This window comes from Alteriqipengyuania halimionae (assembly GCF_009827575.1).
Taxonomy (GTDB): Bacteria; Pseudomonadota; Alphaproteobacteria; order Sphingomonadales; family Sphingomonadaceae; genus Alteriqipengyuania_A; species Alteriqipengyuania_A halimionae.
The window spans coordinates 224130-281045 of sequence record NZ_WTYR01000001.1 but is presented as its reverse complement, the minus strand read 5'-3'; the positions used below and the strand labels follow the sequence as shown (position 1 = coordinate 281045).

The 56916-nt window shown below is 64.1% G+C and carries 53 protein-coding genes and 1 tRNA gene (2 of these 54 running past the window's edge); 22 read left to right on the top strand and 32 right to left on the bottom strand.

All coding sequences use genetic code 11. The features are described from left to right. Both GRI68_RS01380 and GRI68_RS01375 read left to right on the top strand, forming a co-directional pair. Positions 1 to 944: the 3' portion of a sensor histidine kinase gene (locus tag GRI68_RS01380; RefSeq protein WP_160615352.1), read on the top strand. The gene continues 724 nt to the left of window position 1, outside the view; only the last 944 of its 1668 coding nucleotides appear in the window; the start codon falls outside the window, past its left edge; the stop codon is at positions 942 to 944. Next, positions 941 to 2260: a sigma-54-dependent transcriptional regulator gene (locus GRI68_RS01375; protein ID WP_160615351.1), complete on the top strand. Its 1320-nt coding sequence runs from the start codon at positions 941 to 943 to the stop codon at positions 2258 to 2260. The genes GRI68_RS01380 and GRI68_RS01375 overlap by 4 nt, the downstream gene beginning before the upstream one ends. A gap of 39 nt (positions 2261 to 2299) precedes the next feature. On the opposite strand, the gene GRI68_RS01370 is transcribed toward GRI68_RS01375, so the two are convergent. From GRI68_RS01370 to GRI68_RS01330, 9 genes are all read right to left on the bottom strand, one after another. Continuing rightward, positions 2300 to 5725: an error-prone DNA polymerase gene (locus GRI68_RS01370; RefSeq protein WP_160615350.1), complete on the bottom strand. Its 3426-nt coding sequence runs from the start codon at positions 5723 to 5725 to the stop codon at positions 2300 to 2302. 13 nt (positions 5726 to 5738) lie between these two features. After that, positions 5739 to 7286, bottom strand: a complete 1548-nt coding sequence (locus GRI68_RS01365; protein WP_160615349.1) for a DUF6504 family protein — start codon at positions 7284 to 7286, stop codon at positions 5739 to 5741. After that, the gene (locus tag GRI68_RS01360; RefSeq protein ID WP_160615348.1) at positions 7207 to 7974 is read right to left on the bottom strand and encodes an ImuA family protein; all 768 of its coding nucleotides are present in this window, start codon (positions 7972 to 7974) and stop codon (positions 7207 to 7209) included. Before GRI68_RS01360 ends, GRI68_RS01365 begins: the two co-directional genes overlap by 80 nt. A 642-nt stretch (positions 7975 to 8616) precedes the next feature. Then, positions 8617 to 8784 (bottom strand): hypothetical protein, encoded by a 168-nt coding sequence (locus GRI68_RS01355; RefSeq protein WP_160615347.1) that lies wholly within the window; start codon positions 8782 to 8784, stop codon positions 8617 to 8619. A gap of 27 nt (positions 8785 to 8811) precedes the next feature. After that, a tRNA-Lys gene (locus GRI68_RS01350) sits at positions 8812 to 8887 on the bottom strand. Beyond that, positions 8878 to 9321, bottom strand: a complete 444-nt coding sequence (gene folK / locus GRI68_RS01345; RefSeq protein ID WP_407643357.1) for a 2-amino-4-hydroxy-6-hydroxymethyldihydropteridine diphosphokinase — start codon at positions 9319 to 9321, stop codon at positions 8878 to 8880. The genes GRI68_RS01350 and folK overlap by 10 nt, the downstream gene beginning before the upstream one ends. A gap of 65 nt (positions 9322 to 9386) precedes the next feature. Further along, positions 9387 to 10250 (bottom strand): N-carbamoylputrescine amidase, encoded by an 864-nt coding sequence (aguB, locus tag GRI68_RS01340; protein ID WP_160615346.1) that lies wholly within the window; start codon positions 10248 to 10250, stop codon positions 9387 to 9389. Between the two features lie 9 nt (positions 10251 to 10259). Continuing rightward, a complete protein-coding gene (locus GRI68_RS01335; protein ID WP_325063736.1) occupies positions 10260 to 11003 on the bottom strand; it encodes an SIMPL domain-containing protein in 744 nt (247 codons plus the stop codon). Between the two features lie 98 nt (positions 11004 to 11101). Beyond that, on the bottom strand, positions 11102 to 11914 hold the full coding sequence (locus GRI68_RS01330) for a class I SAM-dependent methyltransferase (protein WP_160615344.1): 813 nt from the start codon (positions 11912 to 11914) through the stop codon (positions 11102 to 11104). Between the two features lie 115 nt (positions 11915 to 12029). Between GRI68_RS01330 and msrA the strand changes: the two genes are divergently transcribed. Both msrA and GRI68_RS01320 read left to right on the top strand, forming a co-directional pair. Then, a complete protein-coding gene (gene msrA / locus GRI68_RS01325; RefSeq protein ID WP_160615343.1) occupies positions 12030 to 12566 on the top strand; it encodes a peptide-methionine (S)-S-oxide reductase MsrA in 537 nt (178 codons plus the stop codon). Beyond that, positions 12560 to 12718, top strand: coding sequence for a DUF1674 domain-containing protein (locus GRI68_RS01320; protein ID WP_160617785.1), 159 nt, complete (start codon positions 12560 to 12562; stop codon positions 12716 to 12718). Before msrA ends, GRI68_RS01320 begins: the two co-directional genes overlap by 7 nt. A 36-nt stretch (positions 12719 to 12754) precedes the next feature. Here the strand turns inward: GRI68_RS01320 and GRI68_RS01315 are convergent, their stop codons facing one another. Genes GRI68_RS01315 through GRI68_RS01300 form a run of 4 tightly spaced genes read right to left on the bottom strand, consistent with a single transcriptional unit; the run spans position 12755 to position 18515 of the window. Further along, positions 12755 to 14158, bottom strand: a complete 1404-nt coding sequence (locus tag GRI68_RS01315; protein ID WP_160615342.1) for a cytochrome P450 — start codon at positions 14156 to 14158, stop codon at positions 12755 to 12757. A gap of 54 nt (positions 14159 to 14212) precedes the next feature. Further along, the gene (gene hemH / locus GRI68_RS01310; protein WP_160615341.1) at positions 14213 to 15238 is read right to left on the bottom strand and encodes a ferrochelatase; all 1026 of its coding nucleotides are present in this window, start codon (positions 15236 to 15238) and stop codon (positions 14213 to 14215) included. Next, positions 15235 to 17571, bottom strand: coding sequence for a xanthine dehydrogenase family protein molybdopterin-binding subunit (locus GRI68_RS01305; RefSeq protein WP_325063735.1), 2337 nt, complete (start codon positions 17569 to 17571; stop codon positions 15235 to 15237). The genes hemH and GRI68_RS01305 overlap by 4 nt, the downstream gene beginning before the upstream one ends. Next, positions 17553 to 18515 (bottom strand): Mrp/NBP35 family ATP-binding protein, encoded by a 963-nt coding sequence (locus GRI68_RS01300; RefSeq protein ID WP_407643356.1) that lies wholly within the window; start codon positions 18513 to 18515, stop codon positions 17553 to 17555. Before GRI68_RS01300 ends, GRI68_RS01305 begins: the two co-directional genes overlap by 19 nt. A 72-nt stretch (positions 18516 to 18587) precedes the next feature. On the opposite strand from GRI68_RS01300, the gene hflK reads away from it, so the two are divergent. The 3 genes from hflK (at position 18588) to GRI68_RS01285 (ending at position 22236) form a co-directional block, all read left to right on the top strand. Next, positions 18588 to 19763, top strand: coding sequence for a protease modulator HflK (gene hflK, locus GRI68_RS01295; protein WP_234028678.1), 1176 nt, complete (start codon positions 18588 to 18590; stop codon positions 19761 to 19763). Position 19764: 1 nt separating this feature from the next. Continuing rightward, complete coding sequence (gene hflC, locus GRI68_RS01290) at positions 19765 to 20604, top strand: protease modulator HflC (protein ID WP_160615340.1); 840 nt, start codon at positions 19765 to 19767, stop codon at positions 20602 to 20604. A 108-nt stretch (positions 20605 to 20712) separates the two neighbouring features. Continuing rightward, a complete protein-coding gene (locus GRI68_RS01285; RefSeq protein ID WP_199799685.1) occupies positions 20713 to 22236 on the top strand; it encodes a Do family serine endopeptidase in 1524 nt (507 codons plus the stop codon). Between the two features lie 97 nt (positions 22237 to 22333). Here the strand turns inward: GRI68_RS01285 and GRI68_RS01280 are convergent, their stop codons facing one another. The 5 genes from GRI68_RS01280 to GRI68_RS01260 form a co-directional block, all read right to left on the bottom strand. Then, positions 22334 to 24532 (bottom strand): PBP1A family penicillin-binding protein, encoded by a 2199-nt coding sequence (locus GRI68_RS01280; RefSeq protein ID WP_160615339.1) that lies wholly within the window; start codon positions 24530 to 24532, stop codon positions 22334 to 22336. Between the two features lie 93 nt (positions 24533 to 24625). Next, the gene (msrB, locus tag GRI68_RS01275) at positions 24626 to 25054 is read right to left on the bottom strand and encodes a peptide-methionine (R)-S-oxide reductase MsrB (RefSeq protein WP_160615338.1); all 429 of its coding nucleotides are present in this window, start codon (positions 25052 to 25054) and stop codon (positions 24626 to 24628) included. 19 nt (positions 25055 to 25073) lie between these two features. After that, positions 25074 to 25556, bottom strand: coding sequence for an NfeD family protein (locus GRI68_RS01270; RefSeq protein ID WP_160615337.1), 483 nt, complete (start codon positions 25554 to 25556; stop codon positions 25074 to 25076). Positions 25557 to 25567: 11 nt separating this feature from the next. Continuing rightward, complete coding sequence (locus GRI68_RS01265) at positions 25568 to 26560, bottom strand: SPFH domain-containing protein (protein ID WP_160615336.1); 993 nt, start codon at positions 26558 to 26560, stop codon at positions 25568 to 25570. A gap of 241 nt (positions 26561 to 26801) precedes the next feature. After that, a complete protein-coding gene (locus tag GRI68_RS01260; protein WP_160615335.1) occupies positions 26802 to 27668 on the bottom strand; it encodes a dienelactone hydrolase family protein in 867 nt (288 codons plus the stop codon). Here GRI68_RS01260 and GRI68_RS13695 point away from each other — a divergent pair. Next, the gene (locus GRI68_RS13695; RefSeq protein WP_234028677.1) at positions 27642 to 28328 is read left to right on the top strand and encodes an NINE protein; all 687 of its coding nucleotides are present in this window, start codon (positions 27642 to 27644) and stop codon (positions 28326 to 28328) included. The two genes, GRI68_RS01260 and GRI68_RS13695, sit on opposite strands and share 27 nt — an antisense overlap. Before the next feature lie 63 nt (positions 28329 to 28391). Here GRI68_RS13695 and GRI68_RS01250 read toward each other — a convergent pair whose 3' ends face one another. Next, positions 28392 to 29045 (bottom strand): YceI family protein, encoded by a 654-nt coding sequence (locus GRI68_RS01250; RefSeq protein WP_160615334.1) that lies wholly within the window; start codon positions 29043 to 29045, stop codon positions 28392 to 28394. A 94-nt stretch (positions 29046 to 29139) separates the two neighbouring features. Then, positions 29140 to 30156, bottom strand: coding sequence for an NAD(P)H-dependent flavin oxidoreductase (locus tag GRI68_RS01245; RefSeq protein ID WP_160615333.1), 1017 nt, complete (start codon positions 30154 to 30156; stop codon positions 29140 to 29142). Positions 30157 to 30255: 99 nt separating this feature from the next. Here GRI68_RS01245 and GRI68_RS01240 point away from each other — a divergent pair, with 99 nt between their 5' ends. Next, entirely contained in the window at positions 30256 to 32067 is a 1812-nt protein-coding gene (locus tag GRI68_RS01240) for an SLC13 family permease (protein ID WP_160615332.1), read from the top strand. Positions 32068 to 32083: 16 nt separating this feature from the next. Here GRI68_RS01240 and GRI68_RS01235 read toward each other — a convergent pair whose 3' ends face one another. The 3 genes from GRI68_RS01235 to GRI68_RS01225 are packed head-to-tail and all read right to left on the bottom strand — an operon-like array spanning position 32084 to position 35927. Continuing rightward, positions 32084 to 33901: a sensor domain-containing diguanylate cyclase gene (locus tag GRI68_RS01235; RefSeq protein ID WP_160615331.1), complete on the bottom strand. Its 1818-nt coding sequence runs from the start codon at positions 33899 to 33901 to the stop codon at positions 32084 to 32086. Between the two features lie 58 nt (positions 33902 to 33959). Next, positions 33960 to 35135, bottom strand: coding sequence for a formate-dependent phosphoribosylglycinamide formyltransferase (purT, locus tag GRI68_RS01230; protein WP_160615330.1), 1176 nt, complete (start codon positions 35133 to 35135; stop codon positions 33960 to 33962). A gap of 12 nt (positions 35136 to 35147) precedes the next feature. Then, positions 35148 to 35927, bottom strand: coding sequence for a LytTR family DNA-binding domain-containing protein (locus tag GRI68_RS01225; RefSeq protein WP_325063734.1), 780 nt, complete (start codon positions 35925 to 35927; stop codon positions 35148 to 35150). A 191-nt stretch (positions 35928 to 36118) separates the two neighbouring features. Between GRI68_RS01225 and GRI68_RS01220 the strand changes: the two genes are divergently transcribed. Both GRI68_RS01220 and GRI68_RS13985 read left to right on the top strand, forming a co-directional pair. Then, a complete protein-coding gene (locus GRI68_RS01220; RefSeq protein ID WP_160615328.1) occupies positions 36119 to 36670 on the top strand; it encodes a DUF2306 domain-containing protein in 552 nt (183 codons plus the stop codon). A 75-nt stretch (positions 36671 to 36745) separates the two neighbouring features. Continuing rightward, entirely contained in the window at positions 36746 to 37234 is a 489-nt protein-coding gene (locus GRI68_RS13985; protein ID WP_160615327.1) for a GAF domain-containing protein, read from the top strand. Here GRI68_RS13985 and GRI68_RS01210 read toward each other — a convergent pair. After that, positions 37134 to 38417: an aspartate kinase gene (locus tag GRI68_RS01210; RefSeq protein WP_160615326.1), complete on the bottom strand. Its 1284-nt coding sequence runs from the start codon at positions 38415 to 38417 to the stop codon at positions 37134 to 37136. The genes GRI68_RS13985 and GRI68_RS01210 overlap by 101 nt on opposite strands. A gap of 50 nt (positions 38418 to 38467) precedes the next feature. Here GRI68_RS01210 and ubiG point away from each other — a divergent pair, with 50 nt between their 5' ends. Continuing rightward, positions 38468 to 39202: a bifunctional 2-polyprenyl-6-hydroxyphenol methylase/3-demethylubiquinol 3-O-methyltransferase UbiG gene (gene ubiG, locus GRI68_RS01205; RefSeq protein ID WP_160615325.1), complete on the top strand. Its 735-nt coding sequence runs from the start codon at positions 38468 to 38470 to the stop codon at positions 39200 to 39202. Between the two features lie 82 nt (positions 39203 to 39284). Here ubiG and GRI68_RS01200 read toward each other — a convergent pair whose 3' ends face one another. Together GRI68_RS01200 and GRI68_RS01195 are read right to left on the bottom strand one after the other, a co-directional pair. Beyond that, positions 39285 to 40334, bottom strand: coding sequence for a glycerophosphodiester phosphodiesterase family protein (locus GRI68_RS01200; protein ID WP_325063733.1), 1050 nt, complete (start codon positions 40332 to 40334; stop codon positions 39285 to 39287). After that, positions 40331 to 40675: an ArsC family reductase gene (locus GRI68_RS01195; RefSeq protein WP_160615323.1), complete on the bottom strand. Its 345-nt coding sequence runs from the start codon at positions 40673 to 40675 to the stop codon at positions 40331 to 40333. Before GRI68_RS01195 ends, GRI68_RS01200 begins: the two co-directional genes overlap by 4 nt. A gap of 113 nt (positions 40676 to 40788) precedes the next feature. On the opposite strand from GRI68_RS01195, the gene aroC reads away from it, so the two are divergent. From aroC to GRI68_RS01165, 6 genes are all read left to right on the top strand, one after another. Beyond that, complete coding sequence (aroC, locus tag GRI68_RS01190; RefSeq protein WP_160615322.1) at positions 40789 to 41877, top strand: chorismate synthase; 1089 nt, start codon at positions 40789 to 40791, stop codon at positions 41875 to 41877. A 148-nt stretch (positions 41878 to 42025) separates the two neighbouring features. Further along, positions 42026 to 42592, top strand: coding sequence for an alkyl hydroperoxide reductase subunit C (gene ahpC, locus GRI68_RS01185; RefSeq protein WP_160615321.1), 567 nt, complete (start codon positions 42026 to 42028; stop codon positions 42590 to 42592). 187 nt (positions 42593 to 42779) lie between these two features. After that, positions 42780 to 44369 (top strand): alkyl hydroperoxide reductase subunit F, encoded by a 1590-nt coding sequence (ahpF, locus tag GRI68_RS01180; RefSeq protein WP_160615320.1) that lies wholly within the window; start codon positions 42780 to 42782, stop codon positions 44367 to 44369. A gap of 240 nt (positions 44370 to 44609) precedes the next feature. Further along, positions 44610 to 46826 (top strand): catalase/peroxidase HPI, encoded by a 2217-nt coding sequence (gene katG, locus GRI68_RS01175; RefSeq protein WP_160615319.1) that lies wholly within the window; start codon positions 44610 to 44612, stop codon positions 46824 to 46826. Between the two features lie 174 nt (positions 46827 to 47000). After that, positions 47001 to 48539: a catalase gene (locus tag GRI68_RS01170; protein ID WP_160615318.1), complete on the top strand. Its 1539-nt coding sequence runs from the start codon at positions 47001 to 47003 to the stop codon at positions 48537 to 48539. 97 nt (positions 48540 to 48636) lie between these two features. Then, positions 48637 to 49155, top strand: a complete 519-nt coding sequence (locus GRI68_RS01165) for a hypothetical protein (RefSeq protein WP_160615317.1) — start codon at positions 48637 to 48639, stop codon at positions 49153 to 49155. On the opposite strand, the gene GRI68_RS01160 is transcribed toward GRI68_RS01165, so the two are convergent. The 4 genes from GRI68_RS01160 to GRI68_RS01145 form a co-directional block, all read right to left on the bottom strand. After that, positions 49145 to 49735, bottom strand: coding sequence for a protein-methionine-sulfoxide reductase heme-binding subunit MsrQ (locus tag GRI68_RS01160; RefSeq protein WP_160615316.1), 591 nt, complete (start codon positions 49733 to 49735; stop codon positions 49145 to 49147). The two genes, GRI68_RS01165 and GRI68_RS01160, sit on opposite strands and share 11 nt — an antisense overlap. Further along, positions 49735 to 50310, bottom strand: coding sequence for a Smr/MutS family protein (locus GRI68_RS01155; RefSeq protein WP_160615315.1), 576 nt, complete (start codon positions 50308 to 50310; stop codon positions 49735 to 49737). Before GRI68_RS01155 ends, GRI68_RS01160 begins: the two co-directional genes overlap by 1 nt. Further along, the gene (gene mltA / locus GRI68_RS01150) at positions 50307 to 51293 is read right to left on the bottom strand and encodes a murein transglycosylase A (protein WP_325063732.1); all 987 of its coding nucleotides are present in this window, start codon (positions 51291 to 51293) and stop codon (positions 50307 to 50309) included. Before mltA ends, GRI68_RS01155 begins: the two co-directional genes overlap by 4 nt. A 187-nt stretch (positions 51294 to 51480) precedes the next feature. Next, complete coding sequence (locus GRI68_RS01145; protein ID WP_160615313.1) at positions 51481 to 52170, bottom strand: Tim44/TimA family putative adaptor protein; 690 nt, start codon at positions 52168 to 52170, stop codon at positions 51481 to 51483. A gap of 238 nt (positions 52171 to 52408) precedes the next feature. Between GRI68_RS01145 and secB the strand changes: the two genes are divergently transcribed. From secB to GRI68_RS01125, 4 genes are all read left to right on the top strand, one after another. Beyond that, on the top strand, positions 52409 to 52960 hold the full coding sequence (gene secB / locus GRI68_RS01140) for a protein-export chaperone SecB (protein ID WP_160615312.1): 552 nt from the start codon (positions 52409 to 52411) through the stop codon (positions 52958 to 52960). Between the two features lie 23 nt (positions 52961 to 52983). After that, positions 52984 to 54555 carry a murein biosynthesis integral membrane protein MurJ gene (gene murJ, locus GRI68_RS01135; RefSeq protein ID WP_160615311.1) on the top strand — a complete coding sequence of 524 codons (1572 nt, stop codon included), beginning with the start codon at positions 52984 to 52986 and terminating at the stop codon, positions 54553 to 54555. 3 nt (positions 54556 to 54558) lie between these two features. Next, entirely contained in the window at positions 54559 to 55572 is a 1014-nt protein-coding gene (trpS, locus tag GRI68_RS01130) for a tryptophan--tRNA ligase (protein ID WP_160615310.1), read from the top strand. A gap of 157 nt (positions 55573 to 55729) precedes the next feature. Continuing rightward, the gene (locus GRI68_RS01125; RefSeq protein ID WP_160615309.1) at positions 55730 to 56437 is read left to right on the top strand and encodes a DUF4136 domain-containing protein; all 708 of its coding nucleotides are present in this window, start codon (positions 55730 to 55732) and stop codon (positions 56435 to 56437) included. Between the two features lie 58 nt (positions 56438 to 56495). On the opposite strand, the gene GRI68_RS01120 is transcribed toward GRI68_RS01125, so the two are convergent. Both GRI68_RS01120 and dut read right to left on the bottom strand, forming a co-directional pair. Further along, on the bottom strand, positions 56496 to 56804 hold the full coding sequence (locus GRI68_RS01120) for a hypothetical protein (RefSeq protein WP_160615308.1): 309 nt from the start codon (positions 56802 to 56804) through the stop codon (positions 56496 to 56498). Between the two features lie 14 nt (positions 56805 to 56818). Further along, positions 56819 to 56916, bottom strand: the 3' portion of a protein-coding gene (gene dut, locus GRI68_RS01115; RefSeq protein WP_160615307.1) for a dUTP diphosphatase. Its footprint extends 349 nt past the window's final position; the window shows 98 of its 447 coding nt (coding positions 350–447); its start codon lies off the right edge, out of view — the gene reads right to left on this strand; its stop codon occupies positions 56819 to 56821.

Below are 56916 nucleotides of genomic sequence, written 5' to 3'. Positions count from 1 at the left end.
CGCTGGAATTGTCGCGACGATACAAACGAACCGCGAGCGTCCCACTCGACACAACCGGCCATGTCGTCGCCCCGGAAGGGTGGACGATGCACCTGCTGGTCGATCCCTCGCGCTATGTTGGAGGGGCAATATCGCGAGGCCGGTTGGCCGTCGCGCTGGCCATGGCGGTGCTCGTAATGCTCGGAGCGCTGGCGTTCTATCTGCGACGCAGACGCGAGGAAGCGCGAGAGGCCGATCTTGCTCGCCGAACCGACTTGCTGCGCCAGCAATTGTCGCAGGCCAACCGTCTCGCGACGCTGGGCCAGATTGGGGCCGGTATAAGCCACGAAATCCGCCAACCCGTCGCCGCGATGCGCGTTTTCGCCGAAAACGGGGAGAAGCTGGTGGAGACCGGCGAACTCGACCGGGCCAAGGGAAACTTCGCGCAAATTTCGCGGCTCGCCGACCGGATCGGCACGATTACCGGGGAACTGCTTCGTTTCAGTCGTCGCGGCACAAGAGCGCAACGCGCGATGCCGATCGGTCAAGCCGTTGACGGCGCGTTGTTGCTGCTCAACGACCGCATCGCAGGCCTCGATGTCGAGATTGCATTGCCGGACGCCGAAGCGCGCGCAATCGAAGTGGTCGGCGAACATGTCCGGCTCGAGCAGGTATTGGTCAATCTGCTGCAGAACGCCCTCGATGCGGTGGGCGCCAGCGGGCGCATCGCGATCGAGGTTGCCACACGAACGGACACCTGTCTGGTCGTCGTTAGCGATGACGGTCCCGGTCTTGATCAGGCCGCGATGGACCGCCTGTTCCATCCCTTCGCAACGACCAAGGAGGATGGGCTCGGGCTGGGCCTCGTCATCTCGCAAGAGATCATGCGGGACCTAGGCGGCGACTTGCGAGCAGAGCCAAGCGAAAGCGGTGCGCGCTTCGTGATGGAGGTGCCGCTCGCATGACCTTACTCAGCGATATCCCGGTCATCCTGGTCGAGGACGACCATACACTCGCCGAGGCGACCATGCAGGCGCTCGAGATCGACGGGGCCGAGGTGGGTCATTTCGACCGCGCTGACAACGCGCTCGACGCGATCGACCGCAATTTCGGCGGTGTCGTCATCAGCGATATCCGACTGCCGGGGATCGACGGGATCGCGTTTTTCGAGCGTCTCCGGGCGATCGACGAGACGATCCCGGTAATCCTCGTGAGTGGTCACGGGGATGTCGACATGGCGGTCGCAGCGATGCGCAATGGTGCATTCGACTTCCTGACCAAGCCGTTCTCGTCCGAGCGGCTTGCTGCATCGATTGCGCAAGCGGCCGCCAATCGTGCGCTGGTGCTCGAGAACCGGAGACTGCGCGATCGACTCGATCGGTCGCGAGCCATTCCCGGAGATTCCGCAGCGAGCGAACGTTTGCGCACGCTGGTGTCTGCGCTTGCTGCAACCGACGTCGATGTGGCGATCGCGGGTGCACGCGGGACAGGCAAGACCCATACGGCGAGTTTGCTACACGATCTCGGTCCGCGCCGTTCGCGGCCGCTGGTCACGATCGACGCGGGCACCGCGCTGCATCCCGATGCCGAATTGCTGCTGTTCGGGCGCGATCCGGGTGCGGGTCTGTCGCATACCGGCCTGATCGAACGTGCGCGTGGCGGCACGCTGGTGCTCGACAAAATCGAGGGTGTCGAGGGGGCGCTGCGGGCCCGGCTCGATACGCTGGTCGAGAACCGCACCATCCTTCCTCTGGGCGCCGAGCGACCGAGAAAGCTGGATGTGCGGATCCTCGCTGTCCTTCCTGAGGGTATGGTGTCGGACAGTCGTACGCTGCTCCATCGCAGCGGTCCGATCGAGATCGCGCTGCCCTCGCTTGCCGAGCGGCGCGAGGACATCGCCGAGTTTTTCAGTCGCTTCGTCGCCCGCCATGAGCGCGAGTTCGGGATCACTTGCGAAGCGATCGGCGCGGATGTGCTGAACCATATCCACGCGCATGAATGGAGCGGAAACCTGCGCGAACTCGATGCCTTCGCAAAGAAGCTGGTGATCGGTAGCGGTGCGAGTGACGGGAGTGCTGGCGGCGAGAGACCGGCACGGGGCCTGCGCGACCAGGTCGCAGAGTTCGAAAAAGCCGTCATCGAGAACGCTCTGCGCGAGGCCAAGGGCAGCGTGCCGCTGGTCGAGAAGGCGCTCTCGCTGCCGACCAAGACGCTCTACGACAAGCTTTCCCGCTATGGCCTGAAAGCCAAGGATTTCCGCCAGGGCGGCAAGGCGAGCTAGACCACGGGTTGATCGACCTGATGCCCCCGAAGAAGCAACCTAGTGGAAGTCGCGGCTCTTGGGCAGGATCCGGACATTGCGCGGATGGGTCTGCCGCGGCGCAGCCAGCGAACGCTTGACCTGGCGCGGAGCGCAATCGGCATTGGCGGCATCGGGTACGATATCGACCTTCGCCTTGGCCGCGCTCATCGTGCGACGCGGGCGGTTCACTTCGTCGGCACGCGAGATCTGCGGCTCGAGCAAGTCCTCGCTCAGCGCGGCGAGCCGCCAGGTCGCATCCTCCATCCGGTTGACGATCACGTGGAGCACCTCGTCATCCATCTCCACCCGTCCGCTCACCTCCATCAGTCGCGCGCCCATGATGACCTTGCGGTATTTCTCCATCATGTCGGGCCAGATGACGAGATTGACCACGCCGGTCTCGTCTTCCAGCGTGATGAAGCACACGCCCTTGGCGCTGCCGGGCCGCTGGCGGATCAGCACCACACCCGAGACCTTCACTGTGCTGCGGAAATTCTTCGTCCGCAGGTCCGCGCTGGCGGTGAAGCCGCGGGTCCGCAGATTCTCTCGCAGGAAGGAAAGCGGGTGGGCCTTGAGGCTCAATCGCATGGTCTGGTAATCGGCCACGACATGCTCGGACAGCGGCATTTGCGGCAATTGGTGGGCGCGGCGCTCCTCGCCTTCGTCGCGGGCATCGGCGGCGGCGAACAGTGGCAGGTCGATCGCAGGCTTGAGCGCGCGCGCATCCCATAGCGCCTGCCGGCGATCGAGGCCCATAGAGCGAAACGCATCGGCCGCCGCCAACCGCTCGATCACGCTGGGAGGCAGCTTCGTGCGGGTATGCAATTCGGCGATCGAGCCAAAGGCCCCGCGCTGTTCGCGTTCGGCCACAAGATAGGCCGCGGCCACTTCGCGCAATCCATCGACCTGGCGGAAGCCGAGCCGCATCGGTGGCTGTGCATTGTCCGTAGTGAATTCCTCCAGCGTATTGTTCCATCCGCTGTGATTGACGTCGACCGCGCGGACCTCGACCCCGTGCTCCTGCGCGTCTCGCACGATCTGCGCGGGCGCATAGAAGCCCATAGGCTGCGAGTTCAGCAGAGCGCAGGCGAACACTGCCGGGTAGTGGCATTTCATCCAGCTCGAAATGTAGACGAGGTGGGCAAAGCTGGCCGCGTGGCTCTCCGGGAAACCATACTCACCGAAGCCCCGGATCTGGTTGAAGCAGCGTTCGGAAAAGTCCGGATCGTAGCCGCGCTCGATCATCCGGCCGACCATCTTGTCCTGCAATTCATCGACCATGCCTCGGCTGCGGAAAGTCGCCATCGCCTTGCGCAACTGGTTGGCTTCCACGCTGGAGAATTTCGCCGCGTCCAGCGCGATCTTCATCGCCTGTTCCTGGAAAATCGGGACACCCAGCGTCCGTTCGAGGATCGAGGACAATTCATCGGGCGGACCGTGATCGGGCGAAGGCTTCGGAATTTCCACAGCCTCGTCGCCCCGACGACGCTTGAGATAGGGATGCACCATATCGCCCTGGATCGGGCCCGGACGCACGATCGCGACCTCGATCACCAGATCGTAGAAGCGGCGCGGCTTGAGGCGCGGAAGCATGTTCATCTGCGCCCGGCTCTCGACCTGGAACACGCCCAGGCTGTCGCCCTTCACCAGCATGTCGTAGACGCGCGGATCCTCGCGCGGGGTGGTCGCCAGCGTCAGGTCGCGCCCGTGGTGATCGCGCAGCAGGTCGAAGCCTTTCTGAAGGCAGGTCAGCATGCCCAGCGCCAGCACATCGATCTTGAGGATGCCGAGCGCGTCGATATCGTCCTTGTCCCATTCGATGAAGCTGCGATCCGCCATCGCGCCATTGCCGATCGGCACACTCTCGATCAGCGGTCCCTGCGTGAGGATGAACCCACCGACATGTTGCGAAAGATGGCGCGGTATGCCAATCATCTGCTCGGTCAGCGCGAGCACGCGGCGCAATTGCGGATCGGCCATATCGAGCCCGGCTTCGGTGGCGTGCTTTTCGGCAATCTCGCGCCCGTGACTGCCCCAGACGGTGCGCGCCAGCGCCGAGGTCGTGTCTTCGGACAGCCCCATCACCTTGCCCACTTCGCGGATCGCCATGCGCGGGCGGTAATGGATCACCGTCGCGCACAGGCCGGCGCGCTGCCGCCCGTAGCGATTGTAGATATACTGGATCACTTCCTCGCGCCGCTCATGCTCGAAATCGACGTCGATATCGGGCGGCTCCTTGCGCTCTTCGGAGATGAAGCGATCGAACAGCAATTCGTGCTCGTCGGGATCGACGGCGGTGATGCCGAGACAATAGCAGACCGCCGAATTCGCCGCGCTGCCGCGCCCTTGGCACAGGATCGGCGGATCGCACCCCCGCGCGAAGTCGATGATGTCCTTGATGGTGAGGAAATAGCGCGCAATGTCGAGCTTGCCGATCAGCTCGAGTTCGCGCGCGATCAGCCGTTCGACCTTTTCCGGCACGCCCCGGGGATAGCGCCATGCAGCCCCTTCGCGGGTGAGCGCGGCGAGATGCGCATCGGGCGTGCGATCCTTTGGGATCGGCTCGTCGGGATATTCATAGGCCAGTTCGGTGAGGTTGAAAGCGCAGGCATCGGCCACCTCTCGCGTGGCTGTGATCGCATGCGGCCATTTGGCGAACAGGCGGATCATCTCCTCCGGCGGCTTCAGATACCGCTCGGCATTGGCGTGGAGCAGCAGGCCTGCATTGGCGATCGTGGTCTTCTCGCGAATGCAGGTCATCACGTCCTGCAACGGACGGCGCTCGGGCGCGTGGTAATGCACATCATTGGTGGCGAGGATGGCGAGGCCGTTGTCCTTCGCCACCGCATCGAGCCGGTTGATCCGCGCGACATCGTCTCCGCGATAGAGATAGGCGGCGGCGATATGGCGCATGGTGGGGAGCCGCGCGGCGAGATCGGGGAGCATCTGCTCGAACGCTTCGTCCAGCGCATCGGGTGGTATCAGGATCAGCTGCACGCCCGCTGCGTGATCGGCCAGCATGGCAAGGTCGATATGGGTCTCGCCCTTGTCCTGCCATGCGCCGTCGAGCGTGTGCATCTTCGCTTTCGACAGCAGAGCGGAAAGGCGACCATAGCTCGCGCGGTCGGTCGGGTAGGCGAGGAATTGCCAGCCTTCGACGGTCACGATCCGGCAGCCGATCACCGGACGCATCCGTGCGGTGGTCGCCTCGGTATGAAGCCGCACCACACCTGCCAGCGTATTGCGATCGGCGATCCCGATCACATCGTAGCCCCGGGCAAAGGCGGTCAGCACCAAATCCACCGCATCGGACGCGCCGCGCAGGAAGGAAAAGCAGCTGGTGATGCCCAGCTCGACATAGTCGGCGCGCGCATTGCCCGCGAAATCCTCATCCGACAGGCGCGCCAGCGTGCGGCGATCGGGCGTGAGCGGTTGCTCGGGCATCAGGCACCCCTCCTCACGCAAAAAACCCGTGCAGATACCAGTCGGGCGGCCCGCCACGCCCGTCGCCGACCAGGCCATGGCGATAGATCCAGTAGCGGCGCCCCGTCTCGTCCTCGATCCGGTAGTAATCGCGCAGGCGTGCGCTCGATCGCTCGCGCCACCATTCGGGGGCGAGCCGTTCAGGCCCCTCGACCCGGGCGATGTCGTGCAAGCCGCCGCGCCAGCGGAACCGGCGAGGCAGGCCTTCGGGCGTGGCGTAGATGACGGTGATCGGCTCTGCCCGGTCGAGCAGCTTGAGCGGACGCTGGTGAAAGTCGAGATCGTATTGCCCCGCCGGTGGCTGCACATCGGGGGCGAGCCGCCTTTGCGAGCGTTCGGGCAGATGGCTTCCGCGCGGGGCGAGCCGCGCCACGCGCTGGCGCCCCAGCCGCGTCACCAGCCGGTCGATCAGTACCGGAAAGCTCGTGCCATTGGCTTCGGGTGCATCGAGCCGATCCTGCTCCTGTTCGAGCCTCTCGGCCCACACCGCAATCAGCCGCGCCTGGTCGATCCCGAACGGAGCATCGATCCCTTCGAGCCGATCGTCGAATAGTCGCGCGAGATGTTCTGGGTCGCGCGAGGGCGATGCCAGCTCGACGGTGCGCGCGATCGTATCGCCATCGACCCGCCACAACAGCAGGTGCAGCCGCCGCGCGCCCTTGCGCTCAGCCTCGAGGCTGCGAGCGAGATCCTCGGCCAGGTCGGTCACGATCCGCGCCAGCAGGTCGAGCGCGAGCAGCGGCTCCATCAGATGACGCTCGGCGGAAAGCGGTGTTTCCTCCACCAGCGGCACCAGCGGTTCGGCCGTGCGGCCCAGCACATGGTCGAGCCGGGCGAGCGGATTGGCTTCGGCGGCGCGGCGATTGCGGAAGCGCCGGACCAGATTTTCGCGCGGCACATCCATCAGATCGCCGATGGTCTTCAGCCCGAGCCGCGCGAGCAGCAGCTTCGTATCCTCGTTGAGCCGCAGCGCCGCCACCGGAAGCGGAGCAAGCGCGCGCGGCAGCGCAGCAGGATCGAGCACCAGCGGCCGCTCTCCGCCGTAATGCGACAGCGCCCAGGCCGCCCCCGCAGTGGGCGCGATCGCAGGGCGGCAGGTATAGCCCTGCATCGCAAAGCGGCGCTCGATTGCAGCCAGCAACGCCACTTCGCCATCGAACAGATGCGCGGCACCCGAGGCATTGAGCAACGCACCGTCGGCTCCATCCACCATGCTCCATGGTCCCCAGCGCTGCGCGGCAAGCGCGATCCGTTCGAGCGTGCGGGCATTGCCCTCATGATCGGAGGGCAGCGCCACGAGGCCGGGCGCGAGCATCCGCGCATCGGCCAGCCGCATGCCCGCCTGCGCGCCCGCTTCGGCGGCGAGCGGGCTGGCGGCATCGATCACCGGGCCATGCGCGGTCTCGGTAACCAGCACGACCGGTTCGAGCGCGGCATCGCCGTCACCCCGCCTCGCGGCGTTCCGGCTCCAGCGGTCGATCGCGAGGTTGGGGAACCACAGCGAGACGATGACCCGGCTCATGCTGCCACCCGCCATGTTCGAGGGTAAAGTGGCCGGGCCTGAGGCCGCGCCCGCGAAACAGGTCCGCCCCTGCCCGCGGCTCTCCCGGGGCGACCGCATTCCAGCGATGCGGGGCCGAAGGTGCCGCAGCCACCCGCCAGCGCAATCGCGCAGCGGAAAGGTTCGCGAACCCGTCGCGCCGCAACAGGTAGAGCGGCACGCCATGCCGCTCGGCCGCCAGCACCAACCGCCGCGTGGCGGTGAAGTCGAGCGGCTTGGGATCGCCCGCAAGCTCTCCGACGACGAAGGACAGCGCACCGCATCTTACGCCCTCCTCCATCGCCCACAGCGCATCGGCGGGGTTGGCCGCCGCGACATGGACGAGCCCGCTTCGCCGCGCGACCGGCAAGCCATGAAGGAACGGGCGTCCGCCGCGGCGAATGCTCTGCGCATCCTGCACCCACAGCCAGGGTTTCGCCGTTTCATCGTCTTGCCGCCGGGCTTCGGCGAACGCCAGCGCCAGCGCTTCGCCGGAGGCATCGTCCATGCTCGAGAACAGCTCCCACAGGCTGGGCGGCAAGTCACGCTCGGGCGACCAATCCACACCCTCCCCCGCCCGCGCGGCAGGCAAGTCCGCCGCGCGCAGCGCAGCGAGGCCATCGGGGGCCGCGTCATTGGCGGGAGAAGGAAGATGATCGGCATCGGACACAGTGGGGCTACGAATCGACTCGCGTTAATGTTCCCATTATGTTCTCACCGTTCTCCTTCTCAGGCAAGGTCTCAATTCGCTCTTTTCCAACACATATTCGCGCGCTGCTCCAACCAGCCGATGGGGCTGTATTCAACTACAGAACGCGGGCGGCGTACTGAGTTCGAACCAACGACCTACCGATCACAAGGCATGCGATGCAGAGCACTTCATTGCCGTTTCGGGCGAGAAATAATCAATCACCAATTTTTTTTGCACTAACTCATTTCTTGGGTTGCGCGCTGCGCGAACCAAGCAATTCGGGCGCGTCGAGGCGTTATAGCATCGCAACACACCCAATAGTTATCCCAAACAAGCATTGTGAACCGCGATTTAACCCTTGCACGGCGGCAGTAGTCTAAGCACAATCATGGGTGGGAAAAGCAACTCCCCTTCCAAAAGGGAGTTGGGGGGCACGCCGCTGGTCCGATACAAGAGTCCGCGCTCGTCGCCCCCTCCCACTCTATTTTTCAAAATTGTATTACAACGTCAATCAGCTTATTATTACAGCCAGCAAAAATTGCAGGAAATCTGCGCTTAATAAACGATAATATTTTTTATCCACGGCGTGGATCACTCAATCGGAGAGATTTCCTGCTCGGCTTAGATCTGCTCGTAGCCCACATCCTCATTGACAAGCTCGCCACGCTGAAGCCGCAAGGAAAAAAGCGCGGTCGCCTGCTGTTGCGCGCAGCCGGTACCTGAGGCGCGATGGTGAGTCGGCAACGTTGCGTTGATGACGCGCGCGCGGCTCGCCCAGCGGGCGCTCACACGATTCCTGCGATCAAGGAAAAAGGGTGGTGAGCCGTGCTGGGTTCGAACCAGCGACCTACTGATTAAAAGTCAGTTGCTCTACCGACTGAGCTAACGGCCCGACCACGGGGGCGCACTAGGGAGCGGGCGGCGCGCGGTCAAGCGTGCATCGAGTTGTCTTACGCTAAGGCCCGTTACCGGGTCGCGCCAGTCGGGGGCGATGCGCACGGCAGGGGCAAGGACGAAGCCGCGTTCGCGGAACAGCGGATGCGGAATTGCGAGGTCGGGCTCCGCGAAAATGCCGCCGCTCCAAAGCACGATATCGCAATCGAGCGTCCGGTCGCCCCAGCGCTGGCCGCGGCGCGTGCGGCCGAATTCACGCTCGAGCGCCTGCAACCCCGTGAGCATCGCCTGCGGATCGTATTCGCTCTCGATCACCGCCGCAGCATTCGCGAAACGGCGCTGCGCCGGGCCGAGAGGAGCGGTATCGATGATCGAACTGCGCGCGCGCACGGTGCCGAGGGCTGCGAGTTCCTCCATCGCGGCGCGCACGATCGCCCGCGGACCGCCCCAAGGTTGGCGTCGGCGGTTGGAGCCGAGCGCGACGAGATAGGTGCTGCTCAGATATCCTCGCAGATGCGCGAATAGAGCTGCGGACGGCGATCGCGGAAGAAGCCCATGCCCGCGCGGTGCTTCGCCGCACGTGCGGTATCGATCGTGGCGATCAGAATGCCGACATCCTCGGCATCGCATTCGGCGAGGTAATCGCCCCATTCGTCGCAGATGAAGCTGTGGCCGTAAAAGCGCTGCGGCACGTCGGAAGGACCTTCATGACCGATCCGGTTGGCGGCGATCACCGGCATGCAGTTCGACACGGCATGGCCGATCATCGCACGGCGCCACATGCGGCTTGTGTCGAGATCCGCGTCATAAGGTTCGGACCCGATCGCCGTGGGATAGAACAGCAATTCGGCGCCCTTGAGCGCCATGACCCGCGCGGCCTCGGGATACCATTGATCCCAGCAGATACCGACGCCGATCCGCACGCCGAACAGGTCCCAAACCTTGAACCCGTCATTGCCGGGGCGAAAATAGAACTTTTCCTCGTAACCCGGACCATCGGGGATGTGGCTCTTGCGATAGGTGCCCATGACCTCGCCATCGGCACCGATCATGGCGAGCGTGTTGTAATAGTGATGCCCGTCGCGCTCGAAAAAGCTGGTCGGGATCGCGACGCCGAGCGATTTGGCGAGCCTTTGCATCGCGATCACCGAGGGATGCTCGGCGGTCGGGCGCGCCAGCGCGAACAGCGCCTCGTCCTCCTCGCGGCAGAAATAGGGGCCGGAAAACAGCTCGGGCGGAAGCACGATCTGCGCGCCCTCGCCCGCCGCCTGTTCGACCAGCGCCGCAACGGCTGCGATATTGTCCTCCTCATCCTCTCGCGAGAGGTCGAGTTGCAGCGCGGCGACGGTGATCTCGGTCATGCGAGCCGCTTATTTCGGGACGAGCGCGAAGTCCACCTGCACCGACACGGTGCTCTGGGTCTGCCCGGCCATGATCCGGCCGTTGTAGCCCGCATCCTGCGATGCTTGCTCGGCGATCGCCGCCGTGCGGACGGGCGGTGGCGGCATGGCACCGGGCAGGTAGCGCCCGCCCTGCGAGCCGCCGGCGTCCCGGATCGTCAGGACGCGGTTGACCTTCATCCCCGCAGCATCGGCGTAGGCTTCGGCCCGGGCGAGGGCCGCCTTGTACGCATTGCCGTAGGCCGAATTGGCGGCGGTTTCGGCGTCGCTCATACGGAAATCGGGCCCGCTGACGATGTTGGCGCCGACATCGGTGACTGCGGCGACGACCGCACCGGTCTTGTCGACATCGCGCACGGTGACGGAGACGACGTTGCTGGCCTGGAATTTCCCGCGCTGCGGCCCGTAATCGATCCGCTGGACGCCGACATTGCGGGTCTGGATGTCCTTTTCGGCGATGCCGTTCTTTTCAAGGGCCGCTACGATCTTGTCGATATCCTCGGCAACCGCTTCGCTCGCGGCTTTCGCGCTCGAGGCGATCTTCTGGACCCCGGCCTGGAAGCGCGCTTCGTCGGGGGTGGTTTCGGCTTCGCCGGTGGCGCTTACCGACAGCAGCGTTTCCTTGTGATCGACCCCACGCGGGTCGTAAACCTGGTCTCCGCAGGCGGCGAGCGCGAGCGGGGCGGCGAAAATTAGGGCGGTTCGTTTGGACACGGCAAATCTCCCAGATGACGCACCGCCTCCGATGGCGGCGCGTCCGATCTGCCTCATTATCGCCTCATTTCATGAACCGAACATGTCAATCATACGTCTTATCGCTTGCGAAACAGCAGCGTCATGCGGTCACTTTCGCCCAAATCACGCGTCTGTTCGTTCTTGGTGCCCCAGACCGGCGGCATTTCCCACACGCCGCGTTCCCAAGTGGCAGGGTCTCGCGGATTGGCATTGATCTCGCTGGTGGCCACCAGTTCGAAACCATTGGCCTCGACCAGGCCGATCACGTCCTTCTGACGCATGTAGCCACGGCTGCCGTCGGTCATGTCGCCCGAGTGCCAGGCGGGCGCGCGGTGCTGGACGATGCCGAGCATGCCATCATCCTTCAACACATCGCGCAGCCGCGCCAGTTCGGTCTGCAGCACGCCGTTGCGATGGAGATTGTGCATCTCGCGGAAGATCAGCGCGCGATCGACCGTGCCCTTCATCGCATCGGTGAATTCATTCGAATAATAGACTTCCCATGGCGCACCCTCGAGCGACCAGCTCTGGGCCTGCTCCTCGAAACGCGCTCCCAGCTTTCCGGCGTAATCGCGGAAGCCCGCATTGGGCGAGATCGCCGGATCGGGATTGACGCCGATATACTGCCCGTCAGCCCCGAGAAACGGCACTAGCACGCGCGTGTACCAGCCGCTGGCCGGCATGTAGTCGATCACCGTCATGCCGGGTGCGACATGGAAGAAATCGAGCGTTTCGGCCGGGTGGCGGTATTGGTCGCGCGCCCGATCTTCGGCGCGGTTGTCCATTGCGAGGGCAGCTGCGGCCGCCTCCATCGTGCGAACGGGATCGTGCGCCGGTGCGGCGGTCGCGAGCATGGTGGCGGCGGCAAGGCCGGCAATCAGTGTACGCATGGAAATCTCCCCTGAAATCGATTGGTTTTCGTGTTCCCCAAAGCCCTAGCGCATTGGCAGGCGATGACAAAGCGGGAGGCGCTACCTATCTCCGTGGCAACAAGGAGATAGGCAAATGGCCGAATTGCAGACCGCGATCGTGGCGGGTGGATGTTTCTGGTGCACCGAGGCGGTGTTCAACGATGTCGTCGGGGTAGAGAAAGTCGGAAGCGGCTATATCGGCGGCGACGTCGAAAACCCGACCTACAAACAGGTCTGTTCGGGCGACACCGGACATGCCGAAGCGGTGAAACTCGCATTCGACCCCGATACGATTTCCCATGCCGAGATCCTCGACGTGTTCCTGGGCACACACGACCCGACCCAGCTTAACCGCCAGGGCAACGACGTCGGTACGCAGTATCGCTCGGCGATCTTCCCGCTCGACGATGCGCAGCGTGAAGAAGCCGAAGCCGCGATCGCGCGCTGGAACGAGAGCAATGACGGGACCGCGGTCACCACGATCGAGGAAGCCTCGACCTGGTATCCGGCCGAGGACTATCACCAGGAGTATTGGGAAGGCGAAGGGCAACGCAATCCCTATTGCCTCGCGACCATTCCGCCCAAGCTGATGAAGCTGCGCAAGAGCTTTCAGGCCAAGGTGAAATCGTGAAACGCGCCACCAAACGCCAGGGCAAGTTCGAGAAACCGGCCTACTGGACCGATAAGCCCGCACCGGAACCGAAGAAGGGCGAGGTCGACGAAGATCTCAGCCCGACGCGCTATGGCGACTGGGTGAAAGACGGCATCGCGATCGACTTCTGATCTAGGCTCAGGGGCCCCGCACGGGGCCCCTCGCCATTAGAGCGGCTTGAACGTCACCGGCAGGCCGTCGCGCGGTTTGGGAATCGGCCAAGCTTGCCAATCCTCGCCTGCACCCTCGACCAGCTCGATCCGGTAGCGCTGGAGAATGTGGGTCATCAGCACTTTCACCTGCATATAGGCGAAGTGCAGGCCGAGGCACATATGTGCGCCGCCGCCGAACGGCACCCACGCATATTTGTGCCGCGCCTTTACCTTGTCAGGCATGAACCGCAGCGGATCGAAGGCTGCCGGATCGTCCCAATGCTCTTCGTCGTGATGGACGAAATGCGGATTGACGCCGACGGCGGTTCCAGCCGGGATCTCGTAGCCGCCGAACTCGAAGCTCTCCAACGCGCGTCGCGGGATCGACGGTACGGGCGGCACGATCCGCAGCGCTTCCTTGAACGCCATCTCGACCATGTCGAGCTTGGCCAGCTCATCGTATTTGACGTCGCGCGCACGGCCATCGCCATCGGGGCCACCGGTGACCGAGATAATCTCGTCGCGCAGCGTTTCCTGCCAGCCGGGATTCTTGGCCAGCTGCCAGATCAACGTCGTGGCCGAGGACGTGATGGTGTCGTGTGCGGCCATCATCAGGAAATTCATATGATCGACGACCTCGTCGACCGGCAGCAATTCTCCATCGTCGCGCGTGGCGTTGGCGAACTGGCTGAACATGTCCTGCCCACCGCCTTCGGCGCGGCGCTTGGCGGTCTCCGTGGTGAAGAAATCGACCAGGAATTCGCGTCCCTTCACGCCGCGGCGCATCTGAGTGAACGGCAGCGGGCTACGCACCGGCGCGACCGAGGCCTGTACCATGTCGACGAAGGCGGTGTTGATCTGCTCCGATTCGGGGCCCCAAGGAATACCGATGAAACTGTCGGCCGCGAGATCGAGCGTCAGCTGCTTGATCGCAGGGTAGAATTCGACCCGCTCGCCGCTCCATTGTTCGACCCGCTCGCCGATTCCGCGATTGAGCGCACCGGTATAGTGCCGCATCGGCCCCGGCTTGAACGCGATCGAGAGCGCCCGGCGATCGACCCGGTGATGGTCGAAATCCATCAGCATCAACCCGCGCGGGAACAGCTTGTCGAGGATCGGGCCCCAGCCCTGCTCGCTGGAAAAGATTTTCTTGCGATCGAACAGCACCAGCTCGTTGGCTTCCGCCCCGATCAGCGCGACGACCCGCCCTCCGAAGGCACGGTTGCGATAGACCCGTCCGTACTTCTCGACCATCCCGCGCGTATAGGCATGCGGATCGGCCAGCATCCTGAAGGTATTGCCGATGATTGGCGGACCGTCTTCGCCCGGAATGTGCGAGAGATCCGACAGCGACGGATTGCCCTTCGACCAGTGCGTCGGGCGAACGGCGGCGGGTTGGTGCTCTGCAAGCGTAGCCATGGCCTCTTCCCTTACTTACCCCTGTGTAAGTAGTGGTGTAAATTAACCGCCCGGTTAAAGCCAGCCCGAAAGTTCGCGGCGCACCAGCGCTTCGAGCATATCCATGCCAGAGGGCGACGCATTGAGACAGTCGAGCGCGGCGAATTGCTCTCCACCGGCTTCCATGAATTGCTCGCGTCCCTGCATCGCCAGCTCTTCGCGCGTTTCGAGGCAATCGGCGGAAAAGCCGGGCGCGGCGATTGCGAGGCGGCGCGTACCGGCCTTGGCCACCCGTTCCAGTGTCGCGTCGGTCGCGGGCTCGAGCCACTTGGCCCGTCCGAAGCGCGACTGGAATGCCACCCGCATCTCCATCCCCTTCAAGCGCGGACCGAGTTCGTCCCACAGAAGGCGCGCGGTCTTGCGGCAATGGCAGTGATAGGGGTCGCCCAGTTCCAGCGTGCGCTGCGGCATGCCGTGAAAGCTCAGCAACAGCATTTCGGGCGCGAACGACAGGGCGGCAATCTGTCGCTCGAGATCGTCGGCCAGCGCCGCGATATAGAGCGGATCGTCGTAATAGGGCGGCAGGGTGCGCAGGCTCGGCTGCCAGCGCATCGCGGCAAGTGCGGCATTGGCGGCATCGACGGCAGTTGCGGTGGTGGCGGAGCAATATTGCGGATAAAGTGGCGCGAGCAGGATGCGGTCGAAACCGTCTTCCTTCAGCCGCGCCACGGCCTCTCCCAAATCGGGATTGCCATAGCGCATGGCATATTCGACCCGCACGCCCTCGCCCAGCCGCTGTTGCAGCAGCCGGGTCTGTTCGGCGGTGATCGCGGCCAGCGGCGAGCCGTCCTCGCCCCACACCTTGGCATAGGCCTCGGCGCTCTTTTTCGGACGTGTATTGAGGATGATGCCGCGCAGGATCGGCTGCCACGCGATGGGCGGGATTTCCACCACCCGACGATCGGACAGGAACTGCCCGAGATAGCGCTTCACCGATTTCGCATCGGGCGCATCGGGCGTGCCGAGATTGCTCAGCAACACCGCGACCCTGCCATGGGCCACGGAGGGATGATCGTCTGGCGCGTGCGGAGGTCTGGTCATGTGACACCTGAAAAAAGAGGGAGCGTGCGAAGCCGCGTGCCGGTGGCGGCGAACAGGGCATTGGCGATCGCCGGAAGGGTGACGCCTACGGAAATCTCGCCCGGATCGAACGGTTCCGCTTCACTCTCGACGAATTCGATCATGATCTCGGGCGTTGCCGCCATGCCGGGCAAACGCATCGCCGAAAGCGTGCCGAGATCGGGCAGGCCGTTCTCGTAATCCAGAGGCGCGCCGAGCGCGAGACCCAGCGCGAAGATTGCCCCGCCCTCGATCTGCTGCCGCGCGAGCTCGGCATTGGGAATACGGCCGATATCGCAGGTGAAATGGAGTTCGGTCGCGCGCAGTCCGCCTTCGCCCTGACGCACGCGGGCGACACAGGCGATATGGCCACTGCGCGGGCCCTCTTCTCCGCTCTCGCCCTGCCCCATTTGCAGGCAAGCCAGCCCCTCGCCGCTGGCCGGGAGCCCCCCGCCCCAGACCGCGCCGCGCGTCACCCGCGTCAGGCATTCGATCAGCCTGATTCGCCCTTCAAGCAGCTGGATACGGTACCCGAGTGGCTCGCGCCCGGCCTTGCGCGCCAGTTCGTCCACGAAGGTCTCGGTCAGGAAACAGGTGTAGGCCGGGGCATTGCCGCGCTGTCGAGCGGTCGGCAGGCCAATCCGCACCGGCACGTGCTGCACCACCAGGTTCTGCGCCGCATAGGGCGGCACCGCCCCTTCCATGGCCAGCGTATCGACCTCGCCTTCGGACGCGTCGATCGCCGCCCATGGCGTCGCCCCTTCGAACAGTCGGCGCCCCTGTTCGCGATTGGTGGCGGGCATCGCGATCCGGGTCTTCCACGCGAGAATGCGTCCGTCGGCATCGATTTCGGCGGCGAGCACGGCGGCCATCGGCGCGCGCGGCCAACCGGCAAGGCTTTCCTGCCAGCGCGACCATGTAAGCTGGACGGGACGACCGACCTCACGCGCGATCACCGCCGCTTCGACCGCATGATCGTGATCGAGCCGCCGATCGAAACTGCTGCCTGCGCCGACCGGGTAATGGATCACGTCCTCGACGCTAAGCCCGAGCTGCGCGGCGACTGCCTGGCGCATCTGTTCGGGTGCCTGGCTCGCGGCCCAGATCTCGCACCGCCCGTCGCGCAGCCGCGCGGTCGCGCTGGCGGTTTCGAGGGTGGCATGCGGCGCGGGCGCGATATCGTAGCGCAAGGCGAGCGTTGGGCGATCGGGCAGCGCTTCCTCGCCCTCTCCCCACGCCATGATCTCGTGCGCGTCGCCGCGCCGCAACCCGGCATCGAGTGCTTCGACCATGCGCGGGCTGTCGACCGGATCGGCAGTATCGAAACCCGGCGCGATCCGGCGCAGGGCCTGCTCCGCCGCCCACCAGTTCGTGCCGTATGCGGCGAGCCAGCGTTTGGCCTTCACCAGACCGAGATAGCCGGGCAGTTTGCGCGCAGGCGCTGGATCGAAGCGCGTCAATTCAGCATCGCCGACCGGGCCATGCCGGATCGCGGCGAAAACCATGCGATCGGCATCACTATCGGGCACGAACCGAACGTCGCCGGCGAACACGTAGCTGCCCGTGGCTTTGGACGGGGCATCGAGCCGCGGGAAAGCCGGCACGGTTTCGGGTTCGAGCGCTTCGCCCGCCTCGCCACTCGAGGCCGGAAGCAGCGGCGGAACCTTGGGCGGGTCGAACTGCGCCGCTTCGGCCGCGAGTTCGCCGAAGCCGACCGCCTTGTCCTCGTGGCGGACGGTGCCGTTCTCGGTCCGGCACTGCTGCCAGTCGATCTCCCAGCGCTCGGCGGCGGCCATGCAAAGCATCGCGCGGGCGCTCGCGGCGGCTTCGCGTAGCGGTGTCTCGTAGGCCGCCAGCGACGTGCCGTCCGCCGTTGCATCGAAGCGCTCGTCGCGAGCCCACTTGCGCAGCGCCACATCGCTCTCCTCGTCGGCCATGGCCTCGATCGCCGGGCGCCACATCGGGACCCAGCGCGCCGCCAGCGGGAAATTCGCATAGGCCGCGCTCGTCGGTGCCGGTTCGACTGCGACCATCCGCCAGTCCGCACCCAACTCGACTGCGGCGATCTGCGGCAGAAGCGTCGTAACCCCCTGCCCCATCTCGAGCTGCGGGACCGCGACCGTCACCATCCCGTCCTCGGCAATCCGCAACCACGCACCGAACCCGGTCTCACCCTTGGCCGGATCGAGCGGTGCGGCATGGTCGCGCGGCCATGCCCACCAGGCCAGCAGCAGCCCGGCCCCTATCCCGCCGCCGACCAGCAATTGGCGGCGCGAGACCGGGATATCGGGAGTTTTCAGCCCGCCGCCAGCCACGCTTCCAGCCTTCCGGCGATCGCATCGAAGGCGCGTCCGCGAACGTCGTCGCCGCTGGCAATCGGTTCACCCGCATCGCTCGCCAGCCGGATCGCGATATCGAGCGGGATGCGCCCGAGGAATGGCACGTCGATCTGGTTCGCCACCGCTTCGGCACCGCCGCTGCCGAAAGGATCGGACATCTCGCCGCAATGCGGGCAAATATAGCCCGCCATGTTCTCGACGAACCCCACGATCGGGACGTCGGCGGCGTTGAACAGGTTCATTGCGCGGGTTGCATCCATCAGCGCCAGATCCTGCGGGGTGGAGACGATCACCGCGCCATCGGGCTTGTGCTTCTGGATCATCGTCAGCTGCACATCCCCGGTACCCGGAGGCAGATCGACGATCAGCAATTCGGTTTCGCCCCAGTCAGCATCGACCAGCTGGCCAAGCGCGCCCGACGCCATCGGCCCGCGCCAGGCGATTGCGCGATCCTGTTCGACGAGATTGCCCATCGACAGCAGCGCGACCCCGCTCTCGGTCTGCAGCGGGCGCAATTGCTCTTTGCTCGCGGTCGGCTTCTGGCCTTCGGTCTTCAGCAGGCGTTGCTGCGAGGGGCCGTAGATATCGGCGTCGACCAGCCCGACCTTGCGCCCCCGACGCGCCATCGCAACCGCGAGATTGGCGGCAAGCGTCGATTTGCCGACCCCACCCTTGCCCGATCCGATCGCGATCATCCGACGGCGTTGCTTGTCCGCCGTCAGCGCGACATGCACCTCGTCCACGCCTTCGGCACCGGCCAGCGCTGATTTTACGGCACTTTCCAGCGCCTCGCGCGCTGCGGCATCAAGCCCGCCGGCATCCATCACCACGATTGCGCGCGCCTGCGTCAGCCGCGCCGACTGGACGCGGGCGCGCAGGTCTTCGGGCAATCGCTCCAATAACTCTTCATTCACGGCTATGCGTCGAACCTCGTTCGAAAATTTGCGGTTCTCCCCCTGTTTTTCGGCAGCGGGCCTGACTATATCCGCCGCATGAACGGATTCACCCGGTTGGTAAAGAACGGCGGCCTGTGGATGGCTGGCAAGCGCAATAGCCCGTGGGGCGCAGGTCGTGGAGGCAAGGCCGGCAACGGCAATGACTCTGGCGACGGGTCCGGCCCGCGGCCCGATCCCACGCCCCCACCCGGCTCTTCGGGGCCGCGCAATCCGTGGCTTCCGCCCGAAAGCGGAAGCAGCGGCAATGGCAATGTCGAAAACATCTTCGCGCGCGGTCGTGGACGTGGCGGCGGTGGTGGCGGCGGAAATTTCCGCATGCCGCAGCGCCCCGGCGGCAAGAGCTGGTTCCCGGTAGCGGTCGTCGCGATCGTGGCTCTCGGCCTTGGCGCGACGATGTTCCATGTCGTCGATGCCGAGGAACAGGGCGTGGTCAAGACGCTAGGCAATTACACCCGCACACTCGAGCCGGGCTTCAACATCTCGGCTCCGTGGCCGATCGAAACGGTCGACATCGTCAATGTGGACGGGGTACGCGCGATCGACATCCCCACCAGCGACCAGCAGGCCAAGCTGATCCTGACCGGTGACCAGAATCTCGTCGACCTCAGCTATGTCGTGCGTTGGAACATCCAGAATCTCGAGAACTTCAAGTTCGAGCTGGTCGAGCCGATCGAAACCGTCAGCGAAGTGGCCGAAGCCGCAATGCGCGCCTCGGTGGCCGAAAAAACGCTCGACGAGACCTTCTCGGGCCAGGGCCGCGCCGAAATCGAACTTGCCGTGCGCGAACGCATGCAGCGGGTGCTCGACGGCTACGCCGCAGGCATCAACATCCTCGGCGTAGAAATCGACAAGGCCGACCCGCCGGGCGAGGTGGTCGATGCCTTCCGCGACGTTTCGGTGGCCGAACAGAACGCCGATGCGGCACGCAACCAGGCGCGCGGTTACGCGCAGCAGGTTCTCGCCCAGGCCGAAGGTGAGGCCGAAGCCTTCAACAAGGTCTACGAACAGTATCGCCTGGCGCCCGAAGTGACCCGACAGCGTCTCTATTACGAAACCATGGAGCGCGTGTTGCGCCAGACCGACAAGACCATCGTCGAGCCGGGGAATGTAACGACCTATCTCCCGTTGCCGGAGATTCGTAAGCGCGCACAACAGGCGCCATCGCAGGGATCGTCCGCCACGGTCACCGCACCGACCAAGGGAGGCCAGTAAGATGGGCAGTTTCTTCGCCAGTCGCCGCGGCCTCGTCATCGGGCTCGCGATCGCCGTCGTCCTGTTCTTCCTCAGCGCCTTCGTGGTGCCCGAAGAGGAACAGGCCGTCGTCCTGCGCGCCGGTGAACCGGTCGGCACGGTCAACACGACCACCGGCGACACCAATGCCGGGCTCTATTTCCGCGTGCCGATCATCGATCAGGTCCGACGGGTCGAAAAGCGCCTGCTCGACCTCGAAATGAACGACGAGGAAGTGCTTTCGAACGACCAGCAGCGCCTGCTCGTCAACGCCTATGCGCGATTCCGGATCGTCGACCCGGTTCGCATGGTCGAACGTGCGGGATCGACCGACGGCGTCCGCGCCGCGCTCGAGCCGATCCTCAATTCGGTGCTGCGCCAGGAACTCGGCCGTCGCACCTTCCAGGCGATGCTGACCGCAGAACGCGGTGCCGCGCTCGCCAATGTCCGTGCCAATCTCGATCGTCAGGCCCGCCAATACGGCGCCGAAGTGATCGACGTGCAGATCAAGCGCACCGATCTGCCGCAGGGCGCTCCGCTCGAATCCGCCTTCCAGCGGATGGAAACCGATCGCGAACGCGAAGCACGCACGATCCGTGCGCAGGGGTCTCGCGATGCGCGGATCATCCGCGCCGAAGCGGATGCCGAAAGTGCGCGGATCTATGCCGAAGCCTTTGGCAAAGACGCCTCCTTCTACGATTTCTACCGCGCGATGCAGAGCTACGATGCGACCTTCGCGAAGGAAAACGGGAACGGAGCCGAGTCGTCGATCATCCTGTCGCCTGACAACGAATATCTGCGTCAATTCCGCGGACGACGTTAGAGTTCGACGGACGACATGAGAGGGGCGCTGTCGTTCAAAAGGGATTAAGGCGAAAAACGCTTACATTTGTGGTCGTAGAGACCCGATGACAAAGAGGAAATGCACCCAATGCGCTATGCCTATGGAGTGACCACCGCCCTGCTGCTGGGAGGCGCCACCTTGACGCTGGCCACCGGCTATCCCGCAGGAGCCCAGGTCGCGCAGAACGAGGATTCGGCAATGTCGCGGATGGCCCCGCGCGCCGGAGCCCCCGGCAGCTTCGCCGACCTGACCGAGCAACTGCAGCCCGCCGTGGTCAACATTTCGACCACGCAGCGTGTGCGCGTACCCAACAATCCCTTCGCCGGCAGCCCGCTGGCAGACCTGTTCGGAAATCGCGGCGACGAGACGACCAGGGAAGGCAGTTCGCTGGGTTCGGGCTTCCTGGTTTCGGCGGATGGTTACATCGTCACCAACAACCATGTGGTGGCCCCGCGCGGCAATGCCGACCTGACCTCGATCACCGTCAGCATGGTGGACGGCACAGAATACGAAGCCGAACTGGTCGGCCGTGACGCCGCATCGGATCTCGCCGTGCTGAAGATCGAACGATCGGAAGCGTTTCCGTTCGTCAAATTCGGCGATTCGACAACGACGCGCGTCGGCGACTGGGTGATCGCGATCGGCAATCCCTTTGGCCTCGGCTCGACCGTGACGTCCGGCATCATCTCGGCCGTCTATCGCAACACCGGTTCGGGCGGCGCCTACGACCGCTATCTGCAGACCGATGCTGCAATCAATCGCGGCAATTCGGGCGGCCCGATGTTCGATCTGCAAGGCAATGTAATCGGGATCAACAACGCGATCCTCTCGCCCTCGGGCGGGAATGTCGGGATCGGTTTTGCGATTCCCGCCGACATTGCGGCACCAATCGTCGAGCGTCTGCGCGAAGGTAAGGCGATCGAGCGCGGCTATCTGGGTGTCCAGATATCTCCGGTGACCGACGAGCTGGCTGATTCGCTCGGGATCCGTGCAGGACGCGGCGAATTCGTCCAGGCGGTGGAACCCGGCGGCGCTGCAGCCGATGCCGGCATCCAGGCCGGCGACGTGATCGTGAAGATCGACGGCAAGGAGGTCACCCCCGAACAGACGCTTAGCTTTATCGTCGCCAACATCAAGCCCGGGTCGAGTATCCCGATCGAGTTGATCCGTCGCGGCGAGAACGAGAAAATTACCGCCACGGTCGGCAAGCGCCCGACCGAGGAACAGCTCGCCGCGCAGGGCTTCGGCCAGGAAGAGGAGGACGACGAGGACGCGCTGAATCGCGCGCCCCAGCGCCAGGGTGCCGGCCTGATCGAAGATTCGCTCGGCGTCTCGGTGCTCCCGATGACCGGGCAGATCGCCCGCCAACTCGGCCTCCCGCGCGATACGAGCGGCCTGGTCATCAGCGTGGTCGATCCGCGTTCGAATGCCGGCCAGATCGGCCTGCGTCGTCGCGACGTAATCCTCGCCGCCGACCAGCGCAAGGTGAACACGGTCGAGGAACTCGAAGCGATCATCGAAGAATTCAAGGACGGCAATCGCAGCTCGATCCTGCTCGAAGTCCAGCGCCCCGGCCAGCGGCCGCGCTTCGTGCCGGTCAAGTTGCGCTAAGCCTGACCAAACCAGCACTCGAACGGGGCATTGCGCATCGGCGCGGTGTCCCGTTTTCGTATGAGCTGTGTGACGAAGCGGCCCGCGACAGGCCGCGTCAGTCGATCGGCTGGGTCACCGGACGCGAGGTCGTGCGCGGGCTGGGTTCGGGCGAAGGAGCCGGTCGCTGCTTGGGCGGCGGCGCATCGCGGGGCGGCGTCTCCCGTTGCTGCGGGGCAGTCGGCCGTGGTCCGTTGATCGCCCGGTCGAGAAAATCGGGATCGACCGCAGGCGGCGGGCTTTCGCGGCCACCTTCGGGCGTTTCGATGCCTTCGGGACGACGCTCCCCGCGATTGAAGAAGTCATCGACCTCGTTTGGATCGATGATGTTGCCGTTCTCGTCGACATAGTAATAGTCGCCCGGATCGCCATAAGGATCCTCCTCGTCGGGCTCGAGCTGCCATTCGGGCAGACTCAGGTCGGTGTCGAATTGTTCGACCGGGCGCTTGGCCACCGCTTGGCGCATGAATTCGGCGAAGGCACGCGCGGGTGCCGCACCGCCGGCGAGACCGCGCACCGCCTTGGCATCGTCGCGGCCCATCCATACGCCGGTCGTCACCCCGCTCGAGAAACCGACGAACCAGCCATCCTTGTTCGACGACGTCGTCCCGGTCTTGCCGGCCACCGGACGCCCGATATTGGCGGCACGGCCCGAGCCTATATTGACCGTGGTCTGGAGCAGGTCGGTGATTCCGGCGGCGACGTAATCGGGCACGAGCTGCTGCTGGCGCGCGGGGCGATGCTCGTACAGCGTCTCCCCGCTCGAGCTTCGCACCCTGACGATGCCATAGGGCTCAACCGATCGGCCCCTCGCCGAAATCCCGGCAAAGGCACGCGTCATGTCGAGTACGCGGACTTCCGATGTGCCGAGAACCATGGCTGGCAAGGTATTGATCGGCGTCGAAATTCCGAAGCGGCGCGCCATGTTGGCCACCGTGCTGAAGCCGACTTCGTAGCCGAGCTTGGCCGCGACGGTGTTTTTCGAGTAGGCGAAGGCGGCGCGGACATCCATCTCGCCCGAATAGCTGCCGTTCGAATTGCGCGGGGTCCAGCCGTCGATGGTGATCTTCTCGTCGACCACCCGGTCATCAGGGGTATAGCCGGCTTCGAGCGCGGCGAGGTAGACGAACAGCTTCCACGCCGAGCCGGGCTGGCGCAACGCCTGGGTGGCGCGGTTGTAATTGCTGTCGACGTAATCCTTGCCGCCCACCATGGCGAGGATCGCGCCGTCGCGATCCATGCTGACGAGCGCCCCCTGCGCGCCGTCGGGCGCATGCGCGTTGAGCGCCTTGCTCGCAGTCTCCTGCAGCGCCGGATCGAGCGTGGTCCAGACCTCGATCGGTTCGTAGGTGACGGGGATCAGGACATCGAGCTGCGGCAGCACCCAGTCGGTGAAATAGCGCACCGCATTGCCGCCCGCGTCTTCCTTGATATCGACCGTATCGATATCGACCGCGCCGGCCTGGCCTTCGGTGATATAACCGTTGGCGGCCATGGTCCTGAGCACGATCCCGGCGCGGCGGACCGCTGCATCGGCATCGGCGGTCGGCGAATAGCGCGAGGGGGCCTTCACCAGTCCGGCAATGATCGCCGCTTCCTCGAGGCTGAGCGTCTCGGCGCTATGGCCGAAGAACCGCCGGCTCGCACTGTCGATGCCGTAAGCGCCGCCGCCGAAATAGACCTTGTTGAGATAGAGTTCGAGGATCTGTTCCTTCGAAAACTTCGCCTCGAGCGCCATCGCCAGCACCCCTTCGCGCGCCTTGCGGTCGAGCGTGCGGCTGGAATTGAGGAAGATGTTGCGCGCCAGCTGCTGGGTGATCGTCGATGTCGCCCGCATGCCCGTGCCCGTGGTCACCGAAACCCAGGCCGCTCGCGTCAAGCCAATCGGATCGATCCCCGGGTGCATGTCGAACCGGCGGTCTTCGACCGAGACCATCGCGTCCTTCATCACCTGCGGGATGTGGTCGTAGGGAATCCACTCGCCATAGCTCGGGCCGAGCGAGACGAGTTGCGAGCCGTCGCGCGCGCGGACCACGATCGTCTGGCCGTTCTGGCTCTGGCGCAGCTGATTGTAGCTCGGCAGCCCCTTCATGGTGACCGCCACCGCAATGCCGAGCACCAGCGCGCAGAGGATCGCAATCCCCGCGCCCCACAGGAAGAGCCGTTTCAACCAGAGCTTCCAGCCAGTGACAGCGGCGGGCGCTCTTCGGCTGGGACGGGCGCTTTTGCGGCGGCGTTTGCGCGATTCAGTCGGCATCGGTGTTGGTCGGCATCCTCGTAAATGCGCCACTCAGGCGCCCACACGAACCCTGCCTAGCCGATTTCGAACGGGGCATGAATATGCCCGCGCTCACTCCTCCCCGGTCTTGGAGTCGGAATCGTCGTCTCGCGGCGCAAACTCGAGCGCTGCCGAGTTGATGCAATAGCGATTGCCGTCGGCCCCCGGCCCATCGGGGAAGACATGGCCAAGATGCCCCGCGCAGCGCGAACAGACGACTTCGGTGCGGGTCATCCCGTGCGAGATGTCGTGGTGTTCCTCTACCGCGTCGCCATCCTTGGGGGCGGTGAAGCTCGGCCAGCCCGAACCCGAATTGTACTTCTCGTCGCTGTCGAACAGCGGCTGCCCGCAGGCGGCGCAGAGATACTCGCCATCGCCCTTGAAGCCGTCATACTTGCCGGTGAAGGCGCGTTCGGTGCCCTTCTCGCGCAGCACGCGATATTGCTCGGGCGTCAGCTCTTCGCGCCAGTTGGCATCGCTCTTTTCGATCCTGTCGGTCATGTGCAATCTCCTTGCCCGATCAACCGTCGGGCAAAGCGGGTGTTCCGTTTTCAGGCGTGCTCGGCGCGAGCGGTTCGACCAGCAGCGCCGACCCTTCACACCCGGTAATCCGCATCCGCGCGCCGACCGGCGCATCGGGGCCGCGCGCAATCCAGTCGCTGTCGCCCTGGTGAACCCGGCCCGAGCCGTCCTCGATCGCGTGGGTCACCGTCACCACTTCGCCGACTAGGCGTTGGCCGCGGCGGTTCATCATCGGATCGGCCCCGACGATGGGATTGTCGCGCAGCCAGTTGCGCGCGGCATAGGCCCCGGCAATCGAGAGCATCCCGAAGGTCAGGACCTGCACCGCGATGTCGACCGGGAGGGCAAAGGCCAGACCCGCAGTGATCAGCGCCGCCATGCCGAGCCAGATCAGGTAGACGCCCGGCACCACCATTTCCGCGGTGACAAGCACGAGGCCAATGATCAGCCAGATCCAGTGCGGTTCGATCCCGTCGAACATCCGCGCGCCCCTCAGGCCTTGCGGCTATGCGGCACGGTGGTGCGCGCGCGGGAAGGCGTCGAGGGATTGGCGGGAGGCAGCGGCGTGGTCACATCGCCGTCCTTGCCCAGCGCTTCCTTGGCCAGTTCGCCGATCCCGCCCAGCGTGCCGATCAAATTGGTCGCCTCGACCGGGAACAGGATCGTCTTGGCATTGGGGCTGTCGGCGAACTTGCCGATCGCCTTGGTGTATTCCTGTGCAACGAAGTAGTTGATCGCCTGCACCCCGCTTTCGGCGATCGCCTCCGACACGGCGCGGGTCGCGGCAGCTTCGGCCTCGGCTTCGCGCTCGCGCGCTTCGGCGTTGCGGAAGGCGGATTCGCGCTTACCCTCGGCCTGGAGGATCGCGCTCTGCTTCGAACCTTCGGCGCGCAGGATCGCCGAGCTCTTGTCGCCTTCGGCTTCGAGGATTTCGGCGCGCTTCAGACGTTCGGCCTTCATCTGGCGGGCCATCGCTTCCGAGATATCGACGGGCGGGCGGATATCCTTGATCTCGACACGGGTGATCTTGATTCCCCAGGGCGAGGTCGCGTGGTCGACCACCGAGAGCAGCCGGGCATTGATATCGTCGCGCTTGGACAGCGTCTCGTCGAGATCCATCGAGCCCATCACCGTGCGCAGATTGGTGGTCGTGAGCGCGAGGATTGCATTGTGCAGGCCGGAGACTTCGTATGCCGCCTTGCCCGCATCGAGCACCTGGAAGAACACCACCGCATCGACGCCGACCATCGCGTTGTCCTTGGTGATGATCTCCTGCCCGGGAATGTCGAGCACCTGTTCCATCATGTTGATCTTGTGGCCGACACGATCGATGAACGGCACGATGATGTGCAGCCCCGGCTCGGCCGCGAGCGTGTATTTGCCCAGCCGTTCGATCGTATAGACATAGCCCTGTTTCACGACGCGCACGCCCATGAACAGGAAAGCGGCGACAAGCACCATCACCAGACCGAGCACGAATTCCATCACATCCTCCCAACTGTTGCGGGGATGTTAGCAGCCGCCGGATTGCGAGCAAGCGAAAGCGGAACGTGGACCACCGACCGGGGGGTTTTGCAAAACTTCGCGTCCGCCGAATATCCTGCACAAACAGGGTCTTGTGTGCCGGAACGCCGGCGGAAGTGTAACCTTTCGCTCAAGGCACGGGAGTAGCATGGACAAGGTCGCATCCAGCCCTTTTATCCGATCGCGGCGATGTAGGAAAAACCTACAATTCGCTCGCGTAGAGCTCCGTCAGATTGGCATAGGCGCGTTCGGCGGCTTCGCGATCGTAGGCCGGGCTGTCGGGCACGGTCCAGCCATGGTCGCCGGCATAGACGTCGATCTCCGCCGGGCGACCGGCGGCTTCCGCGGCGTTGTTGAGGATCCGCTCCTGCTCGGGTTCCTTTTCCGCATCGTTGCGGGCGATCGCGATCAGATAGCTCGCCTGTGCGTCCTTGAAAGTGTTGTGCGGACTCATCGGGTCGCCCTGCTTGACGAGCCCGCCGCCATGGAAGCTGGCGGCCGCTTTCACTCGCGAAGGCAGGGCAGCGGCAGTCCAGATCGCGAACGGTCCGCCCATGCAATAGCCCTGCGTGCCGACGCCGCGCGAAGCGTCGACGCCGTCCTGCCGGTCGAGCCAAGCGATTGCCGAGCGTGCGTCGGCCATGATCGCCTCGGCATCGAGCTTGTCCCGCCACGGGCCGACTTTCTGGAAGCCCCCATTGGCGGCGAAATCGGCAAAGCTGGCAAACTGGTCTGCCGAAACGTCGCGGTAATAGGGATTGGCAACCAGCACCGCAAAGCCCTCACCCGCCAGCCGCCGCGCCATCTGGCGCTTGGCTTCGCGGATACCGGCGATGTCGGGCCAGAACAGCACAGCGGGGCTCGGCCCCTTGCTCGGGCGGACGAAGAAAGCGTCCATCGAGCCCGCTGCGGTCGGCACCGAGACCATGCCTTCGGTCAATCCGCCGCCGCCCATGGTTGCGCATCCGCCCAGCGCCGCCGCCCCGGCACCGGCACCGGCCACCTTGGCAAAACCGCGCCGCGACAGTGCACTGCGCGCCCATTGAGCCAATTGCTGTTCATCGCACATGATATCCGCTCCCCGTATCGATTGGTGTCTGCGCACCAACGCGGCAGGGGCAATAAGGCTCCGCCCAAAGATGCATTCGTCGGCACGCTTCAGATTCTGCGATTGAAACCGCCAGCATTTTCGGGAAAACCGCGGATGAGGACATCCGAGGGACAGAACATGACGTCACGCGCTGATGAAATTCGAGATATGAGCCGCACCAGCCGGCTCAAGGGCGCGCTCGAATCCGACGAGTTCGGCGCGTCCGAAGGCCGGGAATTGCGCTCGCAGGAGGGCGGACGCATCAACTGCCCGATCTGCGATGAGGATATCTCGGCCAAGGCGAAGAAATGCCGCCATTGCGGCGAAGTGCTGGATGTGGGCATCCGCATGTCGCAGGATGCCCAGCGCGGCATGCATGGCAACGTCTATCGGAACCCTGCGCCGGCGGGCTATGGCAGGCCCGGTCCGACCAGCCGGTCAAAAAGCAAGATCGTGGCTTTCCTGCTCGCCTGGTTCCTCGGCGGCTTTGGCGCACACAAATTCTACCTCGACCGGGTTGGCCAGGGTATTTTGTACCTGCTGTTCTGCTGGACCTTCATTCCGATGATCATCGCTTTCATCGAAGGCATCGTCTACCTGACCATGAGCGAAGAACGGTTCTGGGAAAAATACGGCTGACGCTACCGCCAGCCGTATTCTGCCAGTTTTCTTGCGAGCGAAGCGCGGTGCTCCGCTGCGCTTTTAGCGCTTCTCGAACGCGACTGTGATGTCGAGTTCGACCTCGTCGCTCACCAGCGGAAGCGCGTAGTCCACGCCGAAATCGGACCGCTTGATCGTGGTCGTGCCTTCGAAACCGATCGTCGCGACCTTGCTCATCGGATTGCTGCCCGCGCCGGTGAAGCGCGCATCGATGGTGATCGGGCGGGTCACGCCATTCATGCGGAGCGTACCGTCGATCGCGGCGCTGGTGCCATCGGCACCGACGTTCACCGCGGTCGACTGGAAGCGCGCGATGCCCGGTTCGGGGCCGAAGAAATCGGGATCACCGCCATCCTTGCCGGGGCGCAGCAGGTGATCGCGCAACCCGTCGCTCACTACCGAAAGGCTCTTTATCGGCACGCTGACATCGACCTTCGCGGCCGAGGGATTGGCCGGATCGATCATCAGCGTGCCCTCGGCATCGCCGAACATGCCGAAATAGTCGTTGAAGCCGAAATGGTTGACCCGCCAGCCGATCAGCGAGTGCGAGGGATCGGTCTGGTACGTGCCGGCGGTGACGCGCGACACATCTAGCGCGCCGGGAATGGCCGGATTGGCGGCCTGTTGCATTGGAGCGGAAGCGGCGCAGGCGGCAAGCGCAATGCTGGCAGCGGCGATGGTGGCGGTGAGGCGCATGGATATCTCTCCTGTTGCGGGAACGGTATCTTTACATCGTCTGCCGAAGCGAACGGTTCCGAGCTATCGCCCCCGAGTGACGCTCAGCGCCGGGTTAGCGACGGGTCAGCGCCTCTTCGCTCTGCGCCATCAGCTTCTGCATGATATCCGCGACCGGCTCTTCTTCCTTGAGCATGCCAACCGATTGCCCGGCCATCAGCGAACCGTTCTCGACGTCGCCATCGATCACCGCGCGGCGCAGCGCGCCGGCCCAGTAATGTTCGATCTGGAGCTGGGCTTCGGCCATTTCGATCTCTTCGCGGTCGAGCGTGCCGGCGACGTCGCGCTGCTTGGCGGTGAATTCCTCGGTGCCCTTGTTCTTCAGCGCGCGAACCGGGATCACCGGCAGCCGCGCATCGACCTGCACGCTGGCCACCGCATCGCGCGCATTGGCGCGGAAGAAGGCCTTCTTGAAATTCTCGTGCGCGATCGATTCCTTGGCGCAGGCGAAGCGCGTGCCGAGCTGCACGCCCACCGCGCCCATCTCCAGATAGCCCGCGATCGCCTGCCCGCGACCGATACCACCGGCGACGAACACGAGGTGATCCTCGGACAGTTCGGGCAGGAATTCCTGCGCCAGCACGCTGGTCGATACCGGGCCGATATGGCCGCCCGCTTCCATCCCTTCGATCACCAGCGCATCGCCGCCGCTGCGCAGCAGCTTTTTCGCGAGCGCCAGCGTGGGCGCGAACACGATGACCTTGGCCGGGTTCTTCCCGCCCTTGATCGCCTCGACGCTGCCCTTGGGCGGGATTCCGCCCGCCAGCACCACGTGACCGACCGCATGCTTCTCGCACACCGCGATCAGATCGAACAATTGGGGGTGCATGGTGATGAGGTTCACGCCGAACGGCTTGTCGGTCATCGCCTTGGTCGCCGTGATCTCGGCATCGAGCAGTTCGGGCGTCATCGCCCCGCAGGCGATCACTCCGAAGCCACCCGCATTGCTGATCGCCGAAACGAGATTGCGCTCCGAAACCCAGCTCATCGCGCCGCACAGGATCGCATAGTCGGAGCCGAGAAAATCGCGGCCGCGCTCCATCAGGCGCAGCGTCTTGGGAAAGTCTGTCATGGGAGGCGCTTAGTGCTCCGGACACGAGGCGGCAAGCACCGCTGGCCAAGTTGCGAAAGCATCTTCCTCAATTGCGGTTTCCGGTGCATCGCCAAACCCATGCCGAGCATTCTGCCCGATTCGCTGAGTGCCTTCTCTCCCGAGATCGGGTTTGCACTCCTCATCATCCTGTTCGTCGCGTTCATGCTCGAGCGCCTCCCGCCGGTGGTGCTCGCGGCAGCCGGTGGCCTGACGATGCTGCTGTTCGGCTTCCTGTCGACCGACGAGCTGCTCGGCGTGTTCTCGAATTCCGCGCCGATCACCATCGCCGCCATGTTCGTTCTGTCGGGTGCATTGCTGCGCACCGGAACGCTGGAGGAAGTGTCGGGCATCATCATCCGGCGGACCAAGCGCAAGCCGCGCCTCGCCATCGCCGAAATCGGCGGCGGGACCATGCTCGCCTCGGCCTTCATGAACAATACGCCGGTCGTGCTGGTCATGATCCCGATCGTGAAGCGGCTATCCAAGGCGGTCGGCGTCGCTGCGACCCGGCTGCTCATTCCCTTGTCCTACATCTCTATTCTCGGCGGCACGCTTACGCTCATCGGTACGTCGACGAACCTGCTGGTGGACGGGGTCGCGCGCGAACAGGGACTGGCGCCGTTCGGCATGTTCGAGATCACCAGCGTGGGCCTGATCGCAGCCGCGGCGGGTTCGCTCTACCTCGTGATCCTGGGCCCGAAGCTGCTGCCCGATCGTGCACCGCGCTCGCTCGATGAGACGACCGAAAGCGACGTCTATCTATCGCACCTTGTGCTCGAGCCCGAGAGTCCGCTGGTGGGATATTCGCTGGGCGAAACGAAGCTCTTCCGCCGTCCGGGCCTGAGGATCCTCGGCATCAAGCGGGGCGGCGACATCATGCGCAACGAACTGGCCGGTCATGTCCTGAGCGAAGGCGACCAGCTGGTGGTGTCCGCTAGCCCGTCGGAGCTCGCTTCGCTGGCCGAAGCCTTCGATTTCCGCACCGGCCTCACCGGCGTGGGCGGCGGCGTCGCCACGGCCGGAGACGAGCGCCCGCAGGACCTCGCGCTGGTGGAAGCGATCGTCTCCTCCTCGCATCCGATCATTGGCCGGCGGTTGGCCGACATCCCGATGCTGTCGAAGCTGAAGGTCCGCGTGCTGGGCCTCTCGCGGCCGCGTCACGTTGCCGGCCCGGAACTGGCCGAGGTGCGCGTGCGCGCGGGCGACCGGCTGCTGGTCGCGGCCGGCAGCGATGCCGCGCAGGCGATGCAGAGCAACGTCATGCTGGGGACAGTCAGCGAAGCGCCCACGCGTGCGTTCCGCCGTGGCCGTGCCCCGATCGCGATCGGGACGCTCGCGGGTGTGGTCGTGCTGGCGGCCTTGTTCGACATGCCGATCCAGGCCCTAGCCCTGCTGGGCGCAGGCTTCGTACTGCTGACGAAATGCCTCGAACCCGAAGAGGCATGGTCGGCGATCGACGGCAACACCCTCGTCCTGATCTTCGGCATGCTCGCCTTCGGCCAGGGACTGGAGAACGCCGGCACGGTCGAATTGATCGTCGGTGCCGCCCAGCCGTTTTTCGCCACCGCATCGCCCCTGCTGATGTTGCTGGCGATGTATGCGCTCACCAGCGTGCTGACCGAAACCGTGACCAACAACGCCGTGGCGGTGATCCTCACGCCGATCGCCATCGCCCTCGCCCAGGCGACCGGGGCCGATCCGCGCGAAATGGTGGTGGCGGTGATGTTCGGCGCCAGTGCGAGCTTCGCGACCCCGATCGGGTACCAGACCAACACGCTCGCCTATGGCGCCGCGAATTACCGCTTTTCCGACTTTCTCAAGATCGGCGTGGGCATGAACGTGGTGGTCGGCGTTGCTTCCTGCATCGCGATCGACCTCTATTTCGGCTGACGCCCGAGACGACGGCCTACGCTGCGAAGCGCAACTGGTTGCGGCCCTGTCGTTTGGCTTCGTAAAGCGCGCCGTCGGCGGCCTGGAGCAGGAACGTCGCATCCGCATCGGCCTGCATTCCCGTCAATCCGATGCTGATGGTCAGGCGCAGGTCGGGTTCGTCCGCAAAGGTCATGGCCTCGACCTTTTCACGAATGCGCTCGACGAGCGCCATCGCTCCATCGATCGACGTTCCCGGCAGAATGATGACGAACTCCTCGCCGCCGAGTCGGCCGACCAGATCGCATTTGCGCAGCTCCGAAACGCACAGCGCGGTGAGCCTACGCAACACCTCGTCGCCAACCCCGTGGCCATAGCGATCGTTGATCGATTTGAAGTGATCGACATCGAGCACCGCAACCGAAAGCCTGGTGCCCATGCGGTGAAAGCGTTCGATCTCCTGCTCGAGCGAGTCGATCGCCTTACGGCGGTTAGCGACGCCGGTCAGGTGATCGGTCTCTGCCAGGTGCCGCGCATGGGCTGCCTCGGACACCGCATGTGCACGCGCCTCTTCGAGCGCCTCCAGCGATGCCAGACGCTCGGTAATGTCCTGGATAATGCCGTAGATGTCGCGCACCTCTCCATGCGCATCGAATTCGACTTCCCCACGGCTTTCGACACTTTTGTAGGATCCATCGGGCATGACGATACGCGCGCTGAAGGAAAAGGGTTCGCCGCCAGCGATCGCACGATCGACGCATTGCGACACCATCGCGCGATCATCCGGGTGATAGGCTTCGACGGAATTTTCGATATTGCGCGGAGCGCCCGGTGCGAGCCCGTGGATGCGATAGGTTTCGTCCGACCAGAACAGCTTATCATTGCCGGGACTGTAAACCCAGTGCCCCACATTCGAGGATTTCTCCGCCATGTCCTGCATCCGCTTTTCCCGCAGGGTCTCCGCGTGGACCGATTCGCGCGCCGCCAGCAAGGCGGCGAGCGGAAGCGCCGATCCGAGGAGGCAGAGGAGATAGAACTGGAAGAACCACACGATGTGGCCGATCCCTCCCAGAATCAATCCCACCGCACCCATTCCGGACGGTATCGACACGATGCCGACGATTGCGGTCGCCATCACACCACTGGCTGCCCCCAGTGGCCCGAAGCGGTAGGTCGCGTAGATCACCGCGCAAAACGGCAGGAAGATCGCAGGCACGACGGTCTGGAAAAACGCCAGCACCGCACACCCGATGACGATCCCCGCTGTGATCACCACTTCGAATACGTTTGCGCCGGTCGATTGCGTCCGTAACTCTTCGAGGCCGTGCGCAATGGTCACGAATAGCGGCGTTACGATCAGCATGCCTAGCGCAGCAGTCGCGAACCAGGACAGTCCAAAGGCATAGGTCGGCGCCCCCGCGCTCGCCGCTGTGATCAGTAATGACAGGGTACCGCTCGCCATCGCGCCGGCGACAACGGCAAAGCAGAATCGCGCAATCCAGCGCAGATCATGGAAGGTGACCTTCCGCCACGGCACCTTGGCGATCGATACCACGATGCAGGCTTCCACCAGATTGGCAAGAGTAAAGCCGATACTCTGCAGCACCGGCGTGCCGTCGAGCAGGTTGCTGGCCATGCCGGCCACCGCAGCTGCCGCCACGATGTATGCCCACCGTCGGCGCGACGCCAGCAGAAGGCCCGCGACGAGAATCCCGCTCGCCGGCCAGACCGTGGCGATACCTTCCGTCTGACGGGCGAATTCGAGGCCGAGCCAGGCGCATACGAAATAGAGACCGCCGATAAACAGCGGCCACAGAGGCCTCCATCCTATGTATCGACCGATCTTCGGCATCATCGCCGCTCGATAACGGCGCGGAAGTTAACAAACCGGTATAAATTACTAATGATGTCGGTCAGTCCTCGTATTCGATGCGCACCCTTGCCGCCGCATCGCTCGCGGCTCGCCTCGCTTGGTCGGTCGATCCTCCCGTTGCCAGCGCGACACCCATTCGCCGATACGGCCGGGTGCTCGGCTTGCCGAAAATGCGCACATCCGCCCCCTGGGCCATCGCTTCGGCCAATCCCGAATAGGATATCTTGGCGCTCTCGCGATCGGCAAGGATCACGGCGCTAGCCGCCGGGCGCGCGCGGATCGTCCCGGGTACAGGAAGTCCCATGATCGCGCGGACGTGGAGATCGAATTCGGACAGGTTCTGGCTTACCAGTGTGACCATGCCGGTATCATGCGGTCGCGGCGAAAGTTCCGAGAAGATCACCTCGTCGCTACGATCGTCATTTCGGACGACGAAGAATTCGACGCCGAACAGGCCATAGCCGCCCAGGCTCTCGACCACCTTCTGTGCCATCGACTGGGCATCGGCGATGGCGGCCTCGCTCATCGCAGCCGGTTGCCAGCTTTCGCGATAATCGCCGCGCTCCTGACGATGGCCGATCGGCGGGCAGAAGCTGACCCCGCGCCTGTGTGCGATAGTGAGCAACGTAATTTCGTATTCGAAATCGACGAAGCCTTCGACGATCACCCGTGCCCGGTCGCCGCGCATATTGTCGACCGCATAGCGCCAAGCCTGCTCGAGCCCGTCGGCATCGCGCACCGTGCTTTGCCCCTTGCCGGATGAGGACATCACCGGTTTGATCACGCAGGGGAAACCAGTTTTTTCCGCAGCCGCGCGAACTTCATCGAAACTGGTCGCGTAATCGTAGGTCGAGGTCCGTACGCCCAGTGCCTTGGCGGCAAGATCGCGAATCCCGTCGCGGTTCATGGTCAACTGCGCGGCGCGGGCCGAAGGCACCACATGCACGCCCCTGCTTTCGAGCTCGACCAGCACCTCGGTGCGGATCGCCTCGATCTCGGGCACGACGTGATCGGGCTGATGGTGCTCGATCACTTCGCGCAGCCGCGCCCCGTCGAGCATCGAGAAGACTTCGCGCGCATCGGCCACCTGCATCGCGGGCGCATCGTCATAGCTGTCGCAGGCGATCACATAGGCTCCGAGCCGCTTGGCCGAAATCGCGAATTCGCGTCCCAGCTCCCCCGACCCGAGCAGCAGAATTTTCGTCGTGAAACCCATCTTACCCCTCTCCTAAAACCAGCCCGCGTCCCGGAGCGGTTTCACATTCGCGCGACTGACCGGCGCTTCCAACCCGGTATCGAGCACCAGCCGCAGATTGCGCCCGTCGCGCTTTACATCCTCGACTGCGCCACGCGCGACCCACCAGCTGCGGTGGACCTGCGCGCCGTCGATCCCGTCGAGTTCGGCCACCGCATCGCGCATCCGCATCAGCACGAGTTCGGATCCAAGCGGCGTATGGGCCCGCACATAGTGGTCTTCCATCTCGAGCGCGAGCAATTCGGTACCGAGCGATGCCGGAAGGCGATCGAGGAAACGCGGCGATGGCTCGGGGCTTGTGGCGAGGGGTTCGCTGGGAAGATTGCCTGGCGCGCCCGCATGGCCATCCGACGGAGCGGGTGCCGCTTTCGCGCGCGCGATCAGGTTGAAGACGATCGTCACGCTCGCGCCGATCACGAGAACGTTGAAATAGGCTTCGAACGCCTGCGTGATCGTCGGGGCTTGCGGCGCGTCGGGCAGAAAGCCGATACACCAGATCGCGACCGTCAACGGGATCGTCGCCACCAATGTGACCCCGATCCATGCACCGATCTCGGGCAATTGGAGATCGTTGCTCAGCCAGGCGACCGCCGGCTGCATCGGTCGGTAGATCGCAAAGCCGAGCCAGGCGAACCCGATCCAGCTGACCAGCCGCACTGCCAGCGGCGCGTTGGCACTGCCGAATGGTCCGATCAGCGCGAGCACGATCCCGATCACGGTCATGACCGACAGGTCGACGATCAATGTGCGCACCAATCGTCCGCCCGGTCTTGTCTCCCCCTGTCCCATGGCGAGCGAACCTAGCACCCGTTCACGCTTCGTAAAGTGGCAAACGCGCGGATTTGTGCGCCTTTCGCGAAGCTATGCGCCGTTTCGCGAAGGCTCGCTTGCCTGTCGGCGGGAGCGCGGCAGTCTGGGGCCGAACACCTCGCAGGAGACCCGCCATGAATGCCATCGCCGCCACCATCGCCCAGCCGTTCCGCCGCTCGAACACGCCAGCCAAAGGCAACTTCGATATCAGCGTCGCACAGCGCTATCTGATCGGTGCAGCCTGCTTCACCATGAGCTTTGTCTGCATCCTCGCCATCGGCCGTGCGCTGCTGGGGTTTGCACCCGACCTTCCCCATCTTTCCAAGCTCCCGATCGTGATCCACGTCGCGACCGTGATCCCCGCGATCCCGCTGGGCGGCTATCTGCTGCTGGCACGCAAGGGCACCCCGCGGCACAAGCAATTGGGCAAGCTGTGGCTCGTGCTGATGCTGGTGACGGCGACGTCGGCGATCTTCATCAAGAGCAGCGGCCAGTTCAGCTTCATCCATATCTTCATCCCGCTGACCTTCCATGCCTCGTGGAAAGCGGTGTCCACCGCGCGCAAGGGCGATATCGCCGGACACAAGCGGCAATTGGTGATCACCTATCTGACCGCGCTGATGATCCCCGGCATCTTCGCCTTCGCGTTGCCCGGTCGCCTGATGAACGTGATGCTTTTCGGCTGATTTTTGAACCAGGCAGGTCAGTCGTGCATCTACCTGCAAGCCACGCGATGCTGGCAACGCAGACAATGAAAGAAAATGCTCCAAATCCGCAGTGACGAAAATGCGCGGCTGGCCGCTCTCGCTTCCTACGACATCCTGAACACCGAAGTCGAACTGCCGTTCGATCGGATCGTACGGCTGGTGCGCAAGCTGCTCGACGTGCCGATGGCGACGGTCAGTTTCGTCGACGAGGACCGCCAATGGTTCAAGGCGAAGCGCGGGATCGCGATGCAGAAGGCAGAGCGCAAGGCGGCGATCTGCGGTCACACGATCCGATCGCGCGAACCGCTCGTGGTCGCTGATCTCCGCAAGAACCCGCGCTTCGCCGATTTACCGCACATCCGCGCCAAGCCGCCGATCCTGAGTTATCTCGGCGCTGCTGCATGGCAGAAGAGTAAGGGCGCGCCCGGGTGGCGCAGGCCGCTCAGACGGTTTCCTCTTCCTCCGCGTCCAGCCCATAGGCGGTGTGCAAGACGCGGACGGCGAGTTCGGTCTCGTCCTCGTCGATCATCACCGACACCTTGATCTCGCTGGTCGAGATCGCCTGGATGTTAATCCCGCGTTCGGCGAGGCAGCGGAACATCGTCGCGGCAACGCCCGCATGGCTCTTCATGCCCACGCCCACGATCGAGATCTTGGCGATCCGGCTATCGGTGATGATGCGGTTGAAACCGATGTCGGGACGCTTCGATTCGAGAATCGCCTGCGCGCGCGGCAGATCGCTTTGCGGAACGGTGAAGGTGACGTCGGTCTCGCCTTTATCGCGGCCGACATTCTGGATGATCATGTCGACATTGATCGCCGCCTGGGCAAGCGGCGCGAAGATATGCGCCACCGCGCCCGGCTTGTCGGGCACGCGGGTGAGGATGATCTTGGCTTCGTTCTTGTCGTGCGCGATGCCGGTGACGACTTGCCGTTCCATGCCGGTCCCTTTCCTGATCTCTTCCATCTCGTCTTCGTCCACGATCAACGTGCCGGGCAGATCGTCCGCCGGGGTCGCATCCTCGTCGATGAAGCTCGACAACACCTGCACGCGGACCTGCTTCTTCATGGCCAGTCCGACCGAGCGGGTCTGGAGCACCTTGGCCCCCACGCTCGCGAGTTCGAGCATTTCCTCGTAGGTGACCGCCTTCAGCTTGCGCGCCTTGGCCACGATCCGCGGGTCGGTGGTGTAGACCCCGTCGACATCGGTGTAGATATCGCAGCGATCCGCGCCCAGTGCCGCAGCGATCGCGACCGCGCTGGTATCCGATCCCCCGCGCCCCATGGTGGTGACGCGGCCATCGTCCGAAAGGCCCTGAAAGCCGGGGATCACCGCGATTTCGCCCGCTTCGAGCGAGGCTTCGAGCGCCTCGACGTCGAGCCCGTCGATCTTGGCATTGGCGTGCGTATCGAATGTGCGGATCGGCAATTGCCAGCCGAGCCAGCTGCGAGCCTCGCTACCGAGCGCCTTGAGCGTCAGCGCGAGCAGCCCCGCCGTGACCTGTTCGCCCGAGGCTACGACGACATCGTATTCGGCCGGGTCGAACAGCGGATTCGCCTCGCGGCAGAAATTGACCAGGCGATCGGTCTCGCCCGCCATGGCGGATACGACCACGGCAACCTCGTGCCCCGCGGCCTGCTGGCGGCGGACGATGTTGGCGACCCGGCGCACGCGCTCGGTCCCCGCCATCGAGGTGCCGCCGAATTTCATCACGATACGCGCCAAGAAATCGATCCTCGCTGGTGCCGGTTTCGCTTGGCTGTTACGGAGCGCGCATGAGCGATGCAAGCACGGCAACGATAAGACAGAGCGAAGCCGACCATTTCGGCAAGCTGGCGAGCGAATGGTGGGACCCGAAAGGCTCCTCCGCCATGCTCCACAAGCTAAACCCGGTGCGGCTGCAATTCATCCGCGAAGCGATCGACCTGCATTGGGCCTGCGACCCGCGCGAACCGCGCCCGCTGAAGGGGCGCCACGCGCTCGATATCGGGTGCGGTGCGGGGCTGCTGTGCGAGCCGCTGGCGCGACTCGGCGCCGAAGTGACCGGTGTAGACGCCGCAGAGGAAAACATCGCCGCCGCGCGCGATCATGCCTCCAAGATGGGACTTTCGATCGATTATCGTGCAGGCGAGATCGGCAAGGCCGGGCTTGGCACGTTCGATCTGGTGACCTGCCTCGAAGTGGTCGAACATGTGGCCGACAAGACCGCCTTCCTCGCCCAAGCCGCCGCCTGCCTTGCGCCCGGCAGGCTGATGATCGTCTCGACCCCCAACCGCACCGCGCAATCACGCCTGCTGATGGTCGGCGCCGCCGAAGCGATCGGCGCGATTCCGCGCGGCACACACGATTGGGAAGACTTCGTCACGCCCGAGGAATTGGGCGAATTGCTCGAAACGGTCGGCATGTCGATGGACGAACCGAAAGGCATCGCCTTTGCGCCGTCCAAGGGCTTGCACCTGTCGGACGACCTCTCGCTCAATTACATCGCGACGGCGCGCACAAACCGTTGATCGTCATCCCCGCGAACGCGAGGACCCGGAGCGGCTATCTGACGTGGTCGCCATGGATTCCCGCCTTCTCGGGAATGACGCGTTAGTTTTGCAGCGCTGTTCGGGCCGCGACGGCTTCGGCGACATTGTCGGTGAAGATCGCATCCGCCCCGGCGCGGCGAAGCAACGCCCAAAGCATCGCGAAATTGCCGTCGGCGGTCGGGTCCTCGCCCACGCGTAGCGGCACCGGGAGAAACGCATTCTCCGCCCGTGCGGTCCAGGCATGGACGTCGAGACCCACCGCCTTGGCATTGGCAGCCAGATCGGTCGGCGATCCGTTAGCATTTACAAGCAGCGTCGCCTGCACTCCGATCCCGTCGGCATAGGATGAGACGAGCTCGAGCCCTTCGGGCGCAATGAACTGGGCATAGGTCACGTCCGGACGATCCGCCGGGCCGCCGTCTGCCGCTACCAACTGGATGCGGCGATAATCGGCGCCCATCGCAGGACCGCGAAACTTGACCTGCACCAGCGCGGTCGGCTCGAAGCTCTGGATATAGACCGGGTCCTCGCGGGTGTAGCCCGCCGCCTTCAACGCCGTGAGCAGGCTGTCGACAGTCTTGAAGCCGAGCGCATCGAAATAGCTGCCATGCTTGATCTCGGGATAAAGCCCGACCAGCCGCCCGGTTTCCTTTGCCTTCGCCTTCGCGAGCGCGATGATCTCGACCAACGTGGGGATCTCGAACTGCCCGTCATACTCGGCATTGCCGGGGCGAATGTCGGGCACCCGCTCCTTCGCACGCAGCGTCTTCAATTCGGCGAGCGTGAAATCCTCGGTGAACCAGCCGGTCACCTCCACGCCGTCGATGGTCTTGGTGGTCTTGCGGTCGGCGAATTCGGGATGATCGGCGACGTCGGTCGTGCCCGAGATCTCGTTCTCGTGCCGCGCGACGAGCACGCCGTCCTTGGTCGGCACCAGATCGGGTTCGATGTAATCGGCACCCTGCTCGATCGCGAGTTCATAGGCGGCGAGCGTGTGTTCGGGCCGGTCTCCACTCGCCCCGCGATGGGCGATGATGACTTGCGCCTGGGCCGGAAGAGTGAGCGGCAGTGCGGTGGCGAGCGCCGCGATGGCAAGCGACAGGCGGATCACAGCGCGGCCTCCCATTCCTGCGCGTCGAAGCCGACCAGCACCCCGCCCGCATGCTCGGCCACGGGTCGCTTGATCATCGACGGATTCTCTTCAAGCAGCCGCAGCGCCTTGGCGCGATCGATATCGGCCTTGTCCGCCTCATCCAGCTTGCGGAAAGTCGTGCCGCGCTTGTTGAGCAGCTTTTCCCACCCCACAGCATCGGCCCATGCGGCCAGCTTGTCGGCATCCGCGCCTTCCTTCTTGTAGTCGTGAAACGCGTAGTCGCGTCCTTTCGCCTCAAGCCACTTGCGGGCCTTTTTGACGGTGTCGCAGTTCGGAATGCCGTAGAATTGAATGGTCATGTCGATGCCTAAACATATTGCGCATCCCGGCGGAAGCCGGGACCTGTGAAGCACCTCATACAAATCTCAGCTTTCACTGGGATGACAGTTCACATTGTGCAAAAGCTGGCAGCATGAGCGTCAACACATTCGGCCATCTCCTGCGCGTCACCACCTGGGGCGAGAGCCATGGGCCCGCGATCGGCTGCGTGGTCGACGGATGCCCACCGCAGATTGCACTGAGCGAAAGCGACATCCAGCCCTTCCTCGATGCGCGCCGTCCGGGCCAGTCGCGTCACACCACCCAGCGGCGCGAGCCCGATGAAGTCCGCATCCTGTCGGGCGTGTTCGAAGGCCGCACCACCGGCACGCCGATTTCGCTGATGATCGAGAATGTCGATCAGCGCTCGAAGGACTATTCCGAGATCGCGAACGCCTATCGTCCGGGCCATGCAGACTACACCTACGACGCGAAATACGGCTTCCGCGACTATCGTGGCGGCGGACGCAGCAGCGCGCGCGAAACCGCGATGCGCGTGGCAGCAGGCGCAGTCGCGCGGCTCGTCGTGCCGCAGGTCAGCATCCTCGCCTATGTGGCGGAGATCGGCGGCGACCGGATCGACCCGGCCAATTTCGACGCTGGCCAGATCGCGCAAAACCCGTTCTGGTGCCCCGACGCCGAAGCCGCGAAACGCTGGGAAGCGCTGTTGGACGATGCCCGCAAGGCCGGATCGTCGCTCGGCGCGGTGGTCGAATGCGTCGCGACCGATGTCCCCGCAGGCTGGGGCGCCCCTCTTTATGCCAAGCTCGACGCCGAGCTGGCGGCGGCGATGATGAGCATCAATGCGGTCAAGGGCGTCGAGATCGGCGACGGCTTCCACGCCGCGCGCCTGACTGGTGAGCAGAATGCAGACCCCATGTCACCCGGCGACGACGGCCCGCAATTCGCCGCCAACCATGCAGGCGGGATCGCAGGCGGGATCGCGACGGGTCAGCCGGTCACCTGCCGTGTCGCCTTCAAGCCGACGAGCTCGATCCTCACGCCCGTGGAAAGCATCACCCGCGATGGCGAAGCAACCGAAGTGCGTACCAAGGGCCGCCACGACCCTTGCGTCGGCATTCGCGGCACGCCCGTGGTCGAGGCGATGATGACCTGCGTGCTTGCGGATCAGTTTTTGCTGCACCGCGCCCAATGCGGGTCGGCCTCGACTGATCGCGCATAAGGCACGGGATTCCGCCATTGCGGAACAGTGCAGCGTTCCATCGATTGAATCGATGAAAGCAATCGCAACAACGCATTTCGTTGCAGCGCAGCAATCCCTATCTGGGGTGCTGCGAATACAGTTTCACACCCAATAACAGGAGCAATCAATGGGTATCATCGGATCCGAAATCAAACCGTTCAAGGCGACCGCATTCCAGGCCGGCAAGGACTTCTTCGACGTCACCGACGAGGACGTGAAGGGTAAATGGTCGATCTTCTTCTTCTACCCGGCGGACTTCACCTTCGTGTGCCCGACCGAGCTCGAAGATCTCGGCGAGAAGTACGCCATGCTGCAGGACATGGGCGTCGAAGTCTATGCCGTAAGCACCGACACGCATTTCAGCCACAAGGCCTGGCACGATTCCAGCGAAAAGATCGGCAAGCTCAAGTTCGCCTTCCTCGGCGACCAGCTCCACACGCTGTCGAAGAACTTCAACGTGCTGCGTGAGGAAATGGGCCTTGCCGACCGTGCGACCTTCGTGGTCGATCCCGACGGCGTGATCCAGATCATGGAACAGACCTGCGAAGGCGTGGGCCGCAATGCCAACGAACTGACCCGCAAGATCAAGGCGGCACAGTATGTCCGCAACAATCCCGGTCAGGTCTGCCCGGCGGCATGGGAAGAAGACAGCGAAACGCTGACTCCCTCGCTCGACCTTGTCGGCAAGCTTTAAGCGACAATACCGGAGGCCCGGCACGCGCCGGGCCTCCCCTTTGCCCTTGATGGGGCCGTTACCATAAAAAAGCGATCTCTCTCCCAACGCATCGCGCGAACGATGCGTTTGATGATGGATTTCAGCGCCGCCCCCGAACACCTCCGGGCCGGCTCGCAATGACGAATTTTGGATAAAGGCCTACCCCATGCTCGACCCCCAGATGACCGAACAGCTGAAGCAGTACCTGCAAAACCTGCGCGAGCCGGTGGAGCTTGTCGCATCGCTGGGCGACGACGAGACGTCGGCCAAGACGCGTGAACTGCTCGAAGAGATCGCTGCGCTGCACGACCTTGTCAGCGTCGACTTCGACGGCGACCACGAGCGCAAGCCCAGCTTCATCATTCGCCGCGGCAGCGATGCCGAAAAGTGGGTTCGCTTTGCCGGGCTGCCGATGGGCCACGAGTTTACCTCGCTCGTCCTCGCGCTGCTGTGGGCGGGCGGGCACCCTCCGAAGGTCGAGGAAGACGTGCTGGAGGATATCCGCCGGATCGAAGACGATCTGGAGTTCGAGATGTTCTTCTCGCTCTCGTGCCACAACTGCCCGGATGTAGTTCAGGCGCTCACTCTGATGGCGCTGGAAAACAGCCGCATTACCGCCACGCTGATCGAAGGCGGCGCGTACAAGGACGAGGTCGAGGCACGCGACATCATGGCCGTGCCCGCGACCTTCCTGAACGGCGAAAGCTTCTATAACGGCAAGATCGAACTGCCGCAGATCCTCGAACGGCTCGACACCGGATCGGGCGCGAAGGCGGCGGCCAAGCTCAACGAGCGCGAGCCTTACGAGGTGCTCGTGATCGGTGGCGGGCCGGCCGGGGTTGCGACCTCTGTCTATACCGCGCGCAAGGGTTTCCGCACCGGCATCGCCGCCGAACGCTTCGGCGGGCAGCTGCAGGACACGCTCGGGATCGAGAACCTGCCCGGCACCGCCTATACCGAAGGCCCCAAGCTTTCCGCCGACCTCGACGAGCAGGTGAAGGCGAACGCCATCGACAAGATCGACCTCGTCCAGGCCGAAAAGCTGATCCCGGCCAAGACCGAAGGCGGCATGCACAAGGTCCGCTTCGCCAATGGCGGCGAGCTGACCGCGCGGGCCGTCGTGCTCGCCACCGGCGCGCGCTGGCGCAACCTCGGCGTGCCCGGCGAGCAGGAATACCGCAACAAGGGCGTGGCCTACTGTCCGCATTGCGACGGGCCGCTGTTCAAGGGCAAGCGGATCGCGGTGATCGGCGGCGGCAACTCGGGCGTCGAAGCCGCGATCGACCTTGCCAAGATCGTCGACCATGTGACGCTGGTCGAATTCGACACGCAGCTGCGCGCCGATGCTGTGCTGGTGGACAAGCTCAAGAGCCTCGACAATGTCGAGATCATCACCAGCGGCCAGACGACCGAGATCACCGGCGACGGTGCCCGTGTGAACGGCATGATCGTAAAGGATCGCGAAAGCGGCGACGATCGCGAGATCGAGCTCGCGGGCGTGTTCGTGCAGATCGGCCTCGTTCCCAACACCGAATGGCTGAAGGACTCGGGCCTCGAACTGTCGCAACATGGCGAGATCGTCACCGACAAGCGTGGCGCGACCAGCCTGCCTGGCATCTTTGCCGCAGGCGATGCGACGACCGTGCCCTACAAGCAGATCGTGGTTGCGATGGGCCTCGGCGCGAAAGCCGGCCTAACCGCCTTCGACTACCTCATCCGCACCGAACCGGCAGACGAGATCGCGCAAGCGGCCTGAGCCCCTTTCCCGCAGACATACGAAGACGCGTCGTCGCCCTCGAGCGACGGCGCGTTTTTCGTTCGTTTGCGCGGCCCGGCATATGGTCGGACAAATGCTCGCGCTTCTTATTGATGAAATCGCTCAATGTTATCGGAACGCATTGCTTCTCCGATTAAGCGCAAGGGCGTAGTGTCCTCCCTGTCAAATAGATACGAGGCCTGACGGACATTCGCTGCGCCTCGAAACAGGAGAGACGCCATGGATGCCGAAACAGGTTCGATCACCGGGGGCTGCCCCTTTGCCCACGGAAGCGGAGAGACGAGAGACCTTCTGGGCCGCACCAATCGCGATTGGTGGCCCGACAGCCTCGATCTCTCGATCCTCACCGCTGACGGCCGCAGTGCCGATCCGATGGATCCCGGTTTCGATTATGCCGAGGCATTCAACGCGCTCGATTACAAGGCCCTGAAGCAGGACCTGACCGACCTGATGACCGACAGCCAGCCGTGGTGGCCGGCCGACTACGGTCATTACGGACCGTTCTTCATCCGCATGGCCTGGCATGCCGCTGGTACCTATCGCACCGGCGACGGGCGCGGCGGCGCATCGAGCGGGCAGCAGCGCTTCGCCCCGCTCAACAGCTGGCCCGACAACGGCAATCTCGACAAGGCGCGGCGCCTGCTGTGGCCGATCAAGCAGAAATACGGCAAGCATATCAGCTGGGCCGATCTCTTCATCCTGACGGGCAATGTCGCGATCGAATCGATGGGCGGCCCGACCTTCGGCTATGGCGGCGGGCGCAAGGACGTCTATGAGCCCGAGACCGTCTATTGGGGCACCGAGGCCGAGTGGGTCGACACCGGGGCGCAGACCCGGATCGACGAGGAAGGCCGCGCGCTGGAAAGCCCGCTGGCGGCGATCCAGATGGGTCTCATCTACGTCAATCCCGAAGGACCGGGCGGGAATCCGCACGATGCCGAAGGCATGGCGCGCGACATGCGCGAAACCTTCGCCCGCATGGCGATGAACGACGAGGAAACCGTCGCACTCACCGCTGGCGGACACGCCTTCGGCAAATGCCACGGCGCGCAGCCCTCCGACACCTTTGGCAGCGGGCCCGAGGGCGAAAGCATGCAGCATCTCGGCTTCGGTTGGCTGACCGATCCGGAGGAAATCGAGAAGGGCCACATCACCACGTCGGGCATCGAAGGCGCATGGACGCCGAACCCGACCCAGTGGGGCAACGACTATTTCCGCCTGCTGTTCAAATACGAATACGAGCTGACCGAGTCGCCCGCCGGGGCCAAGCAGTGGACGCCGGTCAATCCGGAGGAAGCCGACATGGCTCCTGATGCGCGCGATCCGTCGAAGAAAGTCCCGACGATTATGACCACCGCCGACATGGCGCTGAAGCGCGATCCGGAATATCGCAAGATTTCGGAGCGCTTCCTCAACGATCAGGCCGCACTCGACGATGCTTTCGCCCGCGCCTGGTTCAAGCTGTGCCATCGCGACATGGGGCCGAAGGTCCGGTATATGGGCCCCGAAGTGCCCGAAGAGACCCTGATCTGGCAGGATCCGGTTCCCGCCGGAACGCAGGCCTCGGACGATGCGGTGTCCTACTTCAAGGCAAAGGTGCTCGACAGCGATCTGACCGTCGCCGAGCTGGTCAAGGCGGCGTGGGCTTCGGCCTCGACCTATCGCAATTCGGATCATCGCGGCGGTGCCAACGGCGCGCGCATCCGCCTTGCTCCGCAAAAGGACTGGGCGGTCAACGATCCCGAAGAGTTGGCGAAGGTCCTCTCCACGCTGGACGGGTTGCGCGGCAATCTGTCGATGGCCGACGCGATCGTGCTCGCAGGCGCGGCCGCGATCGAGAAGGCGGCCAAGGATGGCGGCCACGATGTCAGCGTGAAGGTCACCACCGGTCGCGGCGATGCGGGTGAAGAGCATACCGATGCCGAGAGCTTCGAACCGCTCGAACCCTTCGCCGACGCGTTTCGTAATTACCTGAAGACCAAGGCCGACGTGAAGACCGAGGACATGATGGTGGACCGCGCGCACCTGCTCGGCCTCAGCATTCCGGAAATGACCGCGCTGATCGGCGGGATGCGCGCGCTGGGAGCGGTGAGCACCCATGCCAAGCATGGCAATTCGATCGGTGTGCTGACCGACCGGCCGGGCACGCTGTCGAACGACTTCTTCGTCAACCTGCTCGAAATGGGCACGGTATGGGATGTGGTCGATGAAAGCGGCGACGAGGAATTCGTCGGCCGGTGCCGGATCCATGGCGACGAAAAATGGCGCGCAACCCGCACCGATCTCGTCTTCGGATCGAATTCGCAGCTCCGTGCGATTGCCGAATCTTACGCCGAAACCGGCGGCGAAGAGCGGATGGTGCGCGATTTCGTCCGCGCCTGGACCAAGGTGATGGACGCCGACCGCTTCGACCTGCGCTGCGCCAAGTATCACTGAGCCGACGAGGCCCAAACCACCTGAAAACGCAAGACCCCCGGCAGCGATGCTCGGGGGTCTTTTGCGTGGGCGGATCGATCCCGATGATAGTGAACGGAAATCCCGATAGATCTGCAGGAACGGAAAATGCTCTCCGGGGGTAGGTCCCAGGCAAAGCCAGTGAAAGGGATCGCAATGACCGACCGCAAAGTACCCCCCACCACCACCGATGCCGGAATTCGCGTCCAGAGCGACGAACATTCGCTGACCGTCAGCCCCGACGGCCCCATCGTGCTCAACGATCACTACCTGATCGAGCAGATGGCCAACTTCAATCGCGAGCGCATCCCCGAACGCCAGCCGCACGCCAAGGGTTCGGGCGCGTTCGGCACTTGGAAGACCACGGCGGACGTATCGAAATACACCAAGGCGAAGATCTTCCAGCCGGGTGCCGAGTGTGAAACCGCGATGCGCTTCTCCACCGTGGCGGGCGAGCGTGGCAGCCCCGATACGTGGCGCGATCCGCGCGGGTTTTCGGTCAAGTTCTATTCCGAGGATGGCAATTTCGACATGGTCGGCAACAACACGCCGATCTTCTTCATCCGCGATCCGCTGAAATTCCAGCACTTCATCCGCAGCCAGAAGCGTCGCGCCGACAACGGCCTGCGCGATCACGACATGATGTGGGATTTCTGGACCCTCAGCCCCGAAAGCGCGCACCAGGTCACCTACCTGATGGGCGATCGCGGCGTGCCGAAAAACTGGCGCGAGATGAACGGTTACAGCTCGCACACCTACATGCTGATCAACGCGGACGGCGAGAAGTTCTGGGTCAAGTTCCACTTCCACACCGACGTCGGCGACAAGAGCGGCAATGCCCATCTGACGCAGGACGAGGCGGTGAAGACCGCGGGCGAGGATAGCGATTATCACCGCCGCGACCTGTTCGACGCGATTGCCGAGGGCAATTTCCCGAGCTGGACGCTTAAATGGCAGATCATGCCGTTCGAGGATGCCAAGACCTACCGCATCAACCCTTTCGACCTGACCAAGACCTGGCCGCACGAGGATTATCCGCTGATCGAGGTCGGCACGCTGACGCTCAACGAAAACCCGGTCGACTGGGATACGCAGATCGAGCAGCTGGCGTTCGAGCCGAACAACATGGTGCCGGGCATCGGCCTCAGCCCCGACAAGATGCTGCTGGCGCGCGGCTTCTCTTATTCGGATGCGCACCGCGCGCGTCTGGGCGTCAATTACAAGCAGATCCCGGTCAACGCGCCGAAGAATGCCAAGGAGGTCAATTCCTACTCGCGCGCCGGACATATGCGCACGCAGAACGCAGTCGACCCGGTCTATGCACCCAATTCCTACGGTGGCCCCGCTGCGCAGCCGCAGGTTGGCGGCGAAGCGACCTGGTATTCGGACGGCGATATGGTCCGCGAAGCCTACACTCTGCGCGAGGACGATGACGACTGGACCCAGCCGGGCATCCTTGTTCGCGAGGTGATGGACGACGAACAGCGCGACCGCTTCGTTTCCAACGTCGCGGGTCACCTTGCCGACGGTGTGAGCGAGAAGGTGCTCGTCCGTGCGTTCGACTACTGGAAGAACGTCGACAAGAAGATCGGCGAGCGGATCGAAAAGAAGGTTCGCGACATGATCGGGGGCAAATCCGACGCACCGGGAATGGCCAGCGCGGAATCGATCAAGGAGCGGATGGGCAAGAAATAAGCACCACTGCATATTGTCGATGGGCAGACAGAAAATCGCCCATCGACATGTGTGCCAGCGCTGCTATTGCGAGCCTCTCGCAAAAAGGAATTTAGATATGCGTACTCTTACACTCCTCGCTCCCCTCGCCGCCAGTGCCCTTGCGCTCGCCGCTTGTTCCGAAGCGCCCGATGCGACGGCCGACCAAACCGTGGCCGCCGACGATACGGCTGCCGATGCCGATGCGATCGAGCCCGTGGACAGCCAGTCGACCGTTCTCGACGCCAGTGCCGCCACCGAGAGCGAACTTGCCGCCGTCGATGGCATCTCGCCCGAGCTCGCCGCCGCGATCGTCGCCGGTCAGCCGTACGACAATGTTGTCGATTTCAACGCCAAGCTGAAAGAAACGCTGAGCGACGACCAGGCCAAGGCCGTGCTCGAGAAGGTCTTCGTACCGATCAATCTCAACACCGCCAGCGAAGAGGAAATCCGCCTCGTCCCCGGCATGACCGACAAGATGGTCCACGAGTTCGAAGAATACCGCCCCTATGCGGACCTGACCGTGTTCGATCGCGAAATCGGCAAGTATGTCGACGAAGCCGAAGTCGCGCGCTTCCGCCAGTACGTTACGCTCTGAGCGTCCTCCGCTGACGCCATTGTATGGCGACCCTGACGATCTCGATCACCGCCAATATCGCGATGTTGATATAGGCGGTGGTCGGATCGAATGCCGACGATGCCCAGTGGACAAACACCAGCACCGCTGCGGGATAGACCAGCCGGTGCAACCGCTTCCATGACCGCTTGAACCGCCGCATCGAAGCATCGTTCGATGTGATCGCCAACGGCAGGAACAATGCGAGGGCGGCCCACCCCGCGAGAATGTAGGGCGTCGAAACCTCGTCCCAGATGATCGCCGGATCGGCCTTGCGCCACAGGTAAACGACCGTGTGAAAGGCGGCGTATCCGAAACTCGCCACCCCCAGATCCCTGCGCCGCCGCATCAGCCATTGCGTTACGGGACTGCGACGCAGCAACAACCGGATCGGGGTCACCGCGAGCGTCACCATCAGCAGCCACGCGGCCCAGTCTCCGCTGTCGCCGATAATATGGCCGTAGCCGTAAAGCTCGGGCGTCGCCCACCAACGCCAAATCATCGATGCGCCCGGCAGGGCGAGCACCAGCCACAGAAATAGACGCGAGCGCAGCAGCGCCATCAGCGGCTCCGCTTCAGCACGATGTAGAGCGCACCCTCGCCTCCATGGCGGCGATGCGCCTTGCGAATCGCGGCGATATCGGAAGCGTGCCTGCCGACCGCGAGCCAATCGAGGATCTCGGCGCGGATCGCTCCGCGACGCTCGGCCCGATCGGCAGCCTCGACCGGCCGCGGTTTGCCGGTCACGACCAGCACCAGCCGCGCGCCCATAGACTTGGCTTGCGACAGCCCGTCATTGAGGCGGGTCCACGCGGCATCAAGATTGTGGCCATGCAGGTCTAGCGTGAAATCGGGCGCGATTGCTGCGCGCGACAGCTTACGCTCCCACGAATTGTCGAGCCCACGTGGACTGTCGAGCGGTCGCAATGGCGGTGGTGGCGGAGGCGGAGGCGGCGGCACGACTTGTAGCGCGCGCTCCTTCGGCTTGCCGATGGATTTGATCGCCTTGGCCGGAGCCTTGCTAGGGGCATCGGCGAGCAGCTTCGGTCGCGCACGACCAGCCAGCGGCACCACGCTTTCGGCCAGCTTGGCCCAGGCTGCAGCCTCGGTATCGCTCAGGCCGCGCGGGGCCCTCACCGAATGCCGAGCGAATCGAGTGTACCGCGCGGCAGCAGGAGATAGGCCTGCCCGCGCCCGCTCATGCCCCCGGCAATCTGCGCTGCGCGCTCGCCATTGCCCCAGAACGTATCGAACCGGTTCGGTCCCTTGATCGCGCCGCCAGTATCCTGCGCAATCCACAGGCCATCGGCGACGTCGCGATCGAGATCGAGCCACACCGGTGCGCCCAGCGGCATCGCTTCGGGATCGGCGGCGACGGTGTTGCCCGCCGTCACTTCGACGCCCAGCGCGCCCTTGGGGCCGGTGGTGAGTTCGGTGAAGAAGATCCAGCTCTTATTGAGCCGCATGATCTCGCGCCCTTGGTCGGGATGGTCCCGGAGAAACTGCACGATGCCCTGCATCGAGGTTGCATAACCGGTGTCGCCGCCGATCAGCCCGCGATCGGCCAGTACGCGCCCGATGCCGACATATTCGCGCCCGTTCTGCCCGGCATAGCCGATCCGCATGATCCGGCCCTGCGGGTCGACCAGCATCCCGGAGCCCTGGATCTGGAGAAAGAAGAACTCGATCGGATCCTTGACCCAGGCGATCTCGAGCCCGCGCCCCGCCAGCGCGCCGCCTTCGATCTGGCCGCGTTCGTAATATAGGTGGTATTCACCGTTCGCGTCGATGCGGCCGAGCGGCGGACGCCCGGTGCGTTCGCTTTGCGGCATGTCCTTGGGCCAGCTGCGCACCAGATCGTCGGGCATGGCGTAAACCGGGGTGTCGTAGCCCGGCAGCGGCGTGCGAGAGCCCGCGATCGACGGCTCGAAATATCCGGTCGCAAAGGCCCGCCCGTCGCGCAATTGCGCGGTTTCGAAATGCTGGATGAAAAAGCGGCCCGCATCGGCATTGGGCCAGGTCGCGGCGAGATCGCAGACCCTCTGCCACGACCGCGGATCGATCAGGCCCGACTTATCCTCGCGCCGCAGCAATTGCGGGCAGGATGCGCGGAACGCCATCAGCGCACCTTGCGCATCCTCTTGCGTGAAAGGCAGGGAAGAAACGGCCGGACCGCGAGATACCTGCGCGGTCGTATCGGGACCCGGAGCACTGGCGGGACCGGGGATGACTTGACCGCAGGCGGCCAGCAGCGCGAGCGCTCCGACCAAACCAATACGGCGGCACGCATTCGCGAGCATGATGCGATCAGCCCTGGTCGGTTTCGTCGAGCATCCAGTCCGGATCGCTCGACGTGACGTCGCGGCTGAACGTCCACAGATCGACGCTTTCGACCGCATCGTCGAGCGAACCGGCGATCATGTTGCCATCCTTGTCGTGCGTGACGGCAGCGATATCGGAGACGAAGCGAACGGTAATGCGCGCCAGCGGGGCCATGAAATCGGCGGCGACGACATTGGCTTCCTCGATCCGGATAAGCTTGTTGTCGAGCGTTTCGCCCGCTTCTTCGCGCGCATCGAGAGCGGCGGCGAAGCTGGCGTAGACATCGTCATCGCACAATTCGCGCAATTCCTCGCGATCGCCGCGCCAGAACGCTTCGAGCACCATCGCATAGGCGCCTTTGGCGCCGGCGACGAAGCCGATCGGATCGAACCGCGGATCAGCTTGGGAAATCGCTCGCAGTCCGCTTTCGACCTGCGGAGGGAATGCGGCAAGTTCGCGCGCCTGCTCGGGCGACAGTGCGGGCTGCTGGCTCGAACGCACGGTGCGCGCCGGTGCGATAGCGGGGCCCTTCTTGCGATCCTGCGCCGAATCGAAATGCGACGGCGGCGGGGCCATCGGCTCTTCCTCATGCTCGGCTCGGTCGCCCAGCACGGAATAGAGGCGCAGTCCCAGAAAGGCCGCAATCATGGCGAGAATGATGATCGAAACAGTCACAAGTTACTCGTTAGCCAGTCCTACCCGCTCGTTGCAAGCGGGGCGTTACCATACCATCTAGGTAGCGCGGTCTGTCCTAACAACGTCTGACCGGGAAAAAGGAGCCGGACCGGGGCGCGTTCATGACAAGTTGCCCCGCCTTGCCCTCGGTGCTAACCGCGCGGCTCGCGTCGCGGTGGCGATCCCATACCGTTTTCCGCCGCACCCAACCGATTATCTGACCAGAAAGTAGCGCTCCATGGCCGACGAAGAAGGCGTACTCACCGATCTCGACAATAATGATGCGATGCCCAAGGGCCCGACCCCGAACGGCGAAGACACGCAGCCGCAGGTCGGCTTCCTGTCGCAGTACATCAAGGATCTCTCGGTCGAGAATCCCAACGCGCCGAAGAGCTACCAGCTGTCCGATCAGCCCGCGATCGACGTGCAGTTCAACATCGCGGCCGAGAAGGTCAGCGACGATGTGACCGAAGTCAGCCTCAAGGCCGTGCTCACCGCGAAGGCCGGCGAGACCACGCTCTACATCATCGACCTGACCTATGCAGGCCTGATCGGCATCCGCAACCTGTCGGAAGACCAGGCGCATGCTTTCACCTTCGCCGAAGCCCCGCGGATCCTGTTCCCGTTCGTGCGCCGCGTGGTGGCCGATGCGGTGCGCGATGCCGGCTATCCGCCGATGATGCTCGAACCGATCGATTTTAACGCGCTCTACGTCCAGCAGATGCAGCAGCGCCAGGCCGAAGCCGGCGCGGGCGAAGGTGGCGACACCCCGCCGACGCCGCAGTTCTGATCGCGAGCGGACGGGGGCGCTAGATGAGCCTCCTCAAGAATGTCGGGACGATCGGCGGACTGACCATGGTCAGCCGCATCGCCGGGATGGCGCGCGAGATGATCTTCTCGCGCGTCCTCGGCGCCAATGCCGTCACCGATGCCTGGTTCCAGGCCTTCATCATCCCGAACGTGTTCCGGCGGCTGTTCGCCGAAGGCGCGTTCTCGGCTGCGTTCGTGCCGATGTTCTCGAAGCGCCTCCACGGCGATGGCGGGATCGAGGATGCCCGCAGTTTCTCCGACGATGTCCTGAGCGTCTTCCTGCCGGTGTTGATAGCGCTCTGCGCGATCATGATGCTGGCGATGCCGCTGGTGATCTCCGTGCTGGGAGACGGCGATGCGGCCCCGGCCAGATTCGCGATGGAAGTCGATTTCGCGCGGATCATGTTCCCCTACATCGCGCTGGTGAGCCTGGTGACGCTGTTCACCGGCATGCTCAATTCAGTCAGCCGCTTCGCGCCCGGGGCAAGCTTCCCGATCCTGCTCAACGTGATCCTCATTCTCGCGCTCCTGTTCGGCGATTACGCGATGACCGAGTGGGGGTGGACCGTCCGACAGGTCGGCTACAGCCAAGCCTGGGCCGTCACGGTCGGCGGGGTGATCCAACTGGCATGGCTCTATTACTGGACGCGGGTAGAAGGGTTTCGCCCGAAGCTCCTGTGGCCGCGTATCACGCCCGAGGTAAAGCGCCTCTCGATCATCGCCCTGCCTGCCGCAATCGGCGGCGGCGCCTACCAGATCAATACGCTGGTGCAGCTCTACTTCCTCAACCAGCTCGAAAGCGGGTCGATCAGCTACATGAACTACGCCGACCGGCTGAACCAGCTGCCGCTGGGTATCATCGGTATCGCGTTGTCGACCGCGATCCTGCCGACCTTGAGCAAATTCGTCGGTGCGAAGAATCGCGAGGGCACCGATCGCATCCAGTCCGATGCGATCGAGATTGCAATGCTGCTGACAATCCCGGCCGCCGTCGCGCTGGCAATTTGTGCCGTGCCGTTCGTCACCATGATTTTCCAAGGCGGGCGCTTCAGCCTCGAGCAGGCCGAACTGACCGGTCAGGTGCTCGGCGCGCTCGTGCTGGGCCTGCCAGCCTACGTGCTGGTAAAGGTGCTGGTCCCGAACTTCTACGCCCGGTCGGACACGCGCACGCCGGTTTATGCAGCCTTCATCTCGCTGGCGGTATTCGTGCTGATGAACATCATGCTGGTCGACGACTTCGGCGTCATTGGCGTCGCCTTCGCCAGCGTGGTCGGCGCCTGGATCAACGTGGCCTACCTCTATATCGTATTGGTCAAACGCGACTATTACACGATCCCGCTGAAGCTCGTCGGGCGGATCTTGCGACAGCTGGTCGCGGCAGCGGCGATGGGCGCGGCCTTGTGGTTCGCCCGCGATTTGCTAACCGACTGGTTCGCTGCGGGCCTGTTCGCGCGGCTATTCGCCTTGGCCGTGCTCGTCCTGTGTTCCGCCATCGTCTATTTCGGCGTGGCCTTCGCCGTCGGTGCCGTCGACCGGCAGCGCATCGCCGCGCTCACCACCAAGAAAGCTCCCTGATCCATGCGCGTCGTTTCCGGCATCCAGCCCACCGGCAACCTTCACCTAGGCAATTATCTTGGTGCGATTCGCAACTGGGTGGCGATGCAGGATGCGATGGGAGACGGTGAGGAATGCCTGTTCTTCCTCGCCGATCTGCACGCCCTCTCGATGCCGCACGATCCGGCCGAGCTGAAGCGCGCGACGCTGGAAATGGCAGCCGCGCTGGTGGCGTGCGGGATCGATCCAGAACGCTCGATCCTGTTCAACCAAGCGCAAGTGCCCGCGCACCCCGAGATGCAGTGGCTGCTCAACGGGACCGCCCGGATGGGCTGGCTGAACCGGATGACGCAGTTCAAGGACAAGAGCGGCAAGAACCGCGAAGGCGCAAGTGCGGCGCTGTTCACCTATCCGGTGCTGCAGGCCGCCGATGTGCTCCTGTACCAGGCGACCCACGTTCCGGTGGGCGAGGACCAGAAGCAGCATCTGGAGCTGGCGCGCGACATCGCGACCAAGTTCAACCACGATTTTGCATCGGAAGACGCGCCCGTCTTCACCCTGCCCGAACCGATCCAGCCGCCCGCGGCGGCGCGGATCATGAGCCTGCGTGACGGCGGGAAGAAGATGAGCAAATCCGACCCTTCCGACATGAGCCGGGTCGAACTGGTCGACGATGCCGATACGATCATGAAGAAGATCAAAAAGGCCAAGACCGATCCCGAACCTCTGCCAAGCGAGGCCGAGGGACTCGAGGATCGCGCCGAGGCGCTGAACCTGGTGACGATCTACGCTGCCATGGCAGACAAATCTGTCGATGAGGTGCTAAGCGAATATGGCGGCCAGGGATTCGGGCAGTTCAAACTCGCGCTGGGCGAGTTGCTGATCGAGACGCTGGGACCGATCAATGCCCGCTTCCGCGAGCTCTCGGGCGATCGCGAGTCGCTCGATACGATCCTCGCGAAGGGTGCGGAGAAAGCCCGAAGCCACGCTGCCCCCACGCTCGAAGCGACCTATCGCGCGCTCGGCCTTGTGCGCTGATTTCCCATTGCAATTGCATCATTTGATGCAATTCGCATTCAATTCCGGTTCAGCACGGATGCGTTAGAACCGCATCCATGCTAAAGCCAGTTTCGTGCCCGGTGTCCATCTGGATGCAGGGGGGCCGGACTGCGCATTCACGCCGGAGACTGACGCCATGACCATGATTTCCAACACCAAGTGGAGCCGCGCGCTCAAGTTCGCCGCGACTCCGATCCTTCTCGCCTCTTTGGCGGCCTGTGCCGCCTCGCCGTTCCGTTCGGACGTGACGCGCTTCGAATCGCAGCTTCCGGCTCCGCAGGGGCAGAGCTTCGCCGTGGTGGCCGACGATCCGGCGCTTCAAGGCGGGCTCGAATTCTCGCAATATGCCAAGTACGTGGCCGATCAGATGGCCCGTTTGGGCTACACCCAGGCGGCCAGCCCCGAAGACGCCACGCTGCTGGTTCGGTTCGATTACGGGCTCGACGATGGCCGCGAGGTCCTGCGCCGCACCGGCTTCCGCGATCCTTTCTACGACAGCTGGTATGGCTATCCGCGCTATCGCGCCGTTCGCACGCGTTCGGGACGGATCGCCTATATCCCGACCCGCCGGTGGGGCTATGGCTGGCGCGATCCGTTCTTCGCCCGTGACGATGTCGTTTCGACCACCGTGTTCGTCAGCGATATCGAGCTGAAGATCGACGACGCCGCAACCGGCCGTCGCCTGTTCGAAGGCAGCGCGGAAGCCGCCTCGCCCTCCAAGCGCCTTCAGTATCTGGTGCCGAACCTGGTTGAAGCGATGTTCACAGACTTCCCCGGCAATTCGGGCGAGACCGTGCGCATTTCGGTCGCCCCGGAAGACATGCCGGTCAAGCCGCGCCGCTAAGCCGCGCGCATTCTTACCCCTCGACTGGGCGGGCCTTCGGGTCCGCCCTTTTTCGTTTCTAATTCCGCCGCGACATGATCCCGGCCACTGGCACCGCGATACCGACCGATGCTAGCAACAGCGCCCCCGGCGGCGCGATAGTCGGCCTGATGCGGGTCCCGGTCGCGAAATCGAGCCAGTCCAATGCGAAATTGGCGAGCCAGATGCCACCGACGAGCAGGACGAAACACAGCAACCAGTTGCGCCAGTCGAACGCGTTCCAATTGGTCCGCCGCGCGATCATTGCGAGCAGGCGTTTGGAGAGCCAGACGAGAATGACGATCCAGACGATCATGAGGATCGCGCCGATCAGGGACATGCCGAGCATGCGGCCCTTCTAGCCTAAACGCCGGTCGAGCCGAAGCCCCCGCTGCCGCGTACGGTATCCGAAAGCGCGTCCACCTCTTCCCAAGCGGCCAGCGTGACCGGCGCAAGCACCA

Excerpts from the sequence above, each read along its gene's own strand:
- GRI68_RS01375 (WP_160615351.1), top strand. The coding sequence starts at position 941 with ATGACCTTACTCAGCGATATCCCGGTCATCCTGGTCGAGGACGACCAT.
- GRI68_RS01370 (WP_160615350.1), bottom strand. The coding sequence starts at position 5,725 with ATGCCCGAGCAACCGCTCACGCCCGATCGCCGCACGCTGGCGCGCCTG.
- GRI68_RS01365 (WP_160615349.1), bottom strand. The coding sequence starts at position 7,286 with ATGAGCCGGGTCATCGTCTCGCTGTGGTTCCCCAACCTCGCGATCGAC.
- aguB (WP_160615346.1), bottom strand. The coding sequence starts at position 10,250 with ATGACCGAGATCACCGTCGCCGCGCTGCAACTCGACCTCTCGCGAGAG.
- GRI68_RS01330 (WP_160615344.1), bottom strand. The coding sequence starts at position 11,914 with ATGCGTACACTGATTGCCGGCCTTGCCGCCGCCACCATGCTCGCGACC.
- msrA (WP_160615343.1), top strand. The coding sequence starts at position 12,030 with ATGGCCGAATTGCAGACCGCGATCGTGGCGGGTGGATGTTTCTGGTGC.
- GRI68_RS01315 (WP_160615342.1), bottom strand. The coding sequence starts at position 14,158 with ATGGCTACGCTTGCAGAGCACCAACCCGCCGCCGTTCGCCCGACGCAC.
- hemH (WP_160615341.1), bottom strand. The coding sequence starts at position 15,238 with ATGACCAGACCTCCGCACGCGCCAGACGATCATCCCTCCGTGGCCCAT.
- hflK (WP_234028678.1), top strand. The coding sequence starts at position 18,588 with ATGAACGGATTCACCCGGTTGGTAAAGAACGGCGGCCTGTGGATGGCT.
- hflC (WP_160615340.1), top strand. The coding sequence starts at position 19,765 with ATGGGCAGTTTCTTCGCCAGTCGCCGCGGCCTCGTCATCGGGCTCGCG.
- GRI68_RS01285 (WP_199799685.1), top strand. The coding sequence starts at position 20,713 with ATGCGCTATGCCTATGGAGTGACCACCGCCCTGCTGCTGGGAGGCGCC.
- GRI68_RS01280 (WP_160615339.1), bottom strand. The coding sequence starts at position 24,532 with ATGCCGACTGAATCGCGCAAACGCCGCCGCAAAAGCGCCCGTCCCAGC.
- msrB (WP_160615338.1), bottom strand. The coding sequence starts at position 25,054 with ATGACCGACAGGATCGAAAAGAGCGATGCCAACTGGCGCGAAGAGCTG.
- GRI68_RS01270 (WP_160615337.1), bottom strand. The coding sequence starts at position 25,556 with ATGTTCGACGGGATCGAACCGCACTGGATCTGGCTGATCATTGGCCTC.
- GRI68_RS01265 (WP_160615336.1), bottom strand. The coding sequence starts at position 26,560 with ATGGAATTCGTGCTCGGTCTGGTGATGGTGCTTGTCGCCGCTTTCCTG.
- GRI68_RS01260 (WP_160615335.1), bottom strand. The coding sequence starts at position 27,668 with ATGTGCGATGAACAGCAATTGGCTCAATGGGCGCGCAGTGCACTGTCG.
- GRI68_RS01250 (WP_160615334.1), bottom strand. The coding sequence starts at position 29,045 with ATGCGCCTCACCGCCACCATCGCCGCTGCCAGCATTGCGCTTGCCGCC.
- GRI68_RS01245 (WP_160615333.1), bottom strand. The coding sequence starts at position 30,156 with ATGACAGACTTTCCCAAGACGCTGCGCCTGATGGAGCGCGGCCGCGAT.
- GRI68_RS01240 (WP_160615332.1), top strand. The coding sequence starts at position 30,256 with ATGCCGAGCATTCTGCCCGATTCGCTGAGTGCCTTCTCTCCCGAGATC.
- GRI68_RS01235 (WP_160615331.1), bottom strand. The coding sequence starts at position 33,901 with ATGATGCCGAAGATCGGTCGATACATAGGATGGAGGCCTCTGTGGCCG.
- purT (WP_160615330.1), bottom strand. The coding sequence starts at position 35,135 with ATGGGTTTCACGACGAAAATTCTGCTGCTCGGGTCGGGGGAGCTGGGA.
- GRI68_RS01220 (WP_160615328.1), top strand. The coding sequence starts at position 36,119 with ATGAATGCCATCGCCGCCACCATCGCCCAGCCGTTCCGCCGCTCGAAC.
- GRI68_RS13985 (WP_160615327.1), top strand. The coding sequence starts at position 36,746 with ATGCTCCAAATCCGCAGTGACGAAAATGCGCGGCTGGCCGCTCTCGCT.
- ubiG (WP_160615325.1), top strand. The coding sequence starts at position 38,468 with ATGAGCGATGCAAGCACGGCAACGATAAGACAGAGCGAAGCCGACCAT.
- GRI68_RS01195 (WP_160615323.1), bottom strand. The coding sequence starts at position 40,675 with ATGACCATTCAATTCTACGGCATTCCGAACTGCGACACCGTCAAAAAG.
- aroC (WP_160615322.1), top strand. The coding sequence starts at position 40,789 with ATGAGCGTCAACACATTCGGCCATCTCCTGCGCGTCACCACCTGGGGC.
- ahpC (WP_160615321.1), top strand. The coding sequence starts at position 42,026 with ATGGGTATCATCGGATCCGAAATCAAACCGTTCAAGGCGACCGCATTC.
- ahpF (WP_160615320.1), top strand. The coding sequence starts at position 42,780 with ATGCTCGACCCCCAGATGACCGAACAGCTGAAGCAGTACCTGCAAAAC.
- katG (WP_160615319.1), top strand. The coding sequence starts at position 44,610 with ATGGATGCCGAAACAGGTTCGATCACCGGGGGCTGCCCCTTTGCCCAC.
- GRI68_RS01170 (WP_160615318.1), top strand. The coding sequence starts at position 47,001 with ATGACCGACCGCAAAGTACCCCCCACCACCACCGATGCCGGAATTCGC.
- GRI68_RS01165 (WP_160615317.1), top strand. The coding sequence starts at position 48,637 with ATGCGTACTCTTACACTCCTCGCTCCCCTCGCCGCCAGTGCCCTTGCG.
- GRI68_RS01160 (WP_160615316.1), bottom strand. The coding sequence starts at position 49,735 with ATGGCGCTGCTGCGCTCGCGTCTATTTCTGTGGCTGGTGCTCGCCCTG.
- mltA (WP_325063732.1), bottom strand. The coding sequence starts at position 51,293 with ATGGCGTTCCGCGCATCCTGCCCGCAATTGCTGCGGCGCGAGGATAAG.
- secB (WP_160615312.1), top strand. The coding sequence starts at position 52,409 with ATGGCCGACGAAGAAGGCGTACTCACCGATCTCGACAATAATGATGCG.
- murJ (WP_160615311.1), top strand. The coding sequence starts at position 52,984 with ATGAGCCTCCTCAAGAATGTCGGGACGATCGGCGGACTGACCATGGTC.
- trpS (WP_160615310.1), top strand. The coding sequence starts at position 54,559 with ATGCGCGTCGTTTCCGGCATCCAGCCCACCGGCAACCTTCACCTAGGC.
- GRI68_RS01125 (WP_160615309.1), top strand. The coding sequence starts at position 55,730 with ATGACCATGATTTCCAACACCAAGTGGAGCCGCGCGCTCAAGTTCGCC.
- GRI68_RS01120 (WP_160615308.1), bottom strand. The coding sequence starts at position 56,804 with ATGCTCGGCATGTCCCTGATCGGCGCGATCCTCATGATCGTCTGGATC.